Raw genomic sequence first — 54,578 nt, forward strand, 5'->3', positions numbered from 1 at the left:
CATCGGCGGCTGCGTCCTGGCCGGACCGGCGGGGCAGGGCCTGCGTCGGCGCGCCCTGGCGTCGCTGGACGGCGCGCTGAAGATCACGGTCCAGGACGACGGCGGCCATGCCTCCCGCAGCCCCGAGGCCGGGCTGGAGCTGTTGCTGGACCTGCTGACGCTGGACGACGCCCTGTCGCAACTGTCCGAGCCGACGCCAGAAGGCGTTTCCGCCGCCATCGCCCGTCTGACGCGGGGCTTGCGAGTTCTGACCCTGCCTGACGGCCGGCTGGCCAGCTTCCAGGGGGGCGGCGCCTCCAGCGTCGAGCGGGTCGCGGCCGCCCGCGCCCATGACGAAGAGGCCGAGGCTCCGTCCCCGGTCAGCAAGGTGGCGGGCCTGACCCGTATCGCCAGCCCGCTGCTGACCATCGTCGCCGACACGGCCGCGCCGGCTCAGGGCGCCTGGGGCGCGACGGCCTGCGCCCAACCGCTGGCGCTGGAGATTGCGTGCGGCAAGGACCGGCTGGTGACCGGCTCGGGCTGGACGCCGGCCGCCACGGATCGCCAGGCCCTGCGCCTGACCCCGGCCCATTCGACCCTGACCCTGGGCGAGCGGTCGCTGAACGAGCCGTTGGGCGGATGGAAGGGCGACCTGTTGGGGCCCCGGCTGGTCGGCCCGCCGATCCATGTCACGGCCGACCGTCGCGAAGGCGACGGGGCCGTGTGGCTGGAGATGGAGCACGACGGCTGGACCGATCTGTTCGGCCTCAATCACCAGCGCAGGCTCTATCTGGACCAGCGGCTGGACGAACTGCGCGCCGAGGAGCGGGTGTTCCCCACGCCCGGCCGCAAGGATGTGGTGCGCCAGATCGCGGCCCCCTACGCCATCCGCTTCCAGTTGGAGCCGGGCGTGCAGGCCTCTCTGGCGCGCGACCGTCGGTCGATCCTGCTGCGCGGCGCCTCGGGCCGGGGCTGGTGGTTCAGGACCGATGGTCCCGACGTCGCCATCGAACCCAGCGTCCATATCGACGCCGGCCTGACCCGGCGGTCCTTGCAGATCGTGGTGCGCGGCTCGGCCCGCACCGACAGCGAAACCAAGATCCGCTGGAAGCTGAGCCCGGCGGGCGCAAGCGGGGATCCGGCGTGACACGCGCCGGGATCAGGATTGGCTTGCTTTTGGCGGCGTCGATCCTGATCGCATCCTGCGCTACACGCGGCCAGGTTTTCGACAGCGAGCGCAGCAATACCTTTGTCATTGGCCAGACGACGCCTGAGGAAGCCGTCGCCGCCCTCGGCGAGCCGAGTTTCGATTATCTGCGGCCGGACGGTCTGCGGATCGTTCGGTGGGAATATCAGCGGCTGCGAGGCCTGGCCATCACGCGCCATGTGATCGGAGCCAACTTCGGGGCCGACGGGCGATTGACCTATCTGCACAATCCCAAACGGCCCGAAGTCGTCGATCCGTTCTGATGCGAGGTCTTGGATGACGCATCAGGCCAGCGGTGCTAGAGGCCCCGCCATCCTCCCTGCCTTCACGGACGCCGCCTCATGCCTGCCGCTCCCGACTTTCCGCCCGCGCCCGATCAGGTGAAGCCGCAGCGCGCCCTGATCTCCCTGTCCGACAAGGCCGGGCTGGAGGATGCGGCGCGCACCCTGCACGATCTGGGCGTCGAACTGGTCTCGACCGGCGGCACCAAGGCGGCCATCGAGAAACTCGGCCTGCCGGTCAAGGACGTGGCCGATCTGACGGGTTTCCCCGAGATGATGGACGGACGGGTCAAGACGCTGCACCCCATCGTCCACGGCGGCCTGCTGGGCGTGCGCAACGCCCCGACCCATGCGGCGGCGATGGCGACCCACGGCATCGGCCCCATCGATATTGTCTGGATCGACCTCTATCCGTTCGAGAAGACGGTGGAGTCCGGCGGCGGCTTCGAGGCGGCCATCGAGAATATCGACATCGGCGGCCCGGCCATGATCCGCTCTGGCTCCAAGAACCACGGCCATGTCGCCGTCGCCGTGGACGGCGAAAGCATCGCCCTGATCCTGGAGGCGCTGAAGTCGCAGGCGAGCACCGACCTGGCCCTGCGCAAGCGCCTGGCCGCCCGCGCCTTCGCCCGCACCGCCGCCTATGACGCCGCCGTCTCCGGCTGGTTCGCGGGTCAGGTTGAAGATGTTGCTCCGGCGCGCAAATCCATCGCCGGATCGCTGGCCCAGACCTTGCGCTATGGCGAGAACCCGCATCAGACGGGCGCCTTCTATCGCACCGGCGAGCGTCGTCCGGGCGTGGCCTACGCCCAACAGGTGCAGGGCAAGGAACTGGGCTACAACAATATCGCCGACGCCGACGCCGCCTATGAGCTGGTCGCCGAGTTCGAACAGCCCGCCGTCGTCATCGTCAAACACGCCAATCCGTGCGGCGTGGCCGTCGGCAAGGACCTGTCCGAAGCCTATGCCCGCGCGCTGGAATGCGACGCCGTTTCGGCCTTCGGCGGGGTGATCGCGGTCAACCGTCCGCTGAACGGCGCAGATGCTGAGGCCATTACGGGCGTCTTCACCGAAGTCGTCATCGCGCCGGGCGCGGATGACGAGGCCAAGGCCGTCTTCGCCGCCAAGAAGAACCTGCGCCTGTTGATCACCGACGGCCTGCCCGATCCGCATGGCGCGGGCGAGGTGTTCCGCTCGGTCGCCGGGGGCTTCCTGGTCCAATCCCGCGACCGGTCCCTGATCAAACCGTCCGACCTGAAGATCGTCACCAGGCGCCAGCCGACGCCGACCGAAATCCAGGACATGCTGTTCGCCTTCACCGTGGCCAAACACGTCAAGTCGAACGCCATCGTCTACGCCAAGGACGGCCAGACGGCGGGCATCGGCGCCGGCCAGATGAACCGCCGCGATTCAGCCCGTATCGCCGCCATCCGCGCCAAGGAGGCCGGAGAAGCCAAGGGTCTGACGCAATCGCTGGCGGAAGGTTCGGCCTGTGCGTCGGAAGCCTTCTTCCCGTTCGCCGACGGTCTGCTGGAAGCGGTCGCGGCCGGCGCGACGGCGGTGATCCAACCGGGCGGCTCCATGCGCGACGCCGAGGTGATCGCCGCCGCCGACGAGAAGGGCGTCGCCATGGCCTTCACCGGGATCCGCGTCTTCCGGCACTGATGGTTGACGATAAGGGCGCGACCGCGCGCGGCGCGGGCGGTCCTCCTCGTACGACCGGCAGCCTCGCGTTCGTGACTGGACGCCGACGAAGGGGCGTGATGCTCTGACCGCTCCCCCTTTCCGGAGCGTGCGATGACCACCCTGATCCGTCCCGAAGGCCAGACCGCCGACGATCTGAAGCTGAGCCGACGACGCCTGGGGGCGCTGGGGGGCTTGCTGTTTTCCGGCTATGCTGTTGCGGCCCTGGCCAGGGAGGCCAAGCCGATCACGACCGATGCGTCGAACCTGGCTGCCGAAACCGTGACCTATGCCGCGCCAGACGGGTTCGACCTGCCCGCCTATGTGGCGCGGCCGCAAGGATCGGGGCCCTTTCCGGTGGTGGTCGTGGTGTCGGAAATCTTCGGCGTTCACGAGTACATCCGTGACGTCTGCCGCAGGCTGGCGAAACAGGGTTACGCCGCCATCGCGCCGGCCTTCTTCAACCGGGTCGAGGACCCCGCGCCGCTCTCGGACATGCAGCGGATCATGCAGATCGTGGGCGCGGCCGGTTACGAGCAGGTGATGGGCGACCTGTCGGCGACGCTGGAATGGGCCAGCCGGCAGGGCTGGGCCAGGGACGGCAAGGTGGGGATCACCGGCTTCTGCTGGGGCGGCAAGGTAGTGTGGCAGGCGGCGGCCCGGTTCAGCGCCATCGGCGCGGGCGTGGCCTGGTACGGCCGGCTGGCGCCCGCGCCCGACGCGACCCCGGCCCAGGTTTCGGCAGGCCAGCCCTGGCCGGTCGATCTGGCCGACGACCTGAAGGCGCCGGTGCTGGGCCTGTACGGCGGCCAGGATCAGGGCATCCCCTTGGCCAGCGTGGAGCGGATGCGCCAGGCCCTGGAGCGTTCCGGTCAGACCGGCAGCCAGATCGTGGTCTATCCCGATGCGCCACATGGCTTCCACGCCGACTATCGCGCCAGCTACGCCGAGGCGGACGCGCGCGACGGCTGGTCCAAACTGCTGGCGACCTTCGATAAAGCGTTAAAGAATTAGGGCGTTAGTGAATGACGGGCTGCGGAGGGCGGCCTTGAGCGGGAGGGTCGGGCGATGACCGGATTGCGACGCCGGGCGGCGATGATCTTGAGCGTGGGCCTGATGGTCCTGCCGCTGGCGGCCTGTGGCGGCGGCGGTGGGAGTGGGAATGGTGGCGGCGGCACGATCACCCCACCTCCGCCTCCTCCGCCTCCGCCTCCGCCTCCTCCGCCACCACCACCTCCTCCGCCGCCGCCCACCGCCTCATCGAGCGAATATCTGCGCAGCTACGGTCTGGCCAACATCAAGGTTCAGTCGGCCTGGCAGTCGGGCGCCACGGGCGCCGGGATCACGGTCGCGGTGGTGGATTCCGGCATCGCCAACACCATGCCGGAGCTGGAGGGGCGGATTTCCAGCGCCTCGACCGACGTGGTCTCCGGCCGCAACACCCCCTACGTCGAATCCAGCAGCCACGGCACGCGGGTGTCGGGCGTCATCGCCTCCAACTTCAATGGGTTCGGCACGATCGGCGTGGCCTATCAATCGACCATCCTGTCGATCCGCACCGACATCTCTGACTGCAAGGACAAGGAGAACAAGGTCTGTTTCACCAGCTCGGATCTGGTGCGGGCCCTGGACTACGCCGTCGCAAACGGGGTGAAGATCATCAATATGTCGCTGGGGGGCGACGGACGGCTGGGCTCGGCGTTCGAGGCCGCCCTGCTGCGCGCGGTCAACTCCGGGGCGGTGATCGTCGCCTCGTCCGGCAATGACGGCGAGGCCAATCCCGGCTGGCCCGCCCGATATGCGGTCGATCCGCGCTATGCCGGCAGCATCATCGCCGTCGGTTCGCATGGCGCGACCGACGTCATGTCCAGCTTTTCCAACAAGGCCGGCGATACGGCCACGGCCTATCTGTCCGCGCCGGGCGAGAAGGTGTTCACGGGTTGCGAAGGGACCTCGTGTTGGGTCGTCAACGGCACCTCCTTTTCGGCGCCGCACGTATCGGGCGCCCTGGCCCTGTTGATGCAGGCCTTTCCGAATCTGACGGCCAAGGCGGCGCTGGCCATCCTGTTCGATACGGCGCGGGACGCCGGCGATCCCGGAACCGACATCGTCTATGGGCGCGGCCTGTTGGACCTGGCCGGCGCCTTCCGGCCGGTGGGAACGACCTCCACCCCCATGGCGGACGGCGGCGCCATCAAGATGTCCACCAAACCCGGCAGCTTCATCGGCGGCGCGTTCGGCGACGCCTTCGGTCGGCAAAGCGCGCTGAACACGGTGCTGTACGACGCCTATGACCGGATGTTCGCCGTCCAGCTGGGCGGGGCCTATCCCACGGCGCCCAGCCGGTCGTATCAGCCGGCGCCGTTCGAACAGAACCAGACGGCGACGATCAGCCTGGCCCTGTCCGGCGGCGGCAGATTGAACCTGATCGCCGCCCAGCCCGCCCCGACGCCCGAGCCCATTGCGCCGCGTCACGACCTCTACGATGCGCCCTGGATGGGCGACGAGCCGCGCCAGGAAGCCATGCTGAACCTGGACAGCGGGCGGCTTAACTTTTCGGCCTGGCAGGGTCGCGGCGGGGCGGTTTCGCCCTTCGGCGGAACGGCTGGCGACGGATTCGCCGCCCTGGCCCAGGCCGACCACGCGGTGCGCGGCGCGATGCGGTTCGGCGCCGTGACCGTCTCGGCCGAAAGCGGCGGCGGCGACCGCCGGATGCCGCTGCGCCGGGTGGAGCAGGACGCCTCGACCTACAACCGCGCCTCGATCGGCTGGCGCGGCGCCGACGGCGGCCTGTCGTTCAGCGTCGGCGCCCTGGACGAACGGCTGGGGCCCTTGGGCGCCTTCCTGCCCGGCGGATCGGACTTCGCCCTGCCGTCGCGAACGGCCTTCTATGCGCTAGGCGGCGACTGGACCCTGACGCCGGGTCTGCGCCTGGTCGGAGAGGCGGGGCTGGGATCGACCCGAATCGAGGGGCGGTTCCTGTCGATGGATCGGGCGGCGATCAGTTCGAACTGGCGGCTGGGGCTGCTGACCGCCTGTTCGGCCCTGTGCGACCGGATCAGCTTCACCCTGGCCCAGCCGCTCAGGATCGAGAGCGGCCGCTTCTCGGCCTATCTCGCCGATGTCCCGGCCGACTATTTCGACCCGCTGACCTATTCGCGACGCAGCTTCTCGGCGGCGCCCAGCGGTCGCCAGATCGACTTCATCCTGGGCGGCGAACGGTATCTGTGGGACGGCTCCAGCGTGACGCTTCAGGCCGTGGCCAGCCGCGAGCCGCGCCACGTCGCCGACGCCGCGCCGGAGTTCGCCCTGATCGGCGGATGGCGGCGCCGGTTCTGACCGACGCCGCGCGTCGGCGCCGGACTCAGGCCTTGCCGTCGAAGGCCTGACCGTCGGACGCCGGGGCTGCTCCATAGGGATTGGGGGCTTGGCCGCCCGATCCCTTGGCGGCGACCACCACCATTGCGGGACGCACGGTGCGGCCGAACAGTTCGAAGCCGGATTGCATGGTCTGGATCACCGTGCCGCCAGGCACGGTGTCGGACGGCTGTTCGATCATGGCCTGGTGCAGGTGCGGATTGAAGGCTTCGCCCGGTCCCGGCGCCACGCGCTTCAGACCATTGGTGTCGAACGCCTGCAACAAGGCCTTCTGGGTCAGCTCCAACCCGGTCACCAGACCGGCGGTGGCGCCCTCGGAGTCCTTCGGCGCGGCCATCAGGGCGCGTTCCAGATTGTCCGCGACGCCCAGTAGGTCCTTGGCGAAGCGTTGAATGGCGAAGGCGCGGGCGTCGTTCTGTTGCGTCTCGGCGCGGCGCTTCAGGTTCTCCATATCGGCGGCGACGCGCAGGGCGCGGTCCTTCCACTCGTCGCGCTCGGCGATCACGGCGTCCAGCGGGGCCAGGTCGTCCGCCGGGTGGGCGTCCAGCCCGTGTTCGGCGTTGGTCTCGGCCGCCTCTGCGTCCAGGGCGTTGATGTCGTCGTTAAGGGGCTTGTCGCTCACGTCTCGTTCCCGTCCAGCATTCGGCCCAGCACCCGGGCGGTATAGTCCACCAACGGAATGACACGGGCGTAGTTCAGTCTTGCGGGGCCGATGACGCCTATGGCGCCCAGAACCCGCTGTCGGCCGCTCATATAGGGCGCCGCGATCACGGCGGAACCCGAAAGTGAAAACAAGCGTGTTTCGGCCCCGATGAAGATGCGCACGCCCTGCGCCGCATCCACCCCGTCCAGCAGGCCGATCAGCTGTTCCTTCTGCTCCAGATCGTCGAACAGGACGCGCACCCGCTCCAGATCCGCCAGCCCTTCGCGGTCCTGCAGCAGATTGGCCCGGCCGCGCACGATCAGGGCGCGCTCGCGGTCCGGTCCGCCCGACCAGGCGGCCAGACCATCCTCGACCAGGCGGGCGGCGGTCTGGTCCAGTTCGCGTCGGGCGGCCTGAAGCTCCTGGGTCATCTCGCGCCTGGCGTCGGCGAAAGGCCGGCCGCGCAGGCGCGCGTTCAGGAAGTTGGACGCCTCGGTCAAGGTCGAGGGCGTGACCCCCGCCGACAGGCTCATGATCCGGTTCTCGACCGTGCCGTCGTCGGCGACGATGACGGCCAGAGCCTGATCGCCGCCCAGGGCCACGAACTCGACGTGTTTGACGCCCGCGTCGCGCACCGGGCTGGAGACGACGCCCGCGCCCCCGGCCAGGCCGGACAGCAGGTTGGACGCCTCGTCCAGGGCGGCGTCGAAGTTGCGTCCTCGGCCCGCCAGACGCCCGTCGATCTCGCGTCGTTCCTCGGCGGTCAGGTCGCCGACCTCCAGCAGACCGTCCACGAACAGACGCAGGCCCGCGTGGGTGGGGATACGCCCGGCCGAGGTGTGGGGCGCCGCCAAGAGGCCCGCCAGCGTCAGGTCCTGCATGGTGTTGCGGATCGAGGCCGGCGACAGGGCCACCCCGCCCAGCGACAAGGTCCGCGACCCCACCGGCTCGCCCGTCTCCAGATAGGATTCGACGATGCGCCGGAAGATGTCGCGCGCGCGCGCGTCCAGCCCGGCCAGCCCGGCAAGGGACTGGCCCGGGTCAAACGGCGGGCTTTTCGGGGCATACAGGCTCACCGTTTCAGGATAAGCACCGCCGCCACGGCTTCCAAGGCCAGACTTCCCAAGGAGGGCTCTCATGCGCCATTCGCAACGCACCGACGACCAACTGCGTCTCGTGACGATCGAGACCGGCGTCAACCGCTACGCCGAGGGCTCGTGCCTGATCAGCTTCGGCAACACCAAGGTGCTGGTGACCGCCTCGATCGAGGACAAGGTGCCGGGCTGGATGCGCAACTCGGGCCAGGGCTGGGTAACGGCCGAATACGGCATGCTGCCGCGCGCCACCCACACGCGCGGACGCCGCGAGGCCGCCACGGGCAAACAGTCGGGCCGCACCCAGGAAATCCAGCGCCTGATCGGTCGCTCCCTGCGCGCCGTGGTCGACCTGAAGGCGCTGGGCGAGCGTCAGGTGCTGATCGACTGCGACGTCATCCAGGCCGACGGTGGCACCCGCACCGCCTCCATCACCGGCGCCTGGGTCGCCATGAGCTTGGCGCTCAACTATCTGCGCGACGAAGGCGTGCTGAAGGCCGATCCGATCACGGATCAGGTGGCGGCCGTGTCGTGCGGCGTTTGCGACGGTGTGCCGGTGCTGGACCTGGACTATGAAGAGGATTCGGAGGCCGAGGCGGATTCCAACTTCGTCCTGACCGGATCGGGTCAGATCGTAGAGGTCCAGGCCACCGGCGAAAAGCGCGGCTTCTCGCGCGCCGAGTTCGACCGTCTGTTCTCCCTGGCCGAGATCGGCTGCACCGAACTGTTCGCCCTGCAGAAGGCGGCGCTGGCGGCGGCGAAACGATAAAGAGTTTCGCACGTCGGGCGCTTTAGGGCATCGTCGGCGCGTCGATCCCGAACGGAGACAAGTCGATGCGTCGGTCCCCCTGGCTTTCGCTGATCGTCTGCGCCCTGGTCGCGGCCGGTTGTCAGCGCGCCGATCCCGCCCAGCCCGCGTCCGCGAGCGGCTCGTCGGGCGGCGACATCATCGAGGCGACTCCCCTGACGCCGGACGCGCCTACATCTGCGCCCGCCCCGCAGACCCCCGCGCCAGAAAAGCCAGAGCCGCAGCCGGCGCCCGCCCAGCCGCCGACCGAAGCGACCTCAGCGCCTGATGCAGAGGCATCGCGGCCATCGATACCGGAAGCTTGGGACATGAAGCCCGGAGACGTGCAGAATTGTCGCGACGCCATCGGCTCCGCCGCCGCCGCGCGGCTGGTCGAACGTTGCATTCGCGTCAGCCCCGCGACCCGCCCGCCCTGCAACGCCGCCAACCCTTGCGCCCTGATCCAGGGCGAGATCGAGCGATCGTGCAAACTGTGGCAGGGCGACGGCAATCCGCCGGCGGAGTGCCGCAGCTAGCGGCCGGTCAGCCCGCCGACCGCACCGCCCCGGCCACCTCCGCCACCACCCGCTTCACCAGCGCCTCGTCGTCGCCCTCGGCCATGACGCGGATCAGCTTTTCCGTGCCCGACGGACGCACCAGCAGCCGTCCCTGACCGTTCAGGGCCGCTTCGGCCTCGGCGATGGCGGCCTTGACCGCGTCGGTCTCCAGCGGCTTGTCGGCGGTGAAGCGGACGTTCTCCAGCTTTTGCGGCACGACTCGAAATCGCGGGCTGATTTGCGGCGGCGAAGAGCATGCGATGGGCGGTCTTCTAAGCGTCCAGGTCTGAACGCCAAAACATAACTGATCGCGATGCGCGCCAATCAAAGGTGATCAAACGCCGTCAATCGGAGGGAATAACTCAGGGAGGGACAGGCGCGATTTTATCCGCAAAGCTGCTCGGCGACCGGTGGACGGTTTGCGGAAAAACCGGTCGCTGACGACAGGTTCCTCCATGGCCACACCTCACGATCCTGACGATTTTCCATTTCGTCCGTCAATGACGGCGTACCGAGATCAGTATCCCCACGGGACTGTTCTCCTCCCCGGACACGCGACAGCGTCGATGCCCTCCAGAGCGCGAACACGACATTTTGCCGCCAAGACGGTCGTGAAGCGGGTCCGGCCGGCCTTCCGGGGCGCCGGGCCGTCACGACGCGTCTTCATCAGGGTCAAGGTTGTAATGAGGACACCAAAAGCGCGCGCGTCATTGAAAGCCTGCGTGCGGTACTTCGGACGGGAGGGCGCGGGCGAGGACGGGGCGAGAGCCGTGTTCTTCGGGCCGCTGGAGGACCGGCCTGACGCCAGGGCGCAGGTCGATCGGTGGGCCGACGACCGCCGTCATTATCGGATTGTCGTGAATCCGGAGGATGGACAAGAGCTTGCGGACGTCAGATCGTTCGCACGGCGGATGATGAAACAGATTGAGGTCGACACCGGCACGCCGCTCGAATGGCTTGCCGTTGCGCACTACGACACCGGACGTCCTCATCTCCACATTATCTTACGCGGTGTGCGGGACGATGGGCGCGACCTTGTCTTCAGCCGCGGTTATGCGGCGCATGGCCTGCGCAGCCGGTGCGAGGCCCTGACGACTAAGATCCTGGGCCCGAGATCCGACCGGACGGCTTCCTCCCGCGATCTGACGGTGGACCGGCTGACCGCGATGGACGACACGCTTCTGCGACGGCAGGACGACGGACGGGTCAACCTCGAGGGTCTGGACAGCGGAGAACGCGCCAACGCACAGCGCCGCCTGGTCCATCTCGAGCGTCGGGGATGGGCAACCCGAGATCGCCAAGGCCTTTGGACCCTTCCTGAAAATCTGCGCGATATCCTGCGAAGTGTCGGCGAACAGGAGGCGCGTGAAGCCGCCGCAACGCGCGCCATATGGGGCGGCTTCTGGGGCGGGCAGACTCATCGCCTTGAATCGCTGAGCCTCTCGGAAGGCGAGGTGATCGTTGGCGCTTACGCCGGCGTTCAGCCGCTCAAATGGCACAAGAAGGCGGCCCAGTTGCTCGTGCTTGAGACCATGGATGGTCGTCTGGGGCACGTCCGGCTGGCGTCATTGGATCGCGTTATGATCCTGGATCGCGTGCCCGAGCGGGCCCTCATCGAACTGCGGGGAAGGCCGTGGAGGGAGAGGGCTTCAGACCGGACCATCGCTCAGATCGCGCAACTGAGAAATGGCGTCTATTCTAAAGCCGATCATCTCGCCGTCCGGCCCGGAGATCGGCCGGTTTTCATCGAGCGCCATCTTCGACGGCTCGAAGCGATGCGCCGCGAAGGCGCGGTCGAGCCTCGGGGCGACGGCCGGTTCGCCATTCCACCCGACTACGTCTCGCGGGCGTTGGCAGCGGATCAGGCGCGACATGGTCCTGCCGATGCGGACGTCCGCGTGCTCGACGTCAGGCCTCTACCCCTCCAGACCGAAGCGCGGGGCGTCACCTGGCTGGACCGGGTCGCCGGCGGCCTCGAACCTGATCCCGGCTTGGGGTCTATGGCGGATGAAGCCAGAAGGTTGGGACAGGAACGGGCGGAGGCTCGCAAGGGGTGGGGGATCGGCGATGGCTCAAAGCTGACCGATAAGGACATGCTCGCCCTCTGGAAAATGGAGATCGAGGCGCAGTTCAAGAGGCTTGGGAAGGACGAGAAGTTGGTCGTAAAGGCCGAGGAGGGACAGCCCTTCTCAGGCGTCTACAACGATAGAGTTCACATGGGCGGTCGAACCTATGCGGCGGTCGAAAGCCGCTCTGTCGTAACGCTAGCGCCGTGGCGCGCCGGTTTGGAGGCCTGCCGTGGCCAAGGTCTCACCGCGGTTCTGCAGGCGGGGCGTGTGGAGTTTCGATTCGGAGAGCGGGGCCGGGGTTTGGGGCTAGAGCTTTAGCCTACTTACTCTGGATCCGTAGGGCCGGGTCCCTATCGTCAGCTTCGGGACGCGCTCGCGACGTCCAAGTGCATGGCGGGGGGAGCCTCGATCCCCGGCCTCAATCCCGCAGCTGTGCCGCACATTGGGCAAGAGCCTTGGTCATCCGCCATTCGACTGTTTTCAGCCGGATGCCGAGATGATTGGCGATTTCCTGGTTGCTCATGCCGCCGAAACGGCTGAGCAGGAAGACGTCGCGAAGCGGTTGCGGAAGGCTCAGCACGACTTCCTTCAGGAGCAGGGATGCGTCCTGTGCCGCGGCCTGGCTGGTGGGAAGCGATTGCCATGCGTCCAGTTCCTCTCGCCGGCGATCGCGGCGGTAACGGGTCACGAACAGATTGCGGGCGACCTGGAGCAGAAAGGCCTTTGGTTTACGGATTTCGACAGGACGCTTCTGTCGCAGGATATTGAAATAGGTGTCCTGAAGGAGGTCTTCGGCGAGGTCGGCGCCATACCGATGTCGCAACGATCCGAGCAACCAAGCGCCATAGGTAGCGAAAAGGGTCTCGGCGTCGCTCCCGCTAGAGAGCGCCGGCATAGCTTTCGACTGTCGACCACCAGACGTCACGAATTCGCCTCCGACCAGCGAGACCGCCCGTCTGAATTGACGGAGTCGAGCCAAGGTCGAGGCAAGCGCAAATGGCGCGGCGCGCTGCAGCCCCAATGGGCGTACAAGCGCAGGCTGCGGATTGTTCTCAACCGAGGTTCTCACGCCTCGACGCCGCTCCGCGACGCTTCTCCAGGATGAATCATTCACTCGCCGTTGGCAAGTGTAACGCGATACCCCCTCGACCTTCGCTTGCGTCTTGATGATGCGCCGGGCGTTGAGAACATGGTTGAGCCACGCGCCCCCGCCTTTAGCCGAAGCCTGGACATCCGCGGGGGCCGCCCGGGCATCTGGACGCTAGCTTATCCGGACGAACCCACAAACCGAGAACTTGAGATCCCTTCTGGGAGCCTTCTATTCAAGTCGCGTTCGGCAGGGACGGGCGGCGACCCCAATATGCCCCTGGGCGTCGTCTCCGGGATACGCAGGCGTCCGTGGCCCTCGCTTGCCAAGCTTATATGCACCCTTCAAAGGGCGTACAATCAGCGCCGCGCTGTCCTTCTACGCTCTGCCCTTCTGGGGGGGGGGCGAGGCTCGCGCGATGAGTAACGCACCTCGCTGACCTGAAGCCTGGCCCAATCTCGAAGTTGAAGCCTGGGATAATAAGGGCGCTTACGAATGTGGATGTAAGGCGGACCATTCAAACCGAGGCACAGCATTTTTGCTAAAAGTCGAAGGCGCGAGTTGGATGCCCAGGGCGGCGAGTTCACGTGACGCTTCCTTTCGGTTCAGAAGACGGTCTTCGTGTTCGACTGCCGCAGTTGCATCTCTGGCTTCCAAGGCTGCGACCTATCTCGAGCTTTCTGCTTTCACCCGAAGGTTCTCGACGCGCGCCCGACTTGATTCTGCGACCCTATCACGCAGGTGTTTCGCCCTAGCCATCAGCCAGTCCAGATCCTCGGCCGAGGCGTCGTACTGATCGCTGTAGCGGGCTTCGACATAGGCCCTCTTCAGCAGTTCGAACCGGCGGCGATCGAAGCGGCTTTCACGCGGCCAGGCCTCAACCAACCCCACGTTCACGGCCTCGGCGAGCGAGCGGAGGAACTTGATATTGTGAGAGCGCGGGAAATAGAAGGTGTGGATGAGGAGGAAGCAGGCGTAGGCGGTCTCCACCGCCTGATGCAGGCTGAAGGCGGCCAGCTTGCGGAAGCCTTCGTCCGCGGCAGCCTTTCCAGTTTGGTATTCAGCCGAATCGATCCACCGCCTGAGGTCTGCCGACTTAACTTCAAAATGGCGTTCTGCCATTTCGGCAGCGGCCTGAGCCGTCATCGGCTGTGGCGGAGCGAAGGCATGGCCGGGAATCTCGTAGAGGGCGATGCCATCGTGGACGATGTCGGTCCAGAAGTACTCACCTCGACGCAGGGCGTCGTTCACGTCTTGAAGATCGTGGACGATAAGATTGACGGTTCGCCCGATGGCGGGGTCGCGAAGGATCTCATCCTCAGAATTCCACCAGTAGTCGGCGATGTTCGTCAGCTTCTCGTGGTTGACCACGATCAGGAGGTCGAAGTCCGAGAGATAGCCATTCTCCGGTTCGTCCACCCAGTCCGCCCGTGCGTACGACCCGAACAGGATGATCTTGAGGATCTGGCCGCCGCGTCGCCAACTTGAGTTGGCGCCGCCGCCGCTTGTCCTGGCCGCCTCAAATCCGGCAAGCAGGAGGTCGCGAACGCGTTGGAGTTCACGCTGCTGACGCTCCGGCAGATGTTCCAGATCGGACCGCATTGAGTGAGTCTATCGAAAACGCAGACGCTGTGAACCGTGAAGTTGCACACATACGCCGCACAGGTGCGTATATTGTGTTGCAGGTCTCAGCCCGCCGACCGCACCGCCCCGGCCACCTCGGCCACCACCCGCTTCACCAGCGCCTCGTCGTCGCCCTCGGCCATGACGCGGATCAGCTTTTCCGTGCCCGAGGGACGCACCAGCAGCCGTCCCTGACCGCTCAGGGCCGCTTCGGCCTCAGCGATGGCGGCCTTGACCGTGTCGGTCTCCAGCGGCTTGTCGGCGGTGAAGCGGACGTTCTCCAGCTTTTGCGGAACGGGGTCGAACTGGCGGGCCAGTTCGCTCATCGGCTTGCCGGATTCGACCAAGACAGCCAGCACCTGCAGCGCCGCCATCAGGCCGTCGCCGGTGGTGGCGTGGTCGTGCAGGATGATGTGACCCGACTGTTCGCCGCCGATGTTGAACCCGCCCTCGCGCATCCGTTCCATCACGTAGCGGTCGCCGACCTTGGTCCGCTCCAGCGTCAGGCCCTCGGCCGTCAGCCGGCGCTCCAGCCCCAGGTTGGACATGACGGTGGCCACCACGCCGCCGCCGGTCAGCAGGCCGCGTCTGGCCCAGTCCAGCCCGACCAGGGCCATAATCTGATCGCCGTCCACGACCCGACCCGTCTCGTCGCAGATGATCAGTCGGTCGGCGTCGCCGTCCAAGGCGATGCCGATATCGGCGCGGTAGCGTTTGACCGCATCGGCCAGGGTCGCCGGATGGGTCGAGCCGCATTCGGCGTTGATGTTGGTGCCGTTCGGGGTCACGCCCACGGGAAAGACTTCGGCGCCCAGTTCGAACAGGGTTGTCGGCGCGACCTTGTAGCCGGCGCCGTTGGCGCAATCGACGGCGATGCGCAGGCCTTGCAGCGTCAGCCGTTTGGGGAAGGCCTGTTTGGCGATCTCGATATAACGCGCCTGGGCGTCGTCGATGCGTTTGACCCGGCCCAGCTTGTTCGACGGCGCCAGGCCCTGGTCCAGGCCCTGATCCATCATGGCCTCGATCTTCAGCTCGATCTCGTCCGACAGCTTGTAGCCGTCCGGCCCGAACAGCTTGATCCCGTTGTCGGCATAGTCGTTGTGCGAGGCCGAGATCATCACCCCCAGATCGGCGCGCATCGACCGGGTCAGCATGGCCACGCCCGGTGTCGGCACGGGTCCGAAGGTGCGTACGTCCATTCCGACCGAAGCAAACCCGGCGACTAAGGCCGGCTCGATCGTATAGCCGGACAGACGCGTATCCTTGCCGATCACCACCAGATGGCGGCGGTCGTCGTCGGTGCGGAACAGTTTCCCGGCCGCCAGACCAACGCGCAACGCGACCTCGGCCGTCATCGGATATGTGTTGGCGCGTCCGCGAATGCCGTCGGTGCCGAAATATTTTCTGTCGCCCAAGGCCTGGTCCTTTGTTTCGGGTAACGTTCCGAAACCCCTTTTTTGATGCGGCCCGCCTTAAGATTGCATAGACGGCCGATGGGGCTTGATGTGTGGCTTAGCCTCGGATCGCCGCCAGTGCAAAGCGGCGTGCTTCATCCACCACGTTTCTGCGGAGTCTCTGGCATGTGTGGCATCATCGGCATTACTGGCAACGGTCCTGTCGTTCCCCGGCTGATCGACAGCCTGAAACGGCTTGAGTACCGCGGCTATGACTCCGCCGGCGTCGCCGCCGTGGTCGACGGCCATGTCGAGCGCCGCCGCGCCCAGGGCAAGATCCGCAATCTTGAGGCCGTGCTGGCCGAGGATCCGATGAAGGCCACGGTCGGCATCGGCCATACCCGCTGGGCCACGCACGGCGCTCCCACGACCGCCAACGCCCACCCGCACAAGGCCGGTCGGGTGACGCTGGTTCACAACGGCATCATCGAGAACTTCGCCGAGTTGAAGGCCGAACTGGCCGCCGAGGGGCACGTCTTCGAAAGCCAGACCGACACCGAGGTCATCGCCCACCTGCTGGACGCCGAACTGCAGACCGGCCGGCCGCCGCTGGAGGCGTTCAAGGCCACGCTGGACCGGCTGACCGGCGCCTATGCGCTGGCGGTTCTGATCGACGGCGAGAACGACCTGATCCTGGGCGCCCGGCGCGGCAGCCCGCTGGTCGTCGGCTGGGGCGAGGACGAGATGTATCTGGGCTCCGACGCCCTGGCGGTGGGCCCCTTCACGCAGAAGATCTCCTACCTGGAAGAGGGCGACTATGTGGCCGTGACCCATCGTGGCGCCCAGATGTTCGACATGACGGGCCAGCCGGTCGAGCGGGCGGTGGTTCAGGTCTCTGCCTCCTCGGCCCTGGTCGAGAAGGGCGAGTATCGCCACTTCATGGAGAAGGAAATCCATGAACAGCCCGACAGCGTCCAGCACACCCTGTCGGAATATCTCGACCTGGTGACCGGCAAGGCCAAACCGCAGGGCGTGGATTTCGCCGCCGTCGACCGCATCCAGATCGTGGCCTGCGGCACGGCCTTCTACGCCGGTCAGATCGGCCGCTACGCCTTCGAGAAGCTGGCGGGTCTGCCCTGCGACGTCGAGATCGCGTCGGAGTTCCGCTACCGCTCGCCCGCCGTCTCGCCGCGCACCGTGGCGGTCGCCGTCAGCCAGTCGGGCGAGACCGCCGATACCCTGGCCAGTCTGACCTGGTGCAAGGCGCAAGGGTTGCAGACCGCCGCCGTGGTCAACGTCCATTCCTCGTCCATGGCGCGGGAGGCGGCGGTGCTGTGGCCTACCCATGCCGGACCGGAGATCGGCGTGGCCTCGACCAAGGCCTTCACCGCCCAGGTCGCCGCCCTGCTGGCGCTCGCCGTCGCGGCGGGCGTGGCGCGCGGCCGGATCGACGCAGGGCAGGAGGCCGAACTGGTCAAGGCCCTGTTCGAAAGCCCGCGCCTGATCGCCGAGGCCCTGACCATGGGCGACAGCATCCGCGCCGTGGTCCAGGATCTGTCCAAGGCCGACGACGTGCTGTTCCTGGGGCGGGGCGCCATGTTCCCCCTGGCCATGGAGGGCGCGCTGAAGCTGAAGGAGATCAGCTACATCCACGCCGAAGGCTACGCCGCCGGCGAGTTGAAGCATGGCCCCATCGCCCTGATCGACGAGGAAACCCCGACCATCGCCCTGGCCCCCCTGGACGATGTGTTCGAAAAGACCGCCTCAAACCTGCAGGAGGTCGCCGCCCGCGGCGGGCCGGTCATCATGATCACGCCCGAAACGGCCCCGGATCTGCACGGCGTCGGCATCCGCCGCATCCACGCCCCCGACTGCCACCCCCTGATTGCGCCCCTGGTCTATGCCGTGCCGGTGCAGCTCCTGGCCTATTACACCGCCGTTCAGAAGGGCACCGACGTCGATCAGCCCCGCAATCTGGCCAAGTCCGTCACGGTGGAGTGAGGCGAGATCGCCGTCTCGCGCAGGGCCTCCACATCGGCGATCTGAATCGCGCCGCGCCGCAGGCGCAGCGCGCCGGCCGCACACAGTTCGGTGCAGGCGGTCGAGACGCTGGCGCGCCGCACCGCCATCAGGTCGGCCAGGTCGCTCTGGCGCAGGGATACCGTGTCGCCGCCGCCCTGGTCGTGAACGTCAAGGATAAGGGCGGCCAGGCGTTGGGTCACCTTGAGCTCGGCATGACGCCCCAGCTCGGCCTGAAGGGCGGCGTTGCGTTGACGAAGGTCGGTCAGGGTCGCCTCGACCAGGGTGTCGCGATCGATGCGCTGGACCAGCCGTCGCGCTGGCACCGTCAGGAACCGTCCCGCCGTCAGCCACAGGGCGACTTCCTTTTCGCCCCGCCCCAGCACCGCGTCGAAGTTGATCAGATCGTCGCTTGAGGCCAGGCCGCGCGACAGTGTCTCATTGGGCCCGATGCGTGCGGCGACGCCGTCGAGAATGAAGGTCACCAGCGGTTCGCCGTCGCGCGTCAGACTGGTGCGCTCGCCGGGCGCGGCGTCGAAGGCGTCGCCTTCATCCAATCCCTGCACAGCCAGCAGGGACAGCAGGGATCGCGCGAGGTTCGACGTGGACATGCATCGTCTAGACCGCCAAACGGCGTTTTGCGCGATAACATGCGTTAAGCGATCAAACGGGGTCGCTTTGAAGCCTCAGATAGGTCGGATCGAACTCGGCGATCTCGGCCAGGCGGCGCCAGTCGAGGATATCGATCTGACCGCCCGACCAGTTGATCACGCCCTCGCCGCGCAGTTCCGATATCAGACGGCTGACATGGACCGTCGACAGGCCCAGCGCGTCGCCCAGGACGGCTTGTGTCAAAGGCAGATCGAAGGTCAGATCGCCGGTCTGGCCGACGGCCTGAAGACGCAGATAAAGCTCGCATACCAGATGGGCCAGATGACCCAGGCCACTGCGCCGACCCATGGCGACCAGCCATTGGCGGTGGATGGCGGCGTCGATGATGGTGTCCAGCCACAGCAGGCGCGTCAGGTGCGGATGGCGCTCGGTAATGTCGATCAGGCCGCTGTGGGGCGCCTCGGCGATGACGCATTCGGTCAGGGCGACGACCCCGTGATCCATCTGCTTCATCAACAGGCTGTGCAGGTCTATGAAGTCGCCGGCCACATTGATCTCGGTGATCTGACGCGCACCGTCTTCCAGCGTCGAATAGCGGGCGGAAAAACCGGAGATCAAAAGCGTGCTGTGCAGCGGCCGGGTGTGTTCTCGCACGATGTCCGAGCCGGCGGGGACCGTCTTGGGCGGCTCCAGCGCCTTCTGCAGGGCCTCGATTTCGTCGGGAGAGATGCGGTCGCGCAGAGACAGTTTCTCGACCAGGGTCGTGATCTTGGGAGCGGCTTGAAGTCTGCTCATTGGGCCCTTTCCACCAGGCTCCACCCGTCAGGCGCATCGTCGGAAGCGGCTGCGGTGACGCTGACGACCGTCTGACCGTCCGCATCCGTGACGATGACGCTGAAGGCGCGGGTCGTCCAGAAGGAGGCGCCACGATACCGCAGGATTTCGCCCAGAACGGCGACGGCTTCCTCTCTGGCGGCATCGACGCTCTTCAGCTCCTCGCCCTGGTCGTCGCGGATGCAGTCGCCGTTCTGGGTATGAAAAAAGTAGCGCGGCAATCTTTCCTCCTGGCAGCAGCCGAGGGAGGAAGCGGTCACCGGGCCGATTGGTTCAGCCCTCTGTGATCTTTCAGATTTCCTGGTTAAAGGCGCCGATTTCCGGATAGGCGGCAAGGCGGGGTTTGATCTCCTTGCGGAAGAGATCGCGCATGTCGTCTTCCGACCGCATGCTTTCGACCACGACCACCAGCTCCGGCTTGTTCGACGAGGCGCGGACCAGGACCCAGGATCCGTCGTCCAGATGCACCCTCACGCCGTTGACGGTGATGGCCTCGAGGATCTTGCGGCCCAGAATCTCGCCGCCCGCTGCAGCCAGATCGGAATATTCCTTCACGATCCGCTCCAGCACCCCGTATTTCAGCTCGTCGTCGCAATGGGGCGACATGGTCAGGCTGGTCCAGGCGTCCGGCAGGGCGGCTTTCAGTTCACTGAGTTTCTTGCCCGGATTACGGTCCAGCATGGCCAGAACCGCGCCGGCCGCGACCAGGCCGTCGTCGTAGCCGTGGCCCAGGTCGCCGGCCATGAAGAAGTGGCCTGACTTCTCGAACCCGGCCAGGGCGCCCAGTTCGGCGGTCTTGCGCTTGATGTAGGAGTGACCCGTCTTCCAATAGACCACCTCGGCGCCATTGGCCTTGAGGATTTCATCGGTCTTGTAGAGACCGGTCGACTTAACATCGACGACGAAGGTGCTGTCCGGATAGACCTTGGACAGGTCGCGGGCCAGCATCAGACCGATCTTGTCGGCGAAGATTTCTTCGCCCGTGTCGTCCACCACGCCGCAGCGGTCGCCGTCGCCGTCGAAGCCCAACGCCAGATCGGCGCCCGTCTCGCGCACCCGCTGGGCCATCTGCACCAGCATGGCGTGATCTTCCGGGTTCGGATTGTATTTGGGGAAATTGTAGTCGAGGTCGGTGTCCATCTCGATCACCTCGACGCCCATGCGGCGCAAAGCGTCGGGCGCGAAGGCGCCGGCCGTGCCGTTGCCGCAGGCGCAGACCACCTTAAGCGGGCGCTTGATCTGAACCTTGGAGGCGACGTCGGCGACATAGGTCTCGCGGAAGTCCTCGACCCGAACCAGCTTGCCGCCCGGCCGGGCCACGCCCTCGCCGTTCAGCACAATCTCTTTCAGCCGGCTCATTTCCTCGGGGCCGAAGGTCAGGGGCTTGTTCGCCCCCATCTTCACGCCGGTCCAGCCGTTCTCGTTGTGGCTGGCGGTGACCATGGCGACGCAAGGCGCGTCCAACTCGAACTGACCGAAATAGGCCATGGGCGACAGGGCCAGGCCGACGTCCAGAACCTCCATGCCGCCTTCCAGCAGGCCCAGGATCAGGGCCTGTTTGACGCTGAGGCTATAGCCGCGAAAATCATGGCCGGTGACGATCTTTGGCGGCACGCCGATTTCGTGGACATAGGTCGCCAGGCCGAGGCCCAGGGCCTGGATGCCGAGGAGGTTGATCTCTTTTTCCAGGATCCACCGCGCGTCATATTCGCGGAAACCGGTGGGCTTAACGAGCGCCTGGGTTTCGTAAGCAGCCGTGTTCGGCTTCAGGTCCTGACGGGGCTTAAGCATGGTTAGTCCTTGGTTGTGTTGGTATGGATGCCGGCCGATCAGGCTGCGGCGCGATTGCGAATACGGGCGATGCGGCGCAGGCGGCGCCAGAAGCGGCCGCGCTCCGGCTCGGGATAGGGCTGCAGGTTCTCGACAAACTGATCGGCTGAGGCGCGCCAGCTGAACTTCTCCGCATAGGCGCGCACGACCTTGCGGTCGAGTTCGAGGCACTCCAGGCAAGCGGTCCTGAGGTCCTTGTCGATAGCTCCAGCGTTCGAGCCGGGAATGATGTCGATCGGGCCGTGCGCTGGGTAAGCTGCGACCGGCGTGCCGGCGGCCATGGCTTCCAGGATCACCAGGCCGAAGGTGTCGGTCCAGCTGGGGAAGACGAAGACATCCGCGTCGCGGAAACATCGAGCCAGTTCGTCGCCAAACCGGGCGCCCAGGAACTTGGCCTCGGGATATTTCTCCTGAAGCTCCGCGCGGGCGGGTCCGTCGCCTACGACGATCTTGGTGCCGGGCAGGTCGAGCTGAAGGAAGGATTCGATGTTCTTCTCGACCGCCACACGGCCCACATTCAGGAAGAAGGGCCGGGGCCAGTCCCTGCCCCCAAGTTCATCGTAGATGCGCTCCAGGTCGGGGTTGAAGACATCCGTATCCACCCCGCGCGACCAGGGGGAAACGTTCTTGAACCCGTGTTCGACCAGCTCGTCGCGCAGGGTAGGGGTCGCCACCATCAGCCGACCCGACGGCTTGTGGAACCACTTCATATAGGCGTAGCCGACCTGGACCGGGATCGGGAAACGGGCCGAGACATATTCGGGAAATTTGGTATGATAGCTGGTCGTGAACGGCAGCTTCCATTCCACGCAGATACGGCGCGTGGCGATGCCGATCGGACCTTCGGTGGCGATATGAACGGCTTCGGGTTCGAAGGCGCGCAGCATTTCGCGAATTTCTTCCTCCGCCCCAAGCGCCAGCCTGATTTCCGGATAGGTCGGGCAGGGAATGGTCTTGAACAAGCTGGGTTCGATGACCTCGACCTCATGGCCCATGCCGCGGCATTCGGCGACCGTGCGGGTCAGGGTGCGGACGACGCCATTGACCTGAGGTTCCCAGGCGTCGGTGGCCAAAACGATGCGCATTGAGGCGGGCGGACCCTGAGCCGTTGAGTAGGGGCGGAACTTCTAGACGGTTCGAATGACGAAGGCGAGACGGTCTCCGATGTCTCCGGCTCCTATAACAGCCGCAAGGGCTGGGCGATATCAGGCTCCAGTATGGTCAGGGTCTCTTTCGCCTGAACGTAAGCGGCCATGATGTGATAGAAGGAACTGGCAGGAGCTGGCTCGTCGATGAACTCGCCAGCTGCAAGGAGCTTGTCGTGCCAAAGCCCTTGCGGCGTGAGATATTTCCAAAGCGCGCGCTGCGCATTGGCGGCCTGGTCCAAACATTGAAGGCGTCTGCCGTCATCATTTAATGACGCCAGTATAAGCGATGCCTTGAGCCATTCTGTCTGGGGCCAGAGCCTGGATCTCCCGCTCCTCACGCTGCCGTCGGTGTTCATGGCGTCTATGGCTATATTGCGCTTCCTGTCGATACCCTTCAGGCCCGCTTCATAAAGTCTCCAGGCGTCCGCAATGACGGATTCATCGCGCCTATTGCGGCCATGCCTTGCCAATAGCCAAGCCCACTCGAACTGATGTCCCGGCTCGACCAAACGCCCGTCTTCTCCTGCTGCCGGAGACCAGTCCTTCTGGAAGAACTCGAGCAAATATCCGGAGTGGGGATCAATGAATCGGGTTCGAGCGAGGTCTACAATGCGGTCAGCGAGACGTCCCCATGCCGCGTCGCCGTTTGCTTCTTCCCAAGCGAGAGCGGACTCCAACAAATGCATATGAGCGTTTGATTGATACGGGTGGGCCCCACTTTCCATCACGCCGCCAACAGCATCCGCGCGCTTAAGTATTTCTTCTCTGACGGCAGCCGCATCGACTTCCAGTGCGGGGTCTCCGGTTGCAACCGAAGCGCGTGCGAGAGCGAAGATCAGGAACGCTTGATCATAAACCATCGCGGTCTCGTCCATCGGCGAGCCGTCGGCTGCAAGAAGCGTCCGCATCAGCCCGTCAGGACGCAGGTAGAGTGACCTAAGTCGCTCAAGACCCTTTGAAATTACAGTCTTCCACGGGCCCTGCCAGCCCTGCAATCCTGCTTCCGCATAGACCTGCAACTGCCTCGCCTGGACGCGGGCGCGGCGCGGCGCGGAGACGTGCCGGCCGTCGAGCGCCAGAACTTCTTCAAAAGCCCCCGTAGCGTCCTGGCCCAAACCGGACCAAACCGGCAGCGCGGCCTGCCGCAGCCAGTTGGTCAACCTGACCGCACCGTCTTTCAGCCCTTCCGGCTCCGGAAGGGGCGGAAAATCCAAATGTTGAGGAGAGAGGTTTCGAAGGCGATCGACAACCTTCTTCACATCTTGGCTTTTTCGAAGATCGGTCACCAAGACCGCATCGCGCTCTACAACAATTCCGACGTCCCGCAAGCCAATCGCGGCGACCATTACGCCATCGCAGGCTCTGATCAGACAGCCCTCTGAGTCCTCCAGGACATGTAGGCCGACATTGCCCTCGCCTGAGGCGTGCACGGAATCCCACGCGCCGAGGTCGGTCCAAGCGAAACGTACCGGCAGCACTGCGGCGAGGTTGGTTTTCTCCATTACCGCATAATCTATCGAGATTTTCGGAGACAGTTTGAACTCTGAGCCCAGCAGGATGTATGCGTCATCCTGCACTGCGCTTTTCAATGCGCCCTCTACGGCTTCCGCGACGGCGGCGGCGCGGTCTGTTATTTCTTGAACGAGGACCTTGGACTGAACGATGAAGTTGCCGCTGTTCCAGAGGTACCCCTCGAAGATATAGCGCTGCGCCGTCGAAGCGTCGGGCTTTTCAACAAAAGCGGCGACTGCCGACAAGCCAGAGCCTTCTGGCGCAATATATCCGTAGGCCGACGACGGTTCGGTCGGCACGACGCCCAATGTAACGATGCGTCCATCTTCAGCGCCGACAACGGCTTCGCGAACCGCGTCCCTGAACTCTTCTCCGTGGGGGATGTGGTGATCAGAAGCGACAAACAGATTGATCGCGTCAGGATCTTTGCGGGTCGTCCACAGGGCGGCAGCGGCCATAGCGGCTGCAGAATCCCGACCTTCAGGCTCCAAAATTATGGTTGCCGATATCCCGATCTCGTCAAGTTGGGACCGAATGGCATCGCGATGCGATAGCCCGGCGACGACGATGAGATCAGCTCCCGCCGCCAAAGACACCACTCTTTCAGCCGTCTCTTGAAACAGTGACCGGTTTCCCGCCAACGGGATGAACTGCTTCGGCAGAGAAGGCCGTGATGCAGGCCACAAACGCGTACCTGAACCGCCGCACATGATGACCGGGTAAAGCGTTGCCATATTCTTAGAGCTGCCATTTCTTGACCGAGAGCGCCTACTACGCGAGCTTTGCTGTCGCGTCACCTGCTGAATGAGCCACAGTTGCGCGACCCGTCACTTGGTTTGACGCTTCTAGGTGGCGGTGACCATTTAGCTATTTGAGCCAGAGCATGATGGCGGCGAGGGTTACGAAGCCCATGAAGGTGGCCGCCAGCTTGTCGTATCGGGTAGCGATGCGGCGGAAGTGCTTGATGCGGCTGAAGAAGCGTTCGACGCGGTTGCGCTCTTTGTAGAGAGCCTTGTCGTAGGCGTGCTGTCGTTTGCGGTGGCGTCGGGGCGGCACGACGGGATCGCCGCCCTGATCGATGATCTTGCGATAGAGCCGGTCGGCGTCATAGGCTTTGTCGGCGAGGACGTAGTCGGCGGCGATGCCGTCGATCAGATCGACGGCGGGCGCCATGTCGTTCTGCTGGCCCGGCCCCAGCAGGATGCGGACCGGCAGGCCCAGCGCATCTACGCAGACGTGGATCTTGGTTCCGAAGCCGCCGCGAGACCGGCCAAGCGCCTGGGCGTCCGGTCCCCCCTTTTACGCCGCGCGCCGGCGGCCTGGGCGTGGGCCCGGATGACGGTGGCGTCCAGCATGACCCATTCCAGATCGGGTTCCGCCACCACAGCCTCGAACAGACGGGTCAGGACCCCCATCTCGATCCAGCGATAATACCGCCGCTTGGCCGTCTGATAGGGACCGAACCGCTCCGGCAGATCGCGCCAGCGCCCACCCGACCGCGCCATCCACAACAAGGCGTCCACGAACAGGCGACCGTTGCTGCGCGGACCCCGCTTGCCCTTGCGACCGCCCGGCACGAACGGCTCAATCCGCGCCCACTGATCGTCCCGAAGAACTTCGCCTTCCATCAACGCCTCCAAAGAGAAGCGTTGAATCAGAAGCGCGTCAGTTCGGGAATCCTAAATCGTCACTACGCCCTAGTCAAAGAGGCAGCACCGTCGTCGATTTGACCTCTTCCAGCACCGCATAGGTCCGCGTCTCCCGCACCCCCGGCATCCGCACCAGCACGTCGCCGAGGAAGGCGCGGTAGGCGTCCATGTCGCCGACGCGGGCCTTGATCAGATAGTCGAAGCCGCCGGCGACCATGTGGCATTCCAGCACTTCCGGCTGGCTGCGCACGGCGGCGGCGAAGGCTTCGAAGACGTCGCCGGTGGTGCGGTCCAGCAGTACCTCGACGAAGATCAGCAGGTCGCGGCCCACCTGGGTCGGGTCGATCATGGCGGCGTAGCCGGTGATGATCCTTTTTTCGCGCAGCCGTTTGACCCGTTCGAAACAGGCGGCGGGCGACAGGTTGCACCGCCGCGCCAACTCGGCGTTGGAGATGCGGGCGTCGGTCTGGAGCACCCTGAGGATGCGGCGGTCGACGGCGTCGATGTCGATCATCGGAAATCAGATCTCTGAACCGAACGATCTTCGGCGCGAGTTCGTATCATACGAAGCACCTTCAATGCACTCCGGCATATACGCCTGAAATCCACAGGATTTGTCGCCGATGACCACCCCCGCCTTCACGCCGTCGAGCCTGGCCGCTTGGGACGGTCTGGACGCGCACAAGTTCCGCGATGAGCGTGAAGCCGTCGCCGCCAACCTGGCCCGCATGCCACTGGACGCCGCTGAGCGCGCCGCCGTGGTCGCGGAAGCCACCGCCCTGGTCGAACACGCCCGCCGCAGCCAGAAGAAACAGGGGGTGGTCGAGAGCTTCCTGCAGCAGTTCAGCCTTGGCACCCGCGAGGGTCTGGCCCTGATGTGCCTCGCCGAAGCCCTGCTGCGGGTGCCGGACGAGGAAACCCGCGACCGGCTGATCGCCGAGAAGATCGGCTCGGCCGATTGGGCCAGCCATCTGGGCCAGTCCGACAGCCTGTTCGTCAACGCCTCGACCTGGGGCCTGATGCTGACTGGGAAGCTGGTGGACGTGGACGAGGAGGCGCGCAGCGACCTGCCAGGCTTCCTGAAGCGGATCGCGGGCCGTCTGGGCGAGCCGGTCATCCGCCAAGCGGTGGCGACCGCCGTCAAGATCATGGGCGAGCAGTTCGTGGTCGGCCGCACTATCCAAGGCGCGCTCAAACGGTCGAACAAGGAAGGCTGGTTGTGCAGCTTCGACATGCTGGGCGAGGGCGCCCGCACGGTCGCCGACGCAGACCGCTATGAAAAGATCTATGCCGACGCCATCGAGGCCGTGGGCAAGACCTCCCAGAGCGAAGGCCCCGAGCACGGCCACGGCGTATCGGTGAAACTGTCGGCCTTGTCGCCCCGCTATGAGGCGACGCACGAGGACGACGTCTGGGCGACCCTCTATCCCCGCATCCTGCGCCTGGCCCAGATCGCGGCCCAATACGACATCAACTATACGATGGACGCTGAAGAGGCGGACCGTCTGGCCCTGTCGCTGAAACTGCTGGACCGGCTGGCGCATGAGCCCAGCCTGGGCGGCTGGACCGGCCTGGGCCTGGCGGTTCAGGCCTATCAGAAGCGTGGTCTGGAAACGATCGAGCGCGTCGCCGAACTGGCGCGCCGCTCGGGCCGCCGGCTGATGGTGCGACTGGTCAAGGGCGCCTATTGGGACACCGAGATCAAGCGCGCCCAGGTCTTCGGCCGCACCGACTATCCGGTCTTCACCACCAAGGCGGCGACCGACCTGAACTATCTGGTCTGCGCCAAGGCCATGATCGAAGCGGCGCCGGCCATCTATTCCCAGTTCGCCAGCCACAACGCCCACACCCTGGCCGCCGTGCGCCGCATGGCGCGTGATCAGGGCGTGACGGTCGAGCACCAGCGCCTGCACGGCATGGGCGAAGCCCTGTACGACGCCGCACATGAAGCCTGGGCAGATGAGACCGTCATCGTCCGCGCCTATGCCCCCGTCGGCGGACACGAGGAACTGCTGCCCTATCTGGTCCGGCGTCTGCTGGAAAACGGCGCCAACTCCTCCTTCGTCCACGCCCTGCTGGACGAGCGCGTGCCCGCCTCGGCGGTCGCGGCGGATCCCATTTCCCTGGTCGAGCAAGCGCCCGACCGTCACCCCAAGATTCCGGTTCCGCAAGACATGTACGGTGATCGTCAGAACTCCCTCGGCCGCGACTATTCCCAGGCCGCAGACCGCGAAGCCCACGCCAAGGCGCTGGAAGGGGTCGATCGTGAAAAGCTGACCTCCGGCCCGATCATCGGCGGCAAGCTACGCGCCGGGATCGACGCCCAGGCCGTGACCAATCCGTTCGACCGGTCGCAGGTGCTGGGCCATGTCTCCGAAGCCGAGGCGGCCGACATCGACGCCGCCGTCGAAGCCGCAGCCAACGCCCAGGTTCAATGGGACCGTCAAGGCGGCGCCAAACGCGCCGTCGTTCTTCGCGCCATGGCCGATGCGCTTGAAGCCGATCTGGACCGCCTGGTCGCCCTGCTCAGCCGCGAGGCGGGCAAGACCCTGAACGACGGCGTCGCCGAGGTGCGCGAGGCCGCCGACTTCTGCCGCTACTACGCCCTGCTGGCCGAACGCGACTTCACCGCTCCCGAAACCCTGAAGGGCCCGGCCGGCGAGACCAACCAGCTGTTACTGCACGGGCGCGGCGTCTTCGCCTGCATCAGCCCGTGGAACTTCCCCCTGGCCATCTTCACAGGCCAGATCGCCGCCGCTCTCGCCGCCGGCAACGCCGTCCTGGCCAAGCCCGCCGAACAGACGCCGCTGATCGCCGCCGAGGCCGTGCGCCTGTATCACAAGGCCGGCCTGACCCCTGACCTGCTGGCCCTGGTTCCCGGCCGCGGCGAGACGGTCGGCGCAGCCCTCGTCACCCACCCCGGGATCGACGGCGTCGCCTTCACCGGCGGCACGGATACGGCCGCCGCCATCAACCGCTCCATCGCCGCCCGCCCCGGCGCCATCATCCCCTTCATCGCCGAGACCGGCGGCCTGAACGGCATGTTCATCGACACCACGGCGCTGAAGGAACAGGTGATCGACGACGTGATCCAGTCGGCCTTCGGCTCGGCCGGTCAGCGCTGCTCGGCCTTGCGCGTCCTCTACGTGCCCAAGGATTCGGCTGACGCCCTGATCGAGGGCCTGAAGGGCGCCCTAGCCGTCCAGACCGTCGCCGACCCCGCCGATCCCAAGACCGACATCGGCCCCGTCATCGACCCGGAATCGCGCCGCGCCCTGGAAGCCCACGTCGAACGCCTGGCGCGGGACGCCAAGATCATCGCCCGCGCCGACCTGCCGCTAGGCTCTGAAAAGGGCGACCTGTTCGCCCCTACCATCGCCGAAATCCCTACGCCCGACTTCCTCGAACGCGAAGTCTTCGGCCCCATTTTGCACATCTATCGCTACGCCCCGTCCGACCTGAAATCGGTCGCCGGCAAGCTGGCCGCGCGCGGCTACGGCCTGACCCTGGGCATTCACAGCCGCATCGAAGCCTTCGCCGCCGAAGTCGTCGATCTGGTCCCCGCCGGCAACGTCTATGTGAACCGTTCGATCACTGGTGCGGTCGTCGGCGTTCAGCCGTTCGGCGGTGAAGGCTTGTCAGGCACCGGCCCCAAGGCGGGCGGGCCGAACAGCCTGATCCGCTATGCCGCCGAGAAGGCCATCAGCGTCAACATCGCCGCGCAGGGTGGGGATCCGGCGCTGCTGAACCTGTAGCCGGGGTTGACCCAAGCAATCGGCTGGCGTCCATGGTCATGGACTGCTGCAGGATATCAATGACATCGATCTGTATCGACGGTTTCAACCTGGCCATGCCCAAGGGGTCCGGCATAGCGACCTATGGCCGTAATTTGCTGGAGGCTGCCGAGGGCGTCGGGATCGACACGCAGGTTCTCTATGGCCCGGCATCGGGTAGGAAGCCGTCGAATGTCCTGAACGAAGCGCTACTGGTCGATGCTCGACGGCCGGCTCTTCAAGACAATCGACGACGTCGAGTTCAGCGTTTCCAGCAGACCCTGCTGTCTCGCTTCGGGCGGACGGCCTATCCGATCGTTCCCTCTGGAGAAGTGATCTGGCCTTCCGGCGCTCAGCCGCCCGCAGGGCATCTTTGGGCCGCTCAGGATCTGTTTGTCAGATCGAATCGATGCTTCCAAAAATACGGCAAGCTGACGCCTCTGACATTCAAGGCGGCGAGTGAGGTCCCGGCGCCCGATCTGATGCATTGGACGGCGCCGCTTCCCATCCATGCGCCGGGCCGGCCGAATATCTACACCTTCCACGACCTCATTCCACTTCGTCTTCCTCACACCACGCTTGGGGACAAGGCCCGCTATATGGCGATGAGCCTGGAGGTCGCTTCTCGTGCGGACCATATCGTTGTCGTGTCCGAAACGACCCGGCAGGATGTCGTGAGGCTGCTGGGTGTTGATGAGCGCCGGGTGACCAATACCTATCAGTCGGTGCAAATCCCCGAGCCAGCAACCCTGCGCAATAAGTCGGACGTCGCCCTGGAAATCGAGGGTGTCTTCGGGTTGGGATGGAAAAGCTATTTTCTCCATTTCGGCGCCGTTGAACCCAAGAAGAACCTCGGCAGGATCGTGGAGGCGTATCTGGCTTCTGGCGTCGAAGCGCCTTTGGTGCTGATTGGGGGGCGAGCTTGGCTAGACGAGGGTGAAGTTGGCCTGCTCCAGCAGGTCAAACGCGATGGTGGGCCGAACGCGGACCGTATTCGCCAATACGACTACATGTCCTTTTCCATGCTCAATAACTTGATCCGTGGGGCGAAGGGCGTTTTGTTCCCGTCCCTTTATGAGGGGTTCGGTCTTCCTGTTTTGGAAGCAATGGCTCTTTCCACCGCAGTGCTCACTTCAACGGGTGGTGCGCTGCCGGAAGTCGCGGGCGACGCGGCGCTGGTCGTCGATCCCTATGATGTTCAGGCCATCGCTAGGGGCATAAGGGCGCTTGACGCCGATGAGGCGCTTCGTAGCGATCTTGAAGTCCGTGGAAGGCGGCAGGCGGCCAGGTTCAGCCGAGAAGCTTATCAGGCCCGGCTTCTCGAAGCCTATTCAGCCGTTGGCGTTACGCCTTCGGCGTCGTATGGCTAATTCTTCTCTCACTGTTTGCGTGCCCATGAGTAACCCAGCGCTTCGACGGCAACGATCGGGACGGCCATCACCCATCGCCCTCTGGGCATGGGCGAGCCGGAATGCGCGGATCGTCAAGGCGCTGTTGATGCGTGAGGTGATTACGCGATTCGGACGTGAGGGGCTTGGTTTCGCTTGGCTGATCGGCGAACCTTTGATCTTCACGTTTGGGGTGATGATACTTTGGAGCGTCACCAAGCCCAGCTACGAGCATGGCGTCCGATTGGCGCCGTTCGTCATGACGGGCTACCTCTCCATAATCTTAATTCGACACTTCATCAGCTACCTTACAGTCGCTCTTCAGGCCAATGTTGGTTTGCTTTACCATCGTCCGGTGAAGCCGTTGCACATCATGTCTTCGCGGATATTGATGGAGTTTGGCGGCGCCACCGCCGCTTATTTTGTTGTGTATATGGTTTTGTTTGCTGTTGGTCAGGTGGATTTACCCCATAATTATCTATTACTTTACTATGGGTGGTGTTTGCTGGCGTTTCTGTCTGCTGGATTTGCGATGATCTTAACGGGCCTGTCGATGCGGTATGATGTCGTCGAACGCATTACGGGATTGGTGGGGTATTTGATGATCCCCCTGTCCGGCGCCTTCGCGATGGTGGCTTGGTTTCCGTCTTCAGTGCAGAAATACTATCTGATGATCCCGTTCGTTCATTGCATCGAGATGACACGGGCTGGGGTTTTCGGTGAATTTGTCCCAACGCATTATTCGCTGCTTTACCCTCTGGGATGGGCGGTCGTCTTCAACGTCATCGGCTTGCTGCTGATCGCTACGGCACGCGATCACATCGAGTCCGAATGATGCATAGTTTGAATTTCCGGTAGTGAAACGATGAACGATCCCAAGCTAAACTATGTCGGGCCATTGCCAGACTTGCTTGCTGGACCCAAGGCGCAGCCTTGGTGGCGAGCCTTTCCACTGGCCTTTCTCGTGGTGGTCGTCGCGCCCACCTTGGTGGCAGCGATCTATTTTTTTCTAATCGCTTCGCCACGCTACGTGTCGGAAGCGCGCTTTATCGTTCGGGCTGCTAATCAGCCACAGCCGAGCTCGCTAGGATTTGCGCTGCAGGGCGTGGGGATATCGTCCACTTCGACGGATGCGTTTGCTGTACATGAATACGCTCTATCTCAAGACGGTATCCGCGACCTTCAGCGACAGTTCAACCTTGAGGCTATGTTGAAGCCTCGCGGTGCCGATGTTCTCAGCGGCTGGCCAAGACTGGGCGAGGATCATTCCGGTAAGTCGCTAGACGCGGCGCTCTCTCGATTCGTCACCATAGGCTACAACTCTAGCACAGGGATCAGCACGCTGAGAGTACAGGGTTTCGCTCCGAAGGACGCCCAGGGCTTGGCCGAAGCGCTCTTGAATGGCGGCGAGCGCTTGGTGAATCGCCTCAATGACCGTGCCGCCGCCGACGCCGTCCGCGATGCGCGCACGGCTCGCGACGAAGCGCGGCTTCAACTGGCGTCCGCACAGGCGCGGTTGACGACATTCCGCAATCAGGAACAGTTCATTGACCCCGCGCGATCCGCAACGGAAGGCGGTCAACTGATCGGCAATCTTCTGGCGACGGTCGCAACTCTTCGAGCGGAGCGGGCGCAACTGGCGACTGGCGCACCTCAAAGTCCCCAATTGGCACCCCTGGACAACAGGATTGCGGCCTATGAGCGGCAGATCGAAATGGAGCGAGCCAAGATCGCCGGCTCGTCCAATTCCCTTGCCGGGAAGCTGGGCGCATACGAAGATCTGATGCTGCAGCGCGAGTTGGCGGACCGTGAACTCACCCAATCCAGCACGGCCTTGCTGGCGGCGGAACAGGAAGCGCGACGCCAGAAATTATATCTTGAGCGTATTGTGAACCCTAGCCTGCCGGATCGCTCCAGTGAGCCCCGGCGCTTGATCTCCGTTCTGGTGGTGTTGGCGACGTCGCTGCTGCTTTATGGAATCGGATGGCTGGTGTGGGCCGGCATGCGCGAGCATCGGCAAGACTGATGACCATGCAGGAAGCCGGCGCGGGGCTTCGTGTCGAGAATCTCAGTCGAACCTTTCTCGGCACGACCAAGCCTTTGTTCACCAATCTGTCCTTTTCACTTAACCGTGACGGCCGACTTGCCGTGCTTGGCCGCAATGGCCAAGGCAAGTCGTCCCTGATCAGAATGCTAGGTGGCGTCGATCGGCCCTCCGAAGGGCGTATCGATTGGCGCATGTCTTCGTCGTGGCCGATCGGTTTCAGCGGTGGCTTTCAGGGCAGTTTGTCTGGCTTGGACAACATCCGCTTTTTGTCGCGCCTGTACGAACGCGACTACCATGAGATGCGCGAGCGAGTGGACGATTTCGCCGAGTTGGGTTCCGCGCTACTCCGTCCTGTGAAGCACTATTCTTCGGGCATGCGGGCGCGTTTGGCGTTCGGGCTGTCGCTGGCGATCGAGTTCGATTGCTATTTGATCGATGAACTTGTCGCCGTTGGCGATGCCCGTTTCCAACGCAAGTGTCAGGAGGAACTATTCGAACGCCGAGCTAATCGTGCGTTCCTGATGGCCTCCCATGATGTCGGTCTCGTCGCCGGCTATTGCGACACGGCTTTGATCATCGAAAGCGGTCGGGCCAAGATGTTCACCGACGTGGCCGAGGCCGTGGATGTCTACACTTGGCTGAGAGCAGCATGACGAACGACGAGATTCGTTGGTTCGTTTTGCCGCCCACGCAGAACCTGGAAACCTGGCGCTCCGTTTTACGCAGTCATGCACAGGCGCAAGGCCTGTCCGTAGTCGAAGTCGTGGCTGGAGATGAGCAGGTAACGCCTGACGATATTGTCCTGACCTCTGATCTTGACTTCGCCCGTTTGGTCGGTGCTAGCGCGGCGAACACCACGGTGCTGGATCTGCTGCCGTTTGTCGATCTTACGGATTGCGCGCCTGCCGACATTCCATTCCGCGTCCTTGATGCTACGCGAAAGATCGCGGCAGCGCACGATTTTGACGGCCGCTTCAGCTCTGTTGACGCAAGCCTTCCGGCGCCGTTCGCTGACCTTCCGGCGTTGAATACAGGTTCGAGGTCGCCATCCGCGCTTGAACTCCATTTTCAGAACGCATTGGCCTTTCTGAATCAGGGATCAGCCGAATGGTCGCCCGAAATCTTTAGCTACGCCAAAGGCGGGGGCGGCCCGGACGAGGCTGGCGTGCTGGACATCACAGGCCGTCCTCGCTTGGCCATCTATGGTCCATATGTCTTTCTGACGCGGGGCGTGTGGCGCGTCACCGTTCGCCTGTCCTTTGACGCTGACGCCGCTCAAAAGCCCTATCAAATCCAATGGGGCGGCAGCGAGTCATACGCCGAGCATGACTTCTCCCCCGGAAGAAGCGGCATCTACGAGATTACTCTGGAACACGAGTGGCCGACGCACGCCGCGACTGAAGTCCGCCTGCTGCTGCTAGAGGGCGCTTTCCATGGCCAGATGACCTTGCACGGTGCGATTGTCCAGCGCGTATCATAGGACTTGGCAGGTGAACCTGTCAGCAAGGCATTGAGGCGGGCGTGGTGCTTTGGTGTCAAGCGCCGCGCCGCCGTTCAGTGGTGAACCGCAGAAGATGTGGGCGCCGCTTTATTTCGCCCGTTCCATGCGCCGCGAGGCTGACTAGCATGACTACCCATGGCCTGGACGGACCTATGAACGGGGCATGCTTCCTCGCCTATGTCCAGCAGGTGCTCGCCCCGAACCTGAAGCTCGGCGACGTCGTGATCATGGACAACCTCGCCTCCCACGAGAGCGCCCCGGCTCAGGATGCCATTGAGGCCGTCGGCGCGCGGCTGATGTCCCTGCCGCCCCACATTCCAGACCTAAACCCGATCGAGAACGCCTTCGCCAAGCGCGAGGCTCTGCTCCTAAAGCCGCTGGCCCGGTCGATCGACCTAGTATGGGACGCATCGCCCGCGTCATTCAGACCTACCAATCCCGCGATTGCTACAGCTACTTCGACGCCGCTTGATACGATGCAGACTAAGCGGAAAATGCTCTAGATCGTAGCGGCGATCGCTTCCTCGTCGCAGACGATGTCAGTGGTGCGGGCGGCGGCGATGTGGGCGGCGTCGGCGTCCTGGCGGGTGCCGCCTTCTGTATAGTTGCGCAGGAAGCAGCGCATGGCGTGGGCGACGCCTAGCGTATTCACCTCGCGGAAGTCGTCTTCATAATACAGGCCGCCGGCATAGCTGCCGGTGATGATCTCGTAGGAGGGGAAGTAATCGACCCAGCCGTAGTGGCGCATGACCTGTTCGGCGGCGACGCGCAGTACTGACTTGCTGTAGGTGGTGGACACTAGGACGTGACGGTTCTCATAGGTGGCGATCAGAGGCACGGGCGAGACCGTCAATAACACTCGAACGCCTGGATTGACCTGTTTCAGGTGCGCCAGGAAGGCCTCCAGATCGGCCTCGACCGCCGCCAGGTCGAAGTTGACGAAGGCATGACGCGCGGGATCGAAGGCGCCGCCTACCACTCCCGGCGCGATCGGATAGACCGACTGGTCCGTCATGGACCGCCAGGCCTCGGTCAGGCCCAGGGTGAAGATGAAGACGTCGCAGTCCAGGAACATCCGGCGCACGGCGTCCAGATGCGCGCGACGGGCCTGGACGACATCCTCGATCGTGGCGTGGCCGTCGGGTTCGATCTGCGGGCGGAACGGATCGATGAAGCGGCCGTCGGGTCGTTCAAAGGCTGCGTCGTCCGGGGTGCGCTGGTCGAAGGCTTCCTGGAACAGCTGCCGCAGCTGGGCCGTGGTGTAGAGGTTGCCGAACCGGGCCGAGAAGACGCCGAAGTTGCGGCGTTTGCGCTCGTCGGGCGTCAGGTCCGCCCCATCCTCCGTGACGAAATAGTTGAAGCCGGTCTTGCTCAGCCGGTTCGAGATGTGCTGGGCGAAGCAGCTGCCGGCAGTGGCGACGCGGTCGTCCTTGGCGATGCGGAAACGCGGCTCCACGATCGGATCCAGCCGGTGATGTTCGACGCCCGATACGCCACGCCGCCAGAACTGGTGATCCGGCAGGCCCTTGTAGGGATTGCTCATCCGATGGCCTCAAGAACGCGGTCGAAGGCCGGCATCGAGCCGGGATCGGGCTGGATGTCAGGCAGACGGTCGTAGGCGCTGTAGCTCTCGGCGATCAGCTGTTCCAGACCGATGTGGTGGTAGTCGTTGAAGCGTTTGAAGCGGTATCCGCCGGGCACGCCCAGCATCTCGCCAATCTCGGGATAGACGGCGAACGAGACCCCGTTCGAAAGATTGTCCGGCGGCATGAGGTCTTGAGAGCCGATGTCCGGCACGCCCATCGAGCGGAAGATGGCGCGCGCGATGTCGTAGAGGCAGATCATCTTGGGGTGATCGATCGTATGCATGAAGGACGATGTCCGGCCCCAGCGTCGAATACCCGCGCTGATGTCCAGGCCGAAGTGGGCATAGTCGGCGACGAGACGATCCCTCTGCGGAACCCAGTAGTCCATATACCCCGACTGCTCGAAGAAGGCGCCGTTGAACAGGCGTTGGGCGTCATCAACGCTCAGGCCGCGCCGGTGCGCGGCGATGAGGATCATCGAGTGATAGGCGTCGAGCGGGCCCTTCACCTGTTTGCCCTCGCTCAAGGCATAGACGCAGTCGGGATGAAAGGCGGTGAAGACGACGCGAGGAATGCGCGTCAAGTTGGGAGCCCCTGTAAGAACGACGCCTGCCTCTTCAATCTCCGGAGAGACCAGAACCCTGGTGTATCCACCCTCCAGCGCGGTTCGCCGAGTTCTTTCAGGATCGCCAACGGCCGTCCAGAGGTCAATCGGCGTAACGCTGAATTCGGGATTCACCATTTGAAGCGCACTGGCGAGGCCGTGGGTCTGGCAATTCGACATCAGCAGCCAGCGTTCGGCAAATTGAGAGCGACATTTCGGGGTCTCGCCGGGCAGCCTGGACTGTTCGTTGTCGATGATGGCTTGCGGGGCTACGCCCTGTCGCTTGCGGCGATACGCCTTCACGCGTTTGGCGGCGACCTTGAAGACTCTTGGAAACTCGATCATGCGACATACTTCAGTCGATAGGAGTGAATTGATTGTCGATCGAGGCGATGGCGGGGTGTTTCATAAGTAGCGAAGCCATGAGCCGACAAAAGGTGGCCGCGTCACATTGGTTCCCCATCACTCCATAAATGGGTTCGCCTCATCTTGGAGGCGCTGCCGCATCTCTCGCCGGCGGCCGTAGGCAAGCGCTTTGACCATGCCCTCTAGATTGGCGGTCATCCGCTTCCAATCATGAATCTCCAGCCAGCCCTGCATTCGCCCCTGAAGCTCCGCGCGGCGGTCCGGTGCGTCCAGAAGTCTCTCTATAGCATCGGCAAGTATCTCTGGCGCATTGGTCGGAACTGAGGCGACGGCGTCGCCGAGATCCGAAAAGATCTTGACTGGCGTCGTTAGCGTCGGAACCTGGCTGCTCATGGCGACCCGCACGGCGCCGCTAACGGAATCGCCTGTCTCGTCATAGGGCAGGACCAACAGGTCGCAGCTCGCAAGCAGGTTCTGGATTTCATCCACTGGCAGGAAGTCCGTATGCCAGTCGATGGAACCGCTCATTCCGGTCTCATCGGCGACCGCCTTGGCGGCAGCGATTGCGGCTCCGGAGATGGGGCTGGGGAACTGCGCATTAACAAGCCGCAGCCGCAGGTTCGGCCAGCGATGTTTCAGTGTCCCAGCCGCGCGGATCAGGTGGTCGATCCGTTTGTGATCGAAGAAGAAGCCATGGCATCCGATCACCGGGGCGGAACCGTCGTTCAGGGTGCGGACGACAGGCGCCGGCCCGCTGGGTCGCAGGGCGCCGTGCGGGAACAGGGCGACGTTCTCGATCAGACCGAGGCGTTTGAGATCGTTCAGATCGCCGACCGTGTGCACCAGGATTCGATCGAAACGGCCGAGCGCCTCAAGGACGTGCAGTCGCTCGGCCTCGGGAAGAGCATCCAGGCTCCGCACTGTATGAAGCGTCACAACGGATACGCGAGCCAACATCCGGCGATCATTCGCAAGCTCCGCCAGCCGGCCCCAGAATATCAGCCCATCCTGATGCTGAATGACGACGGCTTCTGGATTTGACCTATCGATGTCCTCAAGCAGCCGTTCCGGCGAAAAGTCCCAGCTGACATTCCAGGCAAGCCTGTGATCGACAAGATCACGCGAGATTTCCGTTCGATCATCCGCCACCACCTCGATGACATTGCGCCATTCGGGAGAGGTTTGCTCAAGCAGGAACCGCGAATATTCGGCGATGCCGCATCGCACCGCCCAGGTGGATACCCAACTGGTGCGGACCGGCGAGCGCTCGACGGGACCGACAAGCGACTGCGCGAAGTCCGCGACGGTTCGGCTCCATCGCTTGGGATCGACCGCCCGCTTGGCGCTCGCCACGGCGCGCTGGCGTCGCGCCTCAATGATCGGCTGTTGGTCCGCCTGGGTTTGCTCGCGAAGAGCCTCGACCAGATCATCGACCGAAGGGTTGGCCCAGTAGGAGACGGTCTCGCGCACATGGCTGCCTGACAGGACGAAGTCATAATCCAGCAGGCGGGCCTCAGCCGGACCACAGAAGTCGCGATGGCCGCCATGCCCAGTCACGATCAAGGGCAGTCCTGCCGCCATGGCTTCCAGGGCGGGCAGATTGTAGCCCTCTCCGCGGGTGGGCAGAACCATGACATCGGCGTCGCGGAACAGATCGACGAGCTCGTCGCGGTCCATGTCCCGGTTCAGGATCTGAATCGGCGCCATGTTCGGATAGCGTCGCGACAGATCCCACACCTGATCCTGCACCGTGTTGTGGGGATTGGGGAAGGTCTTGATGACCAGTTTGACCTTGTCCCGCGTCGTGAACGCCTTGCCCCAGGCATCGAGAAGCACGTCCACGCCCTTGCGTGGGAAGCAGGAAGAAACATGCAGGAAGGTCTTCGCCGGCCCCCGTCGTTTGCAGACACCTTCATAGTGGGAAATCTCGGCGGGTAGCCCGGTCAAGACCGAAGGAATCCAAACGCCGGAGTCCACAAGCGCCTTCTGTACGGTGCGAACCTGGGCAAGTGCGCCGTCGAAGGCGCCGTTCAGTGTTTCCGTCATGGCTGGCGGAAGATGGCTTTCTTCCCAAGCCACGAGCGCCATTCCGATGTCGGCGCGATTCAGCGGCGGCTGGATGGGATAGTGCTGAGTGATGGTGGCATGAACCCTGGCATGCCGGGCGGGCGCCGTCAGCGCCTGTACCAGGGGGCGATCTTCATCCGGAACCTTCGAAAGGTCGGTGACGGGCGTCGTTTCGACCGGCGAGAAATCCACACGGCCTGGATAGGTCTCGTTCAGAACGGCTGCGATGCGCCGGTTCACGATCGCCAGGCTGTAGGATCCCCACACGTGGCCCTGAACTGTGAAGGAGGTATCGAGGCGGCTGTCGACGCGTGCGGTCGGCGCAGCGATCGCCTCGGCCAGAACCGTCGCCGCTTTCAGGCCCGAGCTGCCTGCGGCGCCCAGAAGCGTATGTGTTCCAAGTCCCAGATGAACGACGCCACGTTCGATCCGTCGAGAGATCAAAGGCGTTTCGATCTTGAGGCCCGTCTTCGGGGCCTCGTTCGCCGCTGCTTCCACGAGTGCGTCGGCGATCAGCGCGTTGAGGTCCGGACGTTCGAAAACGAGGTCAGCGACTTGCGCATGAATATGCGTTACGCCCATCGCACCGACTACGGTGCACGCCGTATCGCCGTCGAGAAGATCGACAGCCACAAGAACGTCATCCGTTCTGGTCGTCAGCGCTTCGTCGTGGAAGGCGGAAACGCCCATCAAGGCAGCCATGAAGGCGCCTGCGGCATAGTAGGTTTCGCCATCCGTTGCGACGAACTGCACGTCATGAGGCGAGGCCAGAAGCCCACGCAGGAAGCGTCTCGTGACGCCCGTCATGCCGGTGGGGGTTTCGCGAAGCGCGGCCGTCACATCGATCAGAACTCCACCCGCACGATCACGTTCGGCGTTGAGCGCAACAGCCGACCCGACATCCTTCAAATCCTGCGATTCGGGGCGGCGGTCTCCAGCTAAGCCAGGAAGGCGGGCGAGTAGCTCAGGCGACGCCGCAAGCGGCGACGGCGCGCGATCGAGCATCACCTGGATCGACGCGAGAAACGCCAGATCTTCTGCGGGCGACCATGGAATGTCGCCATCCGTCGACGCTGGCGCGACGTTTTCTAGAACGCAATTCGACGAAATTTTCGCCAAGCCAAGTACACGTGCATCGTCGTGCAGCCGGTCACGCACCTTCGCGGGTAGCGTGTCGTCAACTAGGATGGCGGAGGCTGCGCTCATAGCTTCGAGGTAAGGCCCCGTAAAGCCGCCGGGCATTCTATAGACACGTCCTTGGAGCGCGCCTTCTTTCATCCCACTCAGCGCGGCGACGAGCACCAGCCAAACGCCGTTCTTCGCGGCTTGGCGATTCTGACGGAAATACTGAAGGATGCGAGCGGCGGCGTCGTCATCGGAAGCGAACGCCAGCCAAAGATCGACTTCGACGGGAATGCCGCGTGCGCGACGAAAATCCAGGCAGGTATTGATCGGCAGGCGGGTGATCCTGGGGGTCACGGTGGCGACGCCCCCAGTTCCGGCGAGATCGGAATCGCCTTCGACCGCCAAGCCATGCGCGAGCGCCGCCGCAGCCGCTCCCTGTTTCCAGCCGCCGCCGGCCTGACCTTCCGCAACAGCACGCATACCGCCTGTCGCCCGCAAATCGGCGATCTGGCTATCCGACAGGCGCCGAGCGTCGGTCGGAGCGAGCGCCTCATAGAGGATCAGACTGCCGGGCCGCGCGGACATGACCGGTAGCGCCACATCGACGCGGCCACTGTCGATTATGTAAAGGGCTCTGTCGAAACCGCCGCCATGGACGATGAAATCCTCCAGCGGACGTCGTTCAAGCGGTATGGAGACGTCCCGGCCGAGATCGCCGTCGATCTGGAACAGCGTGACATCATAGGCGATGGAGAGCCGGCGGACGTAGTCCTTGACCAGGATGCTTTCGCGGCTGTGAGGTATGCCGCCCGTCGCCACCACAGCCAGTTTGACCGGCGCGCGCGACGGCGAAAGGGGAACCTCGGCCTGCTGTCTTCGGCCGGCCTTTTCGAACACATCCAGAATGGCCGTAGCCGAGCGGTCCCACGAGAATGTCGAAGCTTGTTGGGGACCGAAGATGCGCAACTCGTCGCGATAAGACGGGTTCGCCAACACACTGGTGATCGCACGCCCGATGTCGCCTGGATCAGTCGGGTCGAACAGGACGTCACGGCGCCCGACCACCTCGGGCACGCTGGTCGCCGAAGACGCCAGCACCGCCGCGCCGCAGGCCATGGCCTCCAGAGGCGGCAGCCCGAAGCCCTCGCTGAACGGTGGGAAGACCATCACTTCGCACATGCGATAAAGGTCGATCAGGTCTTCGTCGCTGACAAAGCCCGGCAAGACCACGTCGCTGTTCGTCAGGCCTTCCGCCGAGGCGATGGCCGCAATCTCGTTGCGGTCGTGCTCGCTCATCTTGCCGGCAATGACGAGTTGGGTGTTCTTTCTCAGGTCACGGGACACGTTGGCGAAGCCGGCGATCAGGCCCGGTATGTTTTTCCTGGCCTCGAACGGGCTGGTATTGATGATGAACCGTCCCTTGAGCCTGAACTTGCGCAACAGCGCCTGTCGGCGGTCGTCCGACACTTCGCCAGGACAGAATTCGTCCTCGACGCCCAGCGGCATGACGAATATTTTTTCGGCCGCGATCCCCAGGCGATCGACGACGTCTCGCTTTGAAAACTCCGACACCGAAAACAGGAAGTCGCAACGTCTCAGGGCGTTGATCTTGCGAGCATAGGCACGCTTGCTGCCTTCGCCGACCAAGTAGAAATCCGGATCGGCGAGCGGGATCAGATCGTGGACCGTAGCGCCACGGAGATAGGGGGCGGGTTCGATGGACGTGACGGCGTCGTCCCAGAAGCCCTCGAACAGGCTCGGCGTGAAATAGGCGTCAGGGTTAAAGCCGGCGACGAAATCAGCCCAAACGACCTCGGCGGCGCGGGTGCGCCATGCGAAATCCATCTGAGCGCTCTCGACCCGTTCCGGGACGCTGCAAACGACGATGTCCGAAGGGTCCAGCAGGTCCGAGAACGCTTCACGGACAGAGGCTATCCGCGCGGGAAACCTGTCGGACAACAGGATGCGGAAGCTGTGTCGGTCCCTGCCGTTACGCACAAGCGCACGAGCCATGGAAAGGGCGTAACGACCAATGCCGCGACCGTGGCTGCCGTTCTGGCAAGCCTGCAGATCAATCGCAATTCTCACAGGTTCGCTCCTACAGCGCGCGCGATGTCGCCAGCAATGGCGGTGGCGCATACGTTGATGATCATCGGCGTCGGGCGTTGCGTCGCCGATATGCGCCTTGAGGGGGCAGCGCTCGATTCCGATGCGTCTTCATCGCTCTTGAACGTCAGGATCGCCTTGACGTTTGCGCTTGCCAAGGCGTCCGCCAAACGGGCGCGGTCCTGTTCGGGCAGGTCGCTCTCGTTGGCCGCGCCTCCAGCCTCGATGAGGCTGGGTTCTAGCTTCTGCGCCATCAAATAGGCCGGCAAGGCGCCGTTCAAGCCGCGTTGAAGCTTCAGGCCATGGCCGAGCTGAAGATATCCGACAGCATCCTGGGGGGCTAGGGCGACGCCCTTCCAATAAGCTGTTTCGGCTTCTTGAAGCCGGTTGAGGGCCTTGAGCACATGTCCGAGCCTGATTTGGGCGAACGCATTGTGAGGATTGTGTGCCAGGACCTTCGTTTGGGCGGCGAGGGCGCTGTTCCAGTCTCCAGATTGGCGAAGCGCTTTGGCTGTCTTAGCGGCGCGGCGAGCGCGGAATTTAGCCAATTTCCCCGGCCGCGCCGGCTGGGGCGGTGGGGCGGCATGAAACGCCGCCACAGCGACAGCGGAAATGCGGTCTTCTCCAACCCCGAGACGCTCCAGGTCCGCCTTCAAAACCTCGTTGGCTGGAGCCAGCACGAGCGCTCTTGAAAACGCCAGGACCGCTTCGGGCTCCTTCTGGTGCCGCAACAGAAAGAGAGCGCTCTGCCTGTGAACATTGGGTTCGAGAGGGAACAGGCAGATATTGTTGCGATGAAGTTGCTCCGCGGCGTCCTTGCGCCCAGCCGCTTCTGTCGCGTGGGCGTGACGAACAACGTCGGATGGGCGAGCGGCACCCGTTCGACGCAAAGCCTCGTAAATCAAGGCTGCTCTGGCCCAGTTTTGGTTCTTGCCGGCTTTCTTCGCCGACCGCCGAAGGAGGTATCCGCGGACAGGATCGTTCATTGTAAACCGGATAGATATAGGCGAAGTCCAATTGACCTTAACGGTCCTTAATGACCGGCTGTTTTAAAGTCGAGGCGCAAACACGACTCGTCGATCCTTTCGCTAAAGAGTCTGTTCTTCGTGACACCGCCCCCATCCCCCGCTATCTCGCGCGCGTGATGAACGAAACAGAACGCCAGTCCGAGGAACGCAGCTGGGAGACGGCGAAGACGCTCGCCGAAGCCTTGCCGTATATTCAGATCTATGACCGCGAGACCGTGGTCATCAAATACGGCGGCCACGCCATGGGCGAGAGCGCCGTGGCGCGTCAGTTCGCGGCCGATGTGGTGCTGCTGAAGCTGATGGGGGTGAATCCCGTCGTGGTGCACGGCGGGGGGCCGCAGATCAGCGCCATGCTGGAAAAGGCCGGGGTGAAGTCCAGCTTCGTCGACGGGCTGCGGGTCACGGATCCGGCGACGATGGAGGTGGCCGAAATGGTCCTGTCCGGCGCGGTAAATAAAGAGATCGCCCACTGGATCACCATGGCGGGCAAGGAGGCTGACGTGCGCGGCGTCGGTCTGTCGGGCAAGGACGCGGGTCTGCTGACGGTCGAGAAGACGCGCCGGACCAAGCGCGATCCCGACAGCATGATCGAGCACGAGGTGGACCTGGGCTATGTCGGGGAACCGACCAAGGTCGATCCCAAGCTGATCAAGGGCTTGATCGCGTCGGAGACCGAGGACTGGGTGCCGGTCATAGCTCCGATCGGGGTGGCTGAGGACGGACAGACCTACAACGTCAATGCGGACACGGTGGCGGGCGCCATCGCCGGATCGCTGAACGCCAAGCGCATGCTGCTGCTGACCGACGTGCCGGGGGTTAAGGGCGCCGACGGCGACATCATTCGCCAGATGACGCTGGAGGAGGCGCGAGCCCTGATCGACAGCGGCATCGCCCACGGCGGCATGATCCCCAAGCTGGAGACGGCCATGGCGGCCGTGCGCGCGGGCGTCGAGGCGGTGGTCATCCTGGACGGTCGTCGGCCGCACGCCATGCTGGTCGAGCTGTTCACCGAATTCGGCGCCGGCACCCTGGTGAAGGCGTCTTGACGGATCCCCATTCTGCATCCCTTGGGCATGTGCGGGCCTGGGTGTTCGACATGGACGACACCCTGTATCCGTGCGAGCAGGGGCTGATGCGGCTGGTGCAGGCGCGGATCAACGCCTTCGTGGTCGAGGCCGTGGGGCTGGAGCCCGAAGCAGCGGCGGCGATGCAGCGCCAGTTCCTGGACGAGCATGGCACCACCCTGGCCGGTCTGATGGCCAACTATGCGGTGGATACCGAGCGGTTCCTGCATGAGGTGCACGACGTGCCGCTGGATGGTGTCGAACCCAATCCGCGCCTGGCGGAACGGCTGAAGATCTTGCCGGGGCGGTCCTATGTCTTCACCAATGGCGCGCGCGACTATGCGCACAGGGTGCTGGAGCGGATCGGCGTCGCCGACTGTTTCGCCGGCGTCTTCGCCATTGAGGACGGCGACCTGACGCCCAAGCCCAACCCCGCCACCTTCCGCCGGATGCTGGAACGGTTCGATATCGATCCGCACCAGGCCGCCTTTTTCGAGGACACGCCCAAAAACCTGGAGCCGGCCAAGGCGCTGGGCATGGTCACGGTCCTGATCGGCGACGGCCACGGCAAGCCGCTGGGCGACCACATCGACCATGTGGCTCCCGACCTTCTCGACTTTCTCTCCGACCTGACCTTCAAGGACGCCGCATGACCGATCTGTCGCATCTCGAATCCGTCGTCGAGGCCGCCTGGGAACAGCGCGCCGAGGTGTCCGCCGCCACCCACGGCGAGGTCCGCGACGCCGTCGAGACGGCGCTGGCCCTGCTGGACTCCGGCCAGGCGCGCGTCGCCTCGCGTGGCGAAGACGGCGTCTGGACCACGCATCAATGGCTGAAGAAGGCGGTGCTGCTGTCCTTCCGCCTGAACGACAACCAGATCATGCGCGCCGGCCCTGCGTCCGTCATGCCGTTGTCGGCGGATCATCCTGCTGCCGTCGGCCCCTTCTGGGACAAGGTGCCCAACAAGTTCGGCGACTGGACGGCTGCGGACTATCAGTCGGCGGGCTTCCGTTCGGTGCCCGGCGCCATCGTTCGTCACGGCGCCCACATCGCCAGGAATGTCGTGCTGATGCCGTCGTTCGTGAACATCGGCGCCTATGTGGACGAGGGTTCGATGGTTGACGCCTGGGCCACGGTCGGCTCCTGCGCCCAGATCGGTAAGAACGTCCACCTGTCGGGCGGGGCGGGCATCGGCGGCGTGCTGGAGCCGTTGCAGGCCAATCCGACCATCATCGAGGACGGCTGTTTCATCGGCGCCCGCGCCGAGGTCGCCGAGGGCGTGATCGTGCGCGAGGGCGCGGTCCTGGCCATGGGCGTCTATCTGTCGGGCTCCACCAAGATCGTGGACCGCGCGACGGGCGAGGTCTTCCGCGGCGAAGTGCCGGCCTATTCGGTCGTGGTGCCGGGCGCGCTGCCTGATCCCAACGGCGGGCCGTCGCTGTACTGCGCCGTCATAGTCAAGCGGGTGGATGCGCAGACGCGGGCCAAGACCGGCGTCAACGAACTGCTGCGCGACTGATCAGGCGGCGATGCGTACGGCTTCGATCGGGGCCGCGTCGAAGGTGGCGTGAAGGGTGAAGGTCGATCCCTGGCCGGGGATCGACGTCACCGTGATCTCGCCGTCCATCAGAACGGCCAGGCGTTGGCAGATGCTGAGGCCCAGGAGGGTGCCGCCGAACTTGCGCGTGGACGAACCGTCCACCTGGGAGAAGGGCTGGAACAGGCGCGACAGATCGTCGGCGGCGATGCCGATGCCCGAATCGACGACGCTGATCCCCAGGGCGATCCGGCCGTCGGCGCGGGGTTCGCTTTCGACGACCAGGCGAACCTCGCCTTGCGGCGTGAACTTGATCGCATTGGCCAGAAGGTTGTGCGTGACCTGGGCCAGGCGCAGCGGGTCCATCTTTAGCAGGGGCGGAAGATCGCCCCGGATTTCGGTCGCGAAAGTCAGACCCCGCGCCTCGGCCTGGGCCTTGAATGGCCCCGTCAGCCGGGTCAGCAGCGTGTCGGTCTCGATATCGGCGATGTCGAGCTCCATCTTACCGGACTCGATCTTGGTGATGTCCAGGATGTCGTTCAGCAGCACCATCAGGCCTTCGCCCGAATTGCGGATTACGCCGACGAACTCCTTCTGACGGTCGCTGAGGTCGGACATCTGAAGCAGTTGCGCCGCGCCCAGCACCCCGTTCATCGGCGTGCGCAGCTCGTGCGAGATGACGCCCAAAAAGTTGGACTTGGCGGCGCTGGCGGCGTTGGCCCGGTCGCGCGCCGTCTCCAGTTCCGCGATCAGTTCGGCCTGACGCTGGTTCACCGCCTCCAGGTCGCCGTCCTTCATCTGGGTGATGGCCACCTTGATCACCAAGGCCAGGGCCAGGACGGGAACCGTGCTGAGCACGACCCAGAAGCCCGGCGTGCCCCAAAGATGGGCGAACAGGATCGCCACCACGATGGAATAGGGGGCGGAGGCGATCAGGGCTTCGCGAGGCGCGGCGCGCATCTGCGTGAAGACCAGCACATAGCCGGCGATAAGCAGGGCGACGCCAAGCGGCACGCCATAGGTTCCGCCATGGAGGAAGGCCAGCAAGGGCGCGGCCGCCCAGGCGAAGCAGGAAATGGTGGCGGCACCCAGCTTGATCCGCCCGTGCATCGCGACGTCCGACATGACCAGACCGCGCTCGACGAAGGTTCGCAGCAACCCCGACAGGGTCGCGGCGACGAACCAGGCGGCGGCGGTCTTGAAGTCGGTGACGGTGAACAGGGCGACCGCCCAGCTGGCGATGATCCAGTAGCGCATATGACCGGCTTCGATCAGGTGCTGCAGGAAGGTCCGGTCTCGTGCGGTCTTTGGATGCGTCATCGTCGAGGTCTCTAGGGCGATGACGCAAACTTCGGTCAGTTCGCCTAAGATACATTGAACGCTGACTTTTATAGAAGCGCTGTGTTCGGTTTCGGACTCACGCCTTGGAGGAACGAGCCGGAGGCGGTCGCGAAACCGCCTCCGACCTATATCAGGCTGCGGTCTTCATCGCATCGGCGTTGACGGCGGCGTCGGCGATGCCGGTCAGGTCTTCGTCGGTCTGGGATTCCTCCTGCAGGGTCTCGTCCAGCAGGGCGGCGGCGTCCTTCATGCCCAGCACCAAGGCCCAGCGCTTCAGGGTGCCGTAGCGGGTGATCTCATAGTGTTCGACCGCCTGGGCGGCAGCCAGCAGGCCGGCGTCGAGGGCCGGAGTATCCTTGTATTCTTCCATGATTTCCTCGCCCTCGGCCAGGATGCCTTCGATGGCGTCGCAGGTCTTGCCGCGCGGGGCCTTGCCGATCAGTTCGAAGACCTGTTGCAGGCGTTCGATCTGGCCTTCTGTCTGGTCCTTGTGCTTTTGGAAGGCGGCTTTCAGCTCGGGCGATTGCGCCGCGCGGGCCATCTTGGGCAGGGACTTCAGTATTTTTCGCTCGGCGTAATAGATGTCCTTGAGCGTGTCGTGGAACAGGGTGTCGAGGGTTTTCTCGGCCATGGTCATGTCTCGCTAGTTGTGATGGAGCGCAGGCGCGCACGCCATCAAAAGCGATCTTTCAGGTTTGCGTTCCTGTGTTCGGTTTCGTGCGCAAGCTGCGAAGACCTAGGCCTCAAGCGCCTCCCGCTCGGCGGCATGCCAGCGCCATGCGGTGCGAATGATGTCGTCCAACGTTCGCGTCGGCCGCCAGCCGAGAACCTCGCGCTGACGGCTGTTGTCGGCCACCAGACAGGGAGCGTCGCCGGGCCGGCGCGGTGCGGTCTCGACGGGAAAGGGCCGGTTGGTCGTGCGGCGGATGGTGTCGATCAGCTCCCTGACCGTCGTACCCGCTCCGGTGCCCAGGTTGAACACCGTCGTCTCGCCGCCGTCGAGCAGGTATTTCAGCGCCCGCACATGGGCGTCGGCCAGATCCATGACGTGGACATAGTCGCGCACCGCCGTGCCGTCGCGGGTGTCGTAGTCGTCGCCGAACAGCTTGAACGCCTGACGCTGGCCCAGCGCCGTCTGGAGCGCCAGCGGAATGGCGTGGGTTTCAGGGTGGTGGCGCTCACCGATCCGGCCCTCTTCGTCGGCGCCGGCGGCGTTGAAGTAGCGCAGGCAGACCGAGCGGAAGCCGGCATAGGTCGAATAGTCGGCCAGGGCCTGTTCGACCATCAGCTTGGAGCGGCCATAGGGGTTCAGCGGCGTCTGGGGATGGGCCTCGTCCATCGGCAGATAGACCGGGTCGCCATAGGTGGCGCAGGTCGAGGAGAAGACCATCGCCCCGATCCCGCCGCGCCGCGCCGCCTCGATCAGGGTCAGGGCGCCGACGACATTGTTGTCATAGAAGCGGCCCGGCGTCTTGACCGATTCCCCGACCTCGATCAGGGCGGCGAAATGCAGGACCGCGACGGGCCTGTGTCTGGCGATCACGGCATCCAGACGTGCGCCATCTCGTATGTCGCCGGTCTCAAGCTCGCCCCACTGGACGAAGGCCGCATGGCCGTTCGACAGATTGTCATAGACCACCGGTGTGAAGCCGGCCTGAGACAGGGCGAGGCAGACGTGTGAGCCGATATAGCCGGCTCCGCCCGTGACCAGGATAATGCTGGACATTCACCCGCGCTCCCCGCCGACCCTTGCCGGGACAGACACGGAAGCGTGCTGAAGCCAGACGCCTTATGCTAAACGACAGCCTGGGATGAGTCTTTAAATCAATCTGTGGTTTTTTCTCGCTTCAGGTCCGGCGGGGTCGCCTCGTCGGTCAGGATGCGGATGGCCTCCTCGACCGTGACCACCGTCTGGGCCTGAGAGCCCAGGCGGCGGATGGCGACCAGGCCCTGTTCGGCTTCCTGGCGGCCGACGACGGCGATGACCGGCACCTTGCCGACCGAGTGTTCGCGGACCTTGTAGCCGACCTTCTCGTTGCGCAGGTCGATCTCGGTGCGCAGGCCGGCGGCCTTGAACCGGGCCACCACGTCGCGGGCGTAGTCGTCGGCGTCTGAGGTGATGGTCGCCACCACGGCCTGGGTCGGGGCCAGCCACAGGGGGAAGGCGCCGGCGTAGTTCTCGATCATGATGCCGATGAACCGTTCGAAGCTGCCCAGGATCGCGCGGTGCAGCATGACCGGCCGGTGCTTCTGGCCGTCCTCGGCGATATAGGTCGCGTCCAGACGTTCGGGCAGGACATAGTCCAGCTGGATCGTGCCACAGGTCCATTCGCGGCCGATGGCGTCCTTGACGATGAAGTCCAGCTTGGGCGCGTAGAAGGCGCCGTCGCCCTCGGTCACGACCGGTTCGGTCCCGGCGGCGCGGGCGGCCTCGGCCATCAGCGCCTCGGCCTTGTCCCAGAATTCGTCCGTGCCGGCGCGGTTCTCGGGCCGGGTGCCCAGGCTGATATAGGCCGTTTCCATGCCCAGGTCGGCGTGGACGCTGCGGGCCAGTTTAATGAACTCGGCCGTCTCCTCGACGATCTGGTCCTCGCGGCAGAAGATGTGGGCGTCGTCCTGGGTGAAGCCGCGCACCCGCATCAGGCCGTGCAGCGAACCGGACGGCTCATAGCGGTGGCAGGCGCCGAACTCGGCCATGCGCAGCGGCAGTTCGCGATAGGACCGCTGACCCTGATCGAAGATCTGGACGTGGCCGGGGCAGTTCATCGGCTTCAGCGACAGGGTCTCGCCCTCGACGGTCTCGCAGACGAACATATTGGGGCGGTACTTGTCCCAGTGACCGCTCTGCTCCCAGAATTTGCGGTCCAGAACCTGGGGCGTCTTGACCTCGACATAGCCGGCGGCGTCCAAACGGCGGCGCATATAGGCCTCCAGCACGCGCCACAGCACCCAGCCCTTGGGGTGCCAGAAGACCATGCCACGGCCCTCTTCCTGCATGTGGAAGAGCTCCATCGCCTTGCCGACCTTGCGGTGGTCGCGCTTCTCGGCCTCTTCCAGACGCTGCAGATGGGCGTCCAGATCTTCCTTGGCGGCCCAGGCGGTGCCGTAGATGCGCTGAAGCTGCTCGCGCTTGCTGTCGCCGCGCCAATAGGCGCCGGCCAGCTTGGTCAGTTTGAACGCCTTGCCGACGTGGCGCGTCGAGGGGAAGTGCGGGCCCCGGCACAGGTCGATCCAGTCGCCCTGTTTGTACAGGGTGATGGTCTCGGTCCCCGGCAGGTCGCGGATCAGTTCGGCCTTGAACTTCTCGCCGCGCGCCTCGAAGAATTTGATGGCCTCGTCCCGCTCCCAGACCTCGCGTTCGAACTTGGCGTCGCGATCGACGATCCGGCCCATCTCCTTTTCGATGGCGGCGAAGTCGTCGGTAGAGAAGGGCTCGTCGCGATAGAAGTCGTAGTAGAAGCCGTCTTCGATGGCCGGGCCGATGGTGACCTGGGTTCCGGGGAACAGGGTCTGGACGGCCTCGGCCAAGACGTGGGCCGTGTCATGCCGGATGGTGTAGAGCGCCGCGGGATCGTCGCGCATGATCAGGCGGAAGTCGCCGCCCGTCTCCAGCACCCGGCCCATGTCGCGCTGTTCGCCGTTTAGCTCTGCCAGCACGGCCTTCTTGGCCAGGGAAGGAGAGATGGAGGTCGCGACGTCGCGCGCCGTGGAGCCGGCCGGGTATTGGCGCACCGCGCCGTCGGGGAATTTCAGGTCGATCATGTGTCAGTCTTTATAGGCGGGACCGGGTCGTATCCCGATCCCCCGAAGGGATGGCATTTACAGAGCCTGCGCACGGTGAGCCATCCCCCCCGCACCGGTCCGTGCTGGATCAGGGCGTCGCGCCCATAGTCCGAACAGGTCGGCAAAAACCGGCACTGCTGGCCGATCAGGGGGGACAGCGTCAGTTTGTAGCCCCGATGGGCTGCGCGCACGCCGCGTTCATAGAGAGACATTCGTCCCTTCGCCGGGGGGCTGATGAGGGTTCACCGCGCTTATCCCCTGTCACAGAAGGGGGATCAACCGGTCGTGCCCGTCAGGCCGCGCCGGCGAGGCGAGTTCGGGCGGCCAGCGCCGCGTTCATGGCCTCCAGCGTCGCCTCCAGCGACACCAGGGTCGAGGCGTGGCGGGCGGGATAGTCGGCGACCTGTTTCAGCAGGCGCAGATCCTCGAACCGGCCGACCGGGCCGTCGCCGCCGGACTTCAGCATGGCGATCATGGCGTCGCGCGCGTCCTGGATGTCCTGAACCGTTGCGCCCATGACCTGCTGGCCCAGCACCCCGGCGGCGGCCTGGCCCAGGGCGCATGCCTTCACGTCCTGGGCGAAGCCGGCGATGCGGCCCTGATCGTCCAGCGTCACATCCACCGTCGCCCGCGACCCGCACAGCTTGGCGGTCCGCTCGCCGGTGCCGTCCGGCTGAGGCAGACGGCCCGCGTGCGGCAGGTTCGCCGCCAGCGTCAGGATGCGCGCGCTGTAGAGATCGTCGATCATGGGCGGGAAGATAGGGTGTTCGACGCCGACGCGAAACCTCTCCCTCCCCGTGAGAGAAGGGCGAGGGGCTGGCGGGTTCAGTCGCGGATCGGCAGGAACAGATCGGTGATCGCCTCATGCTCCACCACGTCGGGGAAGAGGTTGACCCTCTGGGCGAACATCGGGAAGTCGCGCAGCTCCTGCCCGCTGTCCGGCAACCACTGACCATAGAGCCAGTTCGCCGCCGCGCTCAGATCGTCGCTGTCGCCCACCTGACGCAGGACCGCGCACCGTCCGGCGGGTATGACGCCCGCCACCACTTCCGGGGCGTTCGGCGAAATCGCCCGGTTCACAGCGGCGCACAGATCGACACGATGAACCTGCGGCGACGCCTCGTCGGGATCGGGATGGAAGATGTTGAAGGTCGCGCTGACCCTGGGCGACAGGCCGGCGGCTTTGCGCCAGGCGATGAAGCGACGGATGGTGTCGCCGATCGCTGCGGAATCGCCCGTATGGCTCATGATGGCCACGGGCGTTTCGGGAAAGTCGAGAATGCGGACGTCGGTATGGGTGAAGGTCTGCGACATGGTCTGGCTCCTGGCTTGAACGAGCGGCGTCTGGGCCGCGCGCCAAGGCTCCCAGCGGGGCGCTCTCCTGAAGTCGGTCGGGCTCTGGTCGAAACGACGCCGGAAGGCGCGACTGAACGCCTCCGGCCCCTCGAAACCGCTGTCGAGTGCGATCTCAAGCACGCTATGCCCGTCTCGAAACGCCAGCCTGTAGGGGGCGCGCTTCAGCCGTGCGTGTTGCACGTAGCGGCCCAGGCTGACCCCGAACAGCGAAGAGAACTGCCGCTGGAAATGGTGCGGAGAGAAGGCCGCGACGTCGCTGACAGCCGCCACGCTTAGATCCTCGTCCAGGTGCGCGTCGATGAAGACGAGCGCCCGGTGCATCCGCGCGTGATAGTTTTCGACGATGTTCCGGCCCATCCGCACCTCCTTGGCGCATCCAGGGATAAGGATCGGCCCGTCCGCGCGCCTGACAGAGAATGCTGGATCGAGGCGGGGTCAGGTGCGCAAGGCGAACGCCAGCGCCCCGTCGGGCCCGACTTCAAGCGTCACGTCCGCATAGTCGGCCAGCGTCGGGTGATCCGTCTCCAGCGGGTGGGTCCAGGCGGCGGTGACGACCACCACATCGGCGCCGGCCGCTTCGCCGGCCATGATGCCGGCCTCGGCGTCCTCGAACACCAGACAGTCGGCGATGTCGAAGCCCAGGGTCGCGGCGGCCTTCAGATAGCCGGCGGGGTCGGGCTTGCCGCGTTCGACGTCCTCGGCGGTGATCAGGACGGCGGGCGGCGTGACGCCGGCGGCCTTCAGCCGGGCGCGGGCCAGGGGGACCGAGGCGGATGTGACCACGGCCCAGCGGTCGGGCGGCAGGCGTGTGACGAAATCGACGGCGCCGGCAATGGGGGCGACGCCCTCGACATCCTCGATCTCGCCGCGCTCGACCCAGGCGACCTCGGCGTCCAGGTCGATGTCGGGCAGGTTCTGGCGGCGGATGGTGTCGACGGCCCGCACGCCGTGCATGACCGACAGCAGGGCCGCCACGTCCAGCCCGTGCCGCTCGGCCCAGCGGGTCCAGACCCGTTCGGCGGCGGCGGTCGAGGTGATCAATGTGCCGTCCATGTCGAACAGGAAGGCCTGATAGGCGCGGAACGCGGGGAGGGAAGTCATGGCCTCATCCACCATGCGCAGGCGCCCGCCGCAACGGTCGCATCAGCCGCCTTGCAGCGAATTCCAGGTCCGGGCCGTGTCGGTCGTCGCAGTCGGGGTGGGGGCCTGAGCCGACGCGGTGGTCGGCGTCGCGCCCGGAGCGGAGCGCGCGCGCAGCCAGCGCAGGTTCTGCTCGGCCTGTTCCGGCGGCAGTTCGCGGCGCAGGATCTGCTCCGCCTCGCCCATCTTGCCCTGCAGGCCCAGCGCCAGGGCCAGGTTCTGACGTACCTTGGCCGAGGCGGTCGGCTGGGCGGCGGCGCGGCGCAGCAGGGTCTCGGCGCCCGGCGCGTCGCCTTGCGTCAGGGCGGCGGTGGCGGCGTTGGTCAGGACGTCGGGGTTGTTCGGCGACAGGACCAGCGCCTGGTTCCAGGCGGCGCGGGCGTCGTCGAAGCGCCGCACCTGCTCATAGGCCACGCCCAGCAGCGAATAGGCCCGCCAGTCGCGCGGCGCCAGGTCGCGCGCCTTCTCCAGCGGGGCGACGCCGTAAAAGGCCTGGCCGCGCGCGATATGGGCGCGGCCCAGCTCCAGCAGGGCGTCCAGGTCGGTCGGCTTCATGTTCAGCGTGGCCTGGGCCGCCTCGGCGGCCTGGTCGTAGCGGCCCAGTTCGCGCAGAGCCTGGGCCAGTTTGACGCCCGCGACCGCATCGGTCGGATCGGCCTGCTGCTCCGAAGCCCAGAAGACCGACCGCGACAGGGCGTCCATCCGGTCATAGGTCGCTCGCACCTCGGCCGACGACGGACCGCGCTGCTGCTGGGCCGCGACCGGCGTGGGATCGGCGGCCAGGACGGGCGCGGCGGCCAGGGTCGTCGTCAGAACCGTCAGGGCGACGGTTGCGATCAGGGCGGGCATGGGCGACATGGGAAAGGTCCGAACGGTCCTTGGGTCTTTAGCGCGCTCAGGGTCGCCGCTCTGCGTCAACCAATGGTTAACCGCGTTTCGAGGCCGCCCATGTCCGCCCTGCATCCCCTACTGGTCGCCGCCGACGACGGCGCGGACGCCGTGCCGATCCGTGTCGTGTTGGCCGGTCAGGCCCTGGACGGCGCCGCAGGCCGCTGGGCGGCGCTGAACGGGTTCGAGGGCAAGGCGGGACAGGTGCTGGTCGTCGCCGGCGCCGACGGCGCGCCGGTCGAGGTGCTGCTGGGCGCGGGCCAGGCCTTCGATCCGATGACGGCGCGGGGCCTGTCGGCGCGGCTGCCCGGCGGCCTGTATCGGCTGGAGATCGAGGCGGCGGACGTGGCCCATCAGGCGGCCCTGGCCTTTCTGCTCGGAACCTATGTGTTCGACCGTTACAAGGCGCGGCCGGAGCGGGCGCCGGTCAGACTGGTCGCGCCCGAGGGGCTGGACGTGGCCGAGGCCTCGCGCATCGCCGCCGCCTGCGCC

44 protein-coding genes and 3 pseudogenes are annotated in these 54,578 nt (G+C 64.9%); 20 read left to right on the forward strand and 27 right to left on the reverse strand.

Annotated features, from left to right (window positions below):
- The 5 genes from RTU05_RS02845 to RTU05_RS02865 all read left to right on the forward strand — a co-directional run.
- The coding region (locus RTU05_RS02845; RefSeq protein WP_312595498.1) for a heparinase II/III family protein at window positions 1–1,126 on the forward strand (1,126 nt) is incomplete at its 5' end.
- A gap of 23 nt (window positions 1,127–1,149) precedes the next feature.
- The gene (locus RTU05_RS02850) at window positions 1,150–1,449 is read left to right on the forward strand and encodes a hypothetical protein (protein WP_312595499.1); all 300 of its coding nucleotides are present in this window, start codon (window positions 1,150–1,152) and stop codon (window positions 1,447–1,449) included.
- 78 nt (window positions 1,450–1,527) lie between these two features.
- A complete protein-coding gene (purH, locus tag RTU05_RS02855) occupies window positions 1,528–3,132 on the forward strand; it encodes a bifunctional phosphoribosylaminoimidazolecarboxamide formyltransferase/IMP cyclohydrolase (RefSeq protein WP_312595500.1) in 1,605 nt (534 codons plus the stop codon).
- A gap of 132 nt (window positions 3,133–3,264) precedes the next feature.
- Window positions 3,265–4,164 (forward strand): dienelactone hydrolase family protein, encoded by a 900-nt coding sequence (locus tag RTU05_RS02860; RefSeq protein ID WP_312595501.1) that lies wholly within the window; start codon window positions 3,265–3,267, stop codon window positions 4,162–4,164.
- Window positions 4,165–4,218: 54 nt separating this feature from the next.
- The gene (locus RTU05_RS02865) at window positions 4,219–6,489 is read left to right on the forward strand and encodes a S8 family peptidase (protein ID WP_312595503.1); all 2,271 of its coding nucleotides are present in this window, start codon (window positions 4,219–4,221) and stop codon (window positions 6,487–6,489) included.
- 25 nt (window positions 6,490–6,514) lie between these two features.
- Here the strand turns inward: RTU05_RS02865 and grpE are convergent, their stop codons facing one another.
- Entirely contained in the window at window positions 6,515–7,114 is a 600-nt protein-coding gene (gene grpE, locus RTU05_RS02870) for a nucleotide exchange factor GrpE (protein ID WP_409411588.1), read from the reverse strand.
- Between the two features lie 32 nt (window positions 7,115–7,146).
- On the reverse strand, window positions 7,147–8,241 hold the full coding sequence (hrcA, locus tag RTU05_RS02875; protein ID WP_312595580.1) for a heat-inducible transcriptional repressor HrcA: 1,095 nt from the start codon (window positions 8,239–8,241) through the stop codon (window positions 7,147–7,149).
- A gap of 67 nt (window positions 8,242–8,308) precedes the next feature.
- Between hrcA and rph the strand changes: the two genes are divergently transcribed.
- Both rph and RTU05_RS02885 read left to right on the forward strand, forming a co-directional pair.
- Window positions 8,309–9,034, forward strand: coding sequence for a ribonuclease PH (gene rph, locus RTU05_RS02880; protein WP_312595507.1), 726 nt, complete (start codon window positions 8,309–8,311; stop codon window positions 9,032–9,034).
- A 65-nt stretch (window positions 9,035–9,099) separates the two neighbouring features.
- Window positions 9,100–9,588 carry a hypothetical protein gene (locus tag RTU05_RS02885; RefSeq protein ID WP_312595509.1) on the forward strand — a complete coding sequence of 163 codons (489 nt, stop codon included), beginning with the start codon at window positions 9,100–9,102 and terminating at the stop codon, window positions 9,586–9,588.
- Between the two features lie 7 nt (window positions 9,589–9,595).
- Here RTU05_RS02885 and RTU05_RS02890 read toward each other — a convergent pair.
- Window positions 9,596–9,835: pseudogene (locus RTU05_RS02890) on the reverse strand (phosphoglucosamine mutase); the annotation flags it as partial.
- A gap of 496 nt (window positions 9,836–10,331) precedes the next feature.
- Here RTU05_RS02890 and RTU05_RS02895 point away from each other — a divergent pair.
- Complete coding sequence (locus RTU05_RS02895; protein WP_312595511.1) at window positions 10,332–11,996, forward strand: DUF3363 domain-containing protein; 1,665 nt, start codon at window positions 10,332–10,334, stop codon at window positions 11,994–11,996.
- Window positions 11,997–12,096: 100 nt separating this feature from the next.
- Here the strand turns inward: RTU05_RS02895 and RTU05_RS02900 are convergent, their stop codons facing one another.
- The 3 genes from RTU05_RS02900 to glmM form a co-directional block, all read right to left on the reverse strand.
- Entirely contained in the window at window positions 12,097–12,747 is a 651-nt protein-coding gene (locus tag RTU05_RS02900; RefSeq protein ID WP_312595513.1) for an RNA polymerase sigma factor, read from the reverse strand.
- 684 nt (window positions 12,748–13,431) lie between these two features.
- A complete protein-coding gene (locus RTU05_RS02905) occupies window positions 13,432–14,367 on the reverse strand; it encodes a HEPN domain-containing protein (protein WP_312595515.1) in 936 nt (311 codons plus the stop codon).
- An 86-nt stretch (window positions 14,368–14,453) separates the two neighbouring features.
- A complete protein-coding gene (gene glmM / locus RTU05_RS02910; RefSeq protein ID WP_312595517.1) occupies window positions 14,454–15,803 on the reverse strand; it encodes a phosphoglucosamine mutase in 1,350 nt (449 codons plus the stop codon).
- Between the two features lie 165 nt (window positions 15,804–15,968).
- Between glmM and glmS the strand changes: the two genes are divergently transcribed.
- A complete protein-coding gene (gene glmS, locus RTU05_RS02915) occupies window positions 15,969–17,783 on the forward strand; it encodes a glutamine--fructose-6-phosphate transaminase (isomerizing) (protein ID WP_312595523.1) in 1,815 nt (604 codons plus the stop codon).
- Here glmS and RTU05_RS02920 read toward each other — a convergent pair.
- The 8 genes from RTU05_RS02920 to RTU05_RS02955 form a co-directional block, all read right to left on the reverse strand.
- Window positions 17,744–18,412 carry a helix-turn-helix domain-containing protein gene (locus tag RTU05_RS02920; protein ID WP_312491171.1) on the reverse strand — a complete coding sequence of 223 codons (669 nt, stop codon included), beginning with the start codon at window positions 18,410–18,412 and terminating at the stop codon, window positions 17,744–17,746. The genes glmS and RTU05_RS02920 overlap by 40 nt on opposite strands.
- A 52-nt stretch (window positions 18,413–18,464) precedes the next feature.
- Window positions 18,465–19,208, reverse strand: coding sequence for a Crp/Fnr family transcriptional regulator (locus RTU05_RS02925; protein ID WP_312491174.1), 744 nt, complete (start codon window positions 19,206–19,208; stop codon window positions 18,465–18,467).
- A complete protein-coding gene (locus tag RTU05_RS02930) occupies window positions 19,205–19,468 on the reverse strand; it encodes a DUF6894 family protein (protein ID WP_312491176.1) in 264 nt (87 codons plus the stop codon). Before RTU05_RS02930 ends, RTU05_RS02925 begins: the two co-directional genes overlap by 4 nt.
- Before the next feature lie 70 nt (window positions 19,469–19,538).
- Window positions 19,539–21,038, reverse strand: a complete 1,500-nt coding sequence (locus RTU05_RS02935; protein WP_312491179.1) for a phosphomannomutase/phosphoglucomutase — start codon at window positions 21,036–21,038, stop codon at window positions 19,539–19,541.
- 38 nt (window positions 21,039–21,076) lie between these two features.
- A complete protein-coding gene (locus RTU05_RS02940; RefSeq protein ID WP_312595526.1) occupies window positions 21,077–22,162 on the reverse strand; it encodes a glycosyltransferase family 1 protein in 1,086 nt (361 codons plus the stop codon).
- 92 nt (window positions 22,163–22,254) lie between these two features.
- Complete coding sequence (locus RTU05_RS02945) at window positions 22,255–24,471, reverse strand: AGE family epimerase/isomerase (RefSeq protein WP_312595528.1); 2,217 nt, start codon at window positions 24,469–24,471, stop codon at window positions 22,255–22,257.
- A gap of 133 nt (window positions 24,472–24,604) precedes the next feature.
- Window positions 24,605–25,365, reverse strand: a protein-coding gene (locus tag RTU05_RS02950) for an IS5 family transposase (RefSeq protein ID WP_312595530.1) whose coding sequence is annotated in 2 segments (ribosomal slippage) — window positions 24,605–25,038 and window positions 25,038–25,365 — 762 coding nt in all. Because the reading frame shifts where the segments join, the coding sequence is not laid out codon by codon here.
- Window positions 25,366–25,438: 73 nt separating this feature from the next.
- Window positions 25,439–25,900 (reverse strand): Lrp/AsnC ligand binding domain-containing protein, encoded by a 462-nt coding sequence (locus RTU05_RS02955; RefSeq protein WP_312595532.1) that lies wholly within the window; start codon window positions 25,898–25,900, stop codon window positions 25,439–25,441.
- A 109-nt stretch (window positions 25,901–26,009) separates the two neighbouring features.
- On the opposite strand from RTU05_RS02955, the gene putA reads away from it, so the two are divergent.
- The 7 genes and pseudogenes from putA to RTU05_RS18280 all read left to right on the forward strand — a co-directional run.
- The gene (putA, locus tag RTU05_RS02960; RefSeq protein ID WP_312595534.1) at window positions 26,010–29,141 is read left to right on the forward strand and encodes a bifunctional proline dehydrogenase/L-glutamate gamma-semialdehyde dehydrogenase PutA; all 3,132 of its coding nucleotides are present in this window, start codon (window positions 26,010–26,012) and stop codon (window positions 29,139–29,141) included.
- Between the two features lie 95 nt (window positions 29,142–29,236).
- Complete coding sequence (locus tag RTU05_RS02965) at window positions 29,237–30,529, forward strand: glycosyltransferase family 1 protein (protein ID WP_312595536.1); 1,293 nt, start codon at window positions 29,237–29,239, stop codon at window positions 30,527–30,529.
- A 25-nt stretch (window positions 30,530–30,554) separates the two neighbouring features.
- Window positions 30,555–31,382, forward strand: coding sequence for an ABC transporter permease (locus RTU05_RS02970; RefSeq protein ID WP_312595538.1), 828 nt, complete (start codon window positions 30,555–30,557; stop codon window positions 31,380–31,382).
- A gap of 30 nt (window positions 31,383–31,412) precedes the next feature.
- A complete protein-coding gene (locus tag RTU05_RS02975) occupies window positions 31,413–32,573 on the forward strand; it encodes a chain-length determining protein (RefSeq protein ID WP_312595540.1) in 1,161 nt (386 codons plus the stop codon).
- Entirely contained in the window at window positions 32,573–33,247 is a 675-nt protein-coding gene (locus RTU05_RS02980) for an ABC transporter ATP-binding protein (RefSeq protein WP_312595542.1), read from the forward strand. Before RTU05_RS02975 ends, RTU05_RS02980 begins: the two co-directional genes overlap by 1 nt.
- Window positions 33,244–34,074, forward strand: coding sequence for a hypothetical protein (locus RTU05_RS02985; protein WP_312595544.1), 831 nt, complete (start codon window positions 33,244–33,246; stop codon window positions 34,072–34,074). The genes RTU05_RS02980 and RTU05_RS02985 overlap by 4 nt, the downstream gene beginning before the upstream one ends.
- Before the next feature lie 164 nt (window positions 34,075–34,238).
- A pseudogene (locus RTU05_RS18280) lies at window positions 34,239–34,452 on the forward strand (transposase); the annotation flags it as partial.
- Between the two features lie 142 nt (window positions 34,453–34,594).
- On the opposite strand, the gene RTU05_RS02995 reads toward RTU05_RS18280, so the two are convergent.
- The 4 genes from RTU05_RS02995 to RTU05_RS03010 form a co-directional block, all read right to left on the reverse strand.
- Window positions 34,595–35,638, reverse strand: coding sequence for a GSCFA domain-containing protein (locus RTU05_RS02995; protein ID WP_312595548.1), 1,044 nt, complete (start codon window positions 35,636–35,638; stop codon window positions 34,595–34,597).
- Window positions 35,635–36,630 (reverse strand): WcbI family polysaccharide biosynthesis putative acetyltransferase, encoded by a 996-nt coding sequence (locus tag RTU05_RS03000; protein WP_312595550.1) that lies wholly within the window; start codon window positions 36,628–36,630, stop codon window positions 35,635–35,637. Before RTU05_RS03000 ends, RTU05_RS02995 begins: the two co-directional genes overlap by 4 nt.
- A gap of 117 nt (window positions 36,631–36,747) precedes the next feature.
- Window positions 36,748–41,931: a glycosyltransferase gene (locus tag RTU05_RS03005; protein WP_312595552.1), complete on the reverse strand. Its 5,184-nt coding sequence runs from the start codon at window positions 41,929–41,931 to the stop codon at window positions 36,748–36,750.
- Window positions 41,928–42,935, reverse strand: a complete 1,008-nt coding sequence (locus RTU05_RS03010) for a tetratricopeptide repeat protein (protein WP_312595554.1) — start codon at window positions 42,933–42,935, stop codon at window positions 41,928–41,930. Before RTU05_RS03010 ends, RTU05_RS03005 begins: the two co-directional genes overlap by 4 nt.
- 158 nt (window positions 42,936–43,093) lie before the next feature.
- Here RTU05_RS03010 and argB point away from each other — a divergent pair, with 158 nt between their 5' ends.
- From argB to dapD, 3 genes are read left to right on the forward strand one after another with little or no spacing between them, the layout of a single operon-like run.
- The gene (argB, locus tag RTU05_RS03015; RefSeq protein ID WP_312595556.1) at window positions 43,094–44,023 is read left to right on the forward strand and encodes an acetylglutamate kinase; all 930 of its coding nucleotides are present in this window, start codon (window positions 43,094–43,096) and stop codon (window positions 44,021–44,023) included.
- Complete coding sequence (locus RTU05_RS03020; RefSeq protein WP_312595558.1) at window positions 44,020–44,694, forward strand: pyrimidine 5'-nucleotidase; 675 nt, start codon at window positions 44,020–44,022, stop codon at window positions 44,692–44,694. The genes argB and RTU05_RS03020 overlap by 4 nt, the downstream gene beginning before the upstream one ends.
- Window positions 44,691–45,560, forward strand: a complete 870-nt coding sequence (dapD, locus tag RTU05_RS03025; protein ID WP_312595560.1) for a 2,3,4,5-tetrahydropyridine-2,6-dicarboxylate N-succinyltransferase — start codon at window positions 44,691–44,693, stop codon at window positions 45,558–45,560. Before RTU05_RS03020 ends, dapD begins: the two co-directional genes overlap by 4 nt.
- On the opposite strand, the gene RTU05_RS03030 is transcribed toward dapD, so the two are convergent.
- From RTU05_RS03030 to RTU05_RS03070, 9 genes are all read right to left on the reverse strand, one after another.
- Window positions 45,561–46,898, reverse strand: coding sequence for an ATP-binding protein (locus RTU05_RS03030; RefSeq protein ID WP_312595563.1), 1,338 nt, complete (start codon window positions 46,896–46,898; stop codon window positions 45,561–45,563).
- Between the two features lie 151 nt (window positions 46,899–47,049).
- Window positions 47,050–47,550 (reverse strand): ferritin-like domain-containing protein, encoded by a 501-nt coding sequence (locus RTU05_RS03035; protein WP_312595565.1) that lies wholly within the window; start codon window positions 47,548–47,550, stop codon window positions 47,050–47,052.
- Window positions 47,551–47,655: 105 nt separating this feature from the next.
- A complete protein-coding gene (galE, locus tag RTU05_RS03040; protein WP_312595567.1) occupies window positions 47,656–48,645 on the reverse strand; it encodes a UDP-glucose 4-epimerase GalE in 990 nt (329 codons plus the stop codon).
- Window positions 48,646–48,743: 98 nt separating this feature from the next.
- Window positions 48,744–50,681: a threonine--tRNA ligase gene (gene thrS / locus RTU05_RS03045; protein WP_312595569.1), complete on the reverse strand. Its 1,938-nt coding sequence runs from the start codon at window positions 50,679–50,681 to the stop codon at window positions 48,744–48,746.
- A complete protein-coding gene (gene yidD, locus RTU05_RS03050; protein WP_312595571.1) occupies window positions 50,678–50,914 on the reverse strand; it encodes a membrane protein insertion efficiency factor YidD in 237 nt (78 codons plus the stop codon). Before yidD ends, thrS begins: the two co-directional genes overlap by 4 nt.
- Window positions 50,915–50,994: 80 nt before the next feature.
- Window positions 50,995–51,450 (reverse strand): iron-sulfur cluster assembly scaffold protein, encoded by a 456-nt coding sequence (locus RTU05_RS03055; protein WP_312595573.1) that lies wholly within the window; start codon window positions 51,448–51,450, stop codon window positions 50,995–50,997.
- A gap of 77 nt (window positions 51,451–51,527) precedes the next feature.
- On the reverse strand, window positions 51,528–52,415 hold the full coding sequence (locus tag RTU05_RS03060; protein WP_312595575.1) for an AraC family transcriptional regulator: 888 nt from the start codon (window positions 52,413–52,415) through the stop codon (window positions 51,528–51,530).
- Between the two features lie 78 nt (window positions 52,416–52,493).
- Window positions 52,494–53,159 carry an HAD-IA family hydrolase gene (locus RTU05_RS03065; protein WP_312595577.1) on the reverse strand — a complete coding sequence of 222 codons (666 nt, stop codon included), beginning with the start codon at window positions 53,157–53,159 and terminating at the stop codon, window positions 52,494–52,496.
- Between the two features lie 42 nt (window positions 53,160–53,201).
- Window positions 53,202–54,056 carry a tetratricopeptide repeat protein gene (locus RTU05_RS03070; protein WP_312595578.1) on the reverse strand — a complete coding sequence of 285 codons (855 nt, stop codon included), beginning with the start codon at window positions 54,054–54,056 and terminating at the stop codon, window positions 53,202–53,204.
- A 90-nt stretch (window positions 54,057–54,146) separates the two neighbouring features.
- On the opposite strand from RTU05_RS03070, the pseudogene RTU05_RS03075 reads away from it, so the two are divergent.
- Window positions 54,147–54,578: pseudogene (locus RTU05_RS03075) on the forward strand (leucyl aminopeptidase family protein); the annotation flags it as partial.

The organism is Brevundimonas sp. (assembly GCF_032017145.1).
Taxonomy (GTDB): domain Bacteria; phylum Pseudomonadota; class Alphaproteobacteria; order Caulobacterales; family Caulobacteraceae; genus Brevundimonas.

Coding starts and splice junctions, on each gene's coding strand:
- purH (WP_312595500.1), top strand. CDS start 1,528: ATGCCTGCCGCTCCCGACTTTCCGCCCGCGCCCGATCAGGTGAAGCCG.
- RTU05_RS02860 (WP_312595501.1), top strand. CDS start 3,265: ATGACCACCCTGATCCGTCCCGAAGGCCAGACCGCCGACGATCTGAAG.
- RTU05_RS02865 (WP_312595503.1), top strand. CDS start 4,219: ATGACCGGATTGCGACGCCGGGCGGCGATGATCTTGAGCGTGGGCCTG.
- rph (WP_312595507.1), top strand. CDS start 8,309: ATGCGCCATTCGCAACGCACCGACGACCAACTGCGTCTCGTGACGATC.
- RTU05_RS02885 (WP_312595509.1), top strand. CDS start 9,100: ATGCGTCGGTCCCCCTGGCTTTCGCTGATCGTCTGCGCCCTGGTCGCG.
- RTU05_RS02905 (WP_312595515.1), bottom strand. CDS start 14,367: ATGCGGTCCGATCTGGAACATCTGCCGGAGCGTCAGCAGCGTGAACTC.
- glmS (WP_312595523.1), top strand. CDS start 15,969: ATGTGTGGCATCATCGGCATTACTGGCAACGGTCCTGTCGTTCCCCGG.
- RTU05_RS02920 (WP_312491171.1), bottom strand. CDS start 18,412: ATGTCCACGTCGAACCTCGCGCGATCCCTGCTGTCCCTGCTGGCTGTG.
- RTU05_RS02925 (WP_312491174.1), bottom strand. CDS start 19,208: ATGAGCAGACTTCAAGCCGCTCCCAAGATCACGACCCTGGTCGAGAAA.
- RTU05_RS02935 (WP_312491179.1), bottom strand. CDS start 21,038: ATGCTTAAGCCCCGTCAGGACCTGAAGCCGAACACGGCTGCTTACGAA.
- RTU05_RS02940 (WP_312595526.1), bottom strand. CDS start 22,162: ATGCGCATCGTTTTGGCCACCGACGCCTGGGAACCTCAGGTCAATGGC.
- RTU05_RS02945 (WP_312595528.1), bottom strand. CDS start 24,471: ATGGCAACGCTTTACCCGGTCATCATGTGCGGCGGTTCAGGTACGCGT.
- RTU05_RS02955 (WP_312595532.1), bottom strand. CDS start 25,900: ATGATCGACATCGACGCCGTCGACCGCCGCATCCTCAGGGTGCTCCAG.
- putA (WP_312595534.1), top strand. CDS start 26,010: ATGACCACCCCCGCCTTCACGCCGTCGAGCCTGGCCGCTTGGGACGGT.
- RTU05_RS02965 (WP_312595536.1), top strand. CDS start 29,237: ATGCCCAAGGGGTCCGGCATAGCGACCTATGGCCGTAATTTGCTGGAG.
- RTU05_RS02970 (WP_312595538.1), top strand. CDS start 30,555: ATGAGTAACCCAGCGCTTCGACGGCAACGATCGGGACGGCCATCACCC.
- RTU05_RS02975 (WP_312595540.1), top strand. CDS start 31,413: ATGAACGATCCCAAGCTAAACTATGTCGGGCCATTGCCAGACTTGCTT.
- RTU05_RS02980 (WP_312595542.1), top strand. CDS start 32,573: ATGACCATGCAGGAAGCCGGCGCGGGGCTTCGTGTCGAGAATCTCAGT.
- RTU05_RS02985 (WP_312595544.1), top strand. CDS start 33,244: ATGACGAACGACGAGATTCGTTGGTTCGTTTTGCCGCCCACGCAGAAC.
- RTU05_RS02995 (WP_312595548.1), bottom strand. CDS start 35,638: ATGAGCAATCCCTACAAGGGCCTGCCGGATCACCAGTTCTGGCGGCGT.
- RTU05_RS03000 (WP_312595550.1), bottom strand. CDS start 36,630: ATGATCGAGTTTCCAAGAGTCTTCAAGGTCGCCGCCAAACGCGTGAAG.
- RTU05_RS03010 (WP_312595554.1), bottom strand. CDS start 42,935: ATGAACGATCCTGTCCGCGGATACCTCCTTCGGCGGTCGGCGAAGAAA.
- argB (WP_312595556.1), top strand. CDS start 43,094: ATGAACGAAACAGAACGCCAGTCCGAGGAACGCAGCTGGGAGACGGCG.
- dapD (WP_312595560.1), top strand. CDS start 44,691: ATGACCGATCTGTCGCATCTCGAATCCGTCGTCGAGGCCGCCTGGGAA.
- RTU05_RS03030 (WP_312595563.1), bottom strand. CDS start 46,898: ATGACGCATCCAAAGACCGCACGAGACCGGACCTTCCTGCAGCACCTG.
- RTU05_RS03035 (WP_312595565.1), bottom strand. CDS start 47,550: ATGGCCGAGAAAACCCTCGACACCCTGTTCCACGACACGCTCAAGGAC.
- galE (WP_312595567.1), bottom strand. CDS start 48,645: ATGTCCAGCATTATCCTGGTCACGGGCGGAGCCGGCTATATCGGCTCA.
- thrS (WP_312595569.1), bottom strand. CDS start 50,681: ATGATCGACCTGAAATTCCCCGACGGCGCGGTGCGCCAATACCCGGCC.
- yidD (WP_312595571.1), bottom strand. CDS start 50,914: ATGTCTCTCTATGAACGCGGCGTGCGCGCAGCCCATCGGGGCTACAAA.
- RTU05_RS03055 (WP_312595573.1), bottom strand. CDS start 51,450: ATGATCGACGATCTCTACAGCGCGCGCATCCTGACGCTGGCGGCGAAC.
- RTU05_RS03060 (WP_312595575.1), bottom strand. CDS start 52,415: ATGGGCCGGAACATCGTCGAAAACTATCACGCGCGGATGCACCGGGCG.
- RTU05_RS03065 (WP_312595577.1), bottom strand. CDS start 53,159: ATGACTTCCCTCCCCGCGTTCCGCGCCTATCAGGCCTTCCTGTTCGAC.
- RTU05_RS03070 (WP_312595578.1), bottom strand. CDS start 54,056: ATGTCGCCCATGCCCGCCCTGATCGCAACCGTCGCCCTGACGGTTCTG.